Genomic DNA, 57671 nt, shown 5'->3' on the forward strand with positions numbered 1-57671 from the left:
CCGATGCCAGGTCGGAGGTATTGATGCTAAATTCAATAGTTTTAGTTTCTCCGGCAGCAAGTTCAACTTTCCTAAACTTCCGAAGTCTTTTTACATCTGGAGTGATCTCTGAAGCATACAGATCGGAGCTGTAAACCTCAACCACTTCTTTTCCACTGCGATTCCCAGTATTGGATAATTTCACGCTAACAGTAAAAGTATCGTTCTGAGTGATATCGGTTTTATCGATTTGCAGGTCTGATACTTCAAAATCGGTGTAACTTAGTCCGAACCCAAAAGGATACTGCGGATTGAAATCGGCTTCATAATTATATACCCCTTCGGCTTTGGTTTGCTCTTCAGAAGGCTTATGAATATACGGGATTAGTGCATTAGGATAGCGCGGATATGTATAAGGCAGTTTTCCGGAAGGATTGATATCCCCAAATAAAATATCTACCAGGGCATCGCCGCCAAAATTCCCCGGAAGGTAAGTTTGCACCACAGCCTGCATTTCCTGTTCAAATTTGCTGATTATTCTCGGGCGACCTTCATTCAGAATAAGAATTACCGGTTTCCCGGTAGCTGCTAGTTCTTTTGCAAGTTTAGTCTGCAGATCGGAGATATAAAGATCATTAAGGTCACCCGGTTTTTCTGTATAGGAATTCTCACCCAGGACTAGAAAAATATAATCAACATTTTCTGCCTGTTTAACAGCATCAGCAATGCCGGCGTCCTCTTCTTCAAAATATTTACCGTCATTTTTATAATTTACTCCCGCTTCGAAGATCACATTTTCTTTTCCGAGCTTATTTTCAACAGCTTCTAATATTGTATTGTAATCTGCAGCAAATTCCGGGGTTTTTTCACCTTGCCAGGAATAGGTCCAGGCTCCATTGAGTGTTCTCATGGAATTGGCATTTGGTCCCGTTACCAAAACTTTCACGTCTTTTTTAAGAGGCAGCACACCGCTTTCATTTTTCAAAAGCGTAATCGATTCTGCAGCCATATTGAAGGCTTCCTGTTCAAATTCCTCACTTCCGAATTTCGGGTAATCCTTATAGTGGGTAACCGGAACTTCAAATAGGTTTAGCGCGAGTTTTACTTTCAGTATTCTTTTTACCGCATCGTCAATGCGTGACTCCTTGACTTCACCTTCTTTCACTAATTCCAGGAGGTTGTCTACAAAACGTTCGTACTCATAAGGAACCATAGACATATCAATTCCCGCGTTCACAGCCATTTTAATGGCTTCTTTGTCATTTTCAGCCACACGATCCCTGCGGTGCAGATTTTCGATATCGGCCCAATCGGTAACTACCAGGCCTTCAAAATTCAATTCTTCTTTCAGGAGTTTTGTGAGCAGGTCGTAATTAGCGTGTACCGGTTTTCCATTAATGAGTCCGGAATTGATCATAATAGTATGAGAGCCTGCATCTATTGCCGCCTTGAAAGCCGGAAGATGGTATTCCCTTAGAACATCATCGGGAATATAGGCCGGAGTTCTGTCCTTTCCTGAAGTCACCGCATGATAGCCCAAAAAGTGCTTCATAGTTGAAGCCAGGTGGTGAGGATCCCCGATATTATTATCTTCTCCCTCATATCCATCTATCATCGCTACTCCGAGTACCGAAGTGAGGTAGGGGTCTTCCCCAAAGGATTCCCACATACGGGAAAATCTTGGATCCATCCCTAAATCTAATACCGGTGAGAAATTCCAAGGGATTCCACTTGCTCTTGTCTCATAGGCGGTTATCTCCGCTCCTTTTTTTACCAGCTCAGGGTTTCGGCTTGCGGCCTGTCCAATTTGCTGAGGAAACATGGTAGCACCCACGGTATAGGTTGCTCCATGAATCTCGTCTACTCCATAAATGATTGGAATATTCAGCTCGTTTTCTTCGGAATTTATCTCCTGAATTTCAGAAATGATCTCATGCCATTTTTGCCGGGGGAGTGCCCTGTTATTGGCTGTATTGAGAAAGGAGCCCACCTTATATTCGGAGACCGCTTTTCGCACCAGTTCCTTATCAAGATTAAAAGGTTCAAAACTGGAATAAATGTCTTCTCCTTCACCAATCACATCAAGGGTGACCTGGGTCATCTGGCCAACTTTTTCTTCCAGCGTCATTTTCGACAGTAAATCGCTGGCCTTTTCTTCTATTTCTGCTGAAGTTTTAGTTTCCTGGGCAGAGGTATTAAACCCGGCCAGTAAAACTACTGCAGCAAGTATTATCTTTTTTATCTTCATAATCGTTTATCTTAAAAGTTTAGGGTAGCCACAGAATTTCCCGGGAGCGCAACATTATAGCTCTTTTCTCCAATTTCGATAGCTAAATTCTTTTGATCCTCATTTTTATTCTGAAGTATCACCACCACATTTCCTTCAGGAGAGAGAAAAGCAACATTGGGAAAATCTTCAGGCATATTTGAGTCTACCCGAACAGCGCCGGGGCGAACAAATTTGGAAGCCTGGGCTATGATGTAGTATGCCGGTTCCCTAGTTACTTCATCACCGGTGATCGTGATGGCGCCAAGACAGCGGTCACAGCCTCCACGGTCGGTGTGAGGTTCCTGATTTTCATCGGCAGCAAGGTTCCATTCCAAAACGTTTCTGCTCCAGTTTCTGGTAGCGCCAATGATGAGGTTTTCGGTATGCCATTCCATTTCCTGTGCGAAGTTCCCGGGAGCTCCCACCCATTGTTCGGTGAAATAAATGCGTTTATCGGGGTGAGCTTCGTGTACCTGGGAAAGCGCGCTTATATCTCCTCCATACAGATGAAAAGCAGAACCATCTACATATTGCGCAGCCTCAGGATCATCTAGTATAGAAATGGGATAATCGGGGCGATCGGCGTTATGATCGTAAAGGATGATCTTGGTGTCAATACCATGTTCTTCAAACAGGGGACCTAAATGATCTTTTATGAACACCGCCTGATCTTCAGCCAACATCAAAAGACTTGGGTTATTCCCGGGGTGTAAAGGTTCATTCTGGATGGTGATGGCATCTATAGTGATTCCTTCCTGCGCCATAGCCTGTATGTACTTTACAAAATACATAGCATAAGCCGGGTAGTATTCTTCTTTAAGGCTGCCTCCGCGGGTATCTCCATTATCTTTCATCCAAACCGGAGGAGACCAGGGAGAGCCCAGTATTTTAATATCAGGAGCAATCTCAAGGATATCTTTCAATACCGGAATGAGGTGAAGGCTGTCATTAGCCAGGGAAAATTTCTCAAGCTGTTCATCGGTTTCTCCTTCTTCCAGATCATTATAGGAAAACGGAGCCTCGTCAAGATCGGATGCGCCTATGCTTAGCCGAAGATAACTTACTCCGATCTCGTCCTGCTCGGTGCCAAAGAGTTCCTGTAAGAGTTCATTTCTGGCCGAATCGCTCATCTGATTTATATGCAAGGCACTTCCGCCGGTAAGGGTATATCCAAAACCGTCTATCTCCTGAAATTTCTGAGAGGTATCAACTTTTATAGTTGCCTGTGCCTGGAAATCACCTTCCTTATCGGAAGTAAGCTCTCTTTTTTCAAGGAGAGATTTTTCATCGAGGCTTGTGAGCCACATTTCCGGTTCATCCGGACTATTTTCTTCCTCGTTCTTCTGATTACAGGCTAATAGCGTGAAGAGCATTAGCATCAGAAGAATGGGTTTATTTAAGGGTTTGTACATTTCAATAGGGGTAAAAGATGCCGCCAAAATAGCGGCATCTGTCTAATTATTAATATAGGCTAATTACTGTAAAATGAATTCGTAGGTACCGGTCTCATAATCATTGCTCACCTCGATATTCACCTCGTATGTTCCGGAGGTAGTAATATTGGTGAAGTTTGGACCACCATTGGTCATTGTTCCGGATAAGGCTTCAGGATCGTCCGCACCTAATTGAATATCCCAGGGAGAGTTAAATTTCAGGTTGTAACCTGCTTCCAGAGCCTGAGTGGTGGTGAATTTATGCGGATGTACATAGGTCATAAGGAACTCGTCCCTACTATCCCAGCCGCCGCCTTCTTCGTCCCAATGGAATAATTTTATGTTGTAATATTTCCAGTTTACGGCTCCTGTAGCAAAATTAAATTCAAGGCTGTAAGCCTGATCTCTTGCAGGGGAAATATCTCCAGGGCTTTCCAGAAGTCCGAGACTACCAAACGCTGAATCCCCATCAGGATTGGAGGTTTCTCCTATAATTCCGTCCAGCGAATAGGCTGTTCCAGTACCATCTATAGCGCTGTTAAGCTCATAAATTACTTCAGCCTGAAGCGGGATATAGGTGCCAGACATAAATTTATCCTCTTCTTTGTTGAATTCAAATACAACTTCACCGTCTGCAAGAAGATAAAGCGCATCGGGGGTTTCAGAAGGAGGATTGCTTACCTGGTTGCTTTCAAGGGAATAGGTATAAGTATCACCGGAAAGGTCTACAGTAACTGTATAATCTCCCGGAGCATCCAATGAGATATCTTCAATTTCAATACCGGCATCTCCTGCCTGGGATTCCATATAAATTTCATTCTGGGTACCAACAATTCTTTTAAAGAGGTAACCCCAATCGCCATTGAGTCTGAAAAGGAATCCTCCGGAATTTAGAGAAAGTTGAGCTTCCCAAACGCCATTAGCCTGGTATTCCAATGGTTCATCTCCACCCCAGCCGGCAGCGATAACATCACCAACTACACTTAGGTGGTCTATTTTTAGGAGGTTGTAGGTTCCTTCTGCAAGGTCTACAGTTAATCTGTATTCCCCGGTTTCAGCGACCATAATCGGATCTCCGTTTTTAACCAGATTTCCTTCGCTTCCTCCATAGATATGAGCAGGAAGTGAACTCTCGCTATAGATCTTAAAGCCCGCTCCTGCTTCCAGGTGAGTGTAGATCTCAAAAACATTTGTGGGATTATTGTCGGCATCTTTTAGCGACCTCAATGATAGGGCCTGGGAAAGATCTGAGCCTGCTTCTGTGGCCTCGCCTGAAAGGAACAATTGCTCAGGTAGGTACTCTGTTTCAAAACGCTTTACGCTTACTTCTACAGAATCGGTAGTTTGTTTGTCTATACTTTTTGCAAGAACGGTTATTTCCAGGTCAACTTCTTTACCTGCTTCGAAACCTGCATAAGATAGTGCAAGGTCCATCTCACTGGCGGTAAAACTTCCATTGGTATCCCGGCCTCCATTTTCTGAAGCTTTACTAAGAAGAGGATCCTCATAATTTCCGGGGGTACTTAAGATAAGGGTATACCTCACCTGATATCTCTCGGTTGAAATTGCCGGATCCCAGGTGAATTCAAAGTTCTCGTCTGGTTGGTTTTCATTTAGGACCAGAGTTTCATTCGTGGTAAGTAAGGAAGGCTCACTAAGATCCCATTCTCCAATAGGGTCAAGGTTGTCTTCTTCACAGGAAAAAATAAATGCCAGCACCAGAAATGCGCTAAGGAGTATTTTTATTTTTTTCATTTTATTGTTATTTAATAGTTTAATTTTTAATTACCATACAAGCGTTGATACTGAATTAGCTGTGCTGTTTATTTTCAGGTATTTATCCCCGGCCTGTACGTTTATATTTCTGTTCGAGGTAGTCTCATTCAGAATCACCAGTGCAATTGTACCATCAGGATTTTGAAATGCCACATTAAAGATCCCACCGCTTATTTGATTTGAAGCAATTCTACTAGCACCCGGCCTGACGAATTTTGAGAAGTGAGCCAGGGCATAGAATTCTTCATTATAAATAATCTCTCCTGAAGATTCTATGGTAACTACACCCCTGCAGTCCTGGCATCCATTATTGGTGGGGCCAGAATTTTCATCCAGGGCAAGGTTCCATAAAAGGGCAGTTTTTGACCAGTTTCGGGTGGTGCCAATAAAGATATTTTTGATATTCCATTTAAGATTATCACCAAAATCTGTGGCCCATTCCCCTCCGGAAATTTCTGTGAAATAGAGTCCTTTTTCGGGAAAAGCATTGTGGACCTGTGACATTGCAGAGACATCTCCAGCATAAGCATGAAAAGCCGAACCGTCTACATAAGGATATGCCTCTTCATCACTAAGCACGGTGATGGGGTATTGGGGTTTATCGAAATTATGATCATAAGCAATGATCTTAGTTTCGATTCCTTCACTCCGGAAAAGCGGTCCAAGGTGGTCTTTTATAAATTCCACTTGTTCTCCGGCTTCCATTATCATAGTTGGATATTGCGCCTGATGTAAAGGCTCATTCTGTGGAGTTATCGCATCTACTTTTATCCCGTGGGCAGCATAGCCTTCGATATATTTCACAAAATAATGGGCATAGGTATTATACCATTCCTGTTTTAAACTTCCTCCATAAAGGGATTTGTTTGTTTTCATCCAGGCCGGTGCGCTCCATGGGCTTCCCATAATTCTAAGCTCGGGATAAACCTGCAAGATGTCCTTAAATACCGGAATCACATTTTTTTCATCTTCCTTCAAAGAAAAATTGTCCAAAGTGGCATCTGTCTCCCCGGCAGGCATGTCATTATAGGTGAAATCCTGCAAGGAAAAATCAGAGGCGCCTACACTCATACGCAAATAGGAAATTCCAATTCCCGTATTGGGGTTGAAAAGCTCCTTTAATAAGTCGCTCTTTTTACCGGAGGATAACCCATTAATGAGATAGGCTGAGGAGCCGGTAAGGGCAGCTCCAAAGCCTTCAATTTCCTGATATTTTTCAGTAGGATCGATAATAAGTTCAGGATCTGAGCTTAAAGGTTCACCATAAATATCCACAACAGGCAGTTTATCCAGTAATTGGGTTCCTGCTGTATTGGTGGTCCAGATCTGGGCTTTCCCAATTACCTCACCTCCGGGTTTAGACGGAGGAGGGAGTGGGGTTACCGGATCATCATCTGAACATTGGATATTCAAAAGACTCACAGAAAAGACAAATAATATTGCTATAATTCGGTTCATTGTTAGTATCCGGGGTTCTGAGTCAGGTTAGGATTCCGGTTGATCTCGTTTTGCGGAATAGGCAATAGGAGGTCGGTTTCACTAACATTATAATCAACAGGTTGATTCGTACGAAGATCGATATCGTCTACAGCGTTCATGATTTCCACGGCCATTCCAGAGCGGATAAGATCATCCCAGCGATATGCTTCCTGTGCAAGTTCCAGGCGTCTCTCTTTTAGAATTGCCCTTTTCATAGTTTCATATGAAGCTTTATCTTCTGAAGTCAATTCAGGAAGACCAACTCTTTCCCTAACAATATCTACCTGGTCGGCAGCTTCTTCGATCTGGCCTAATTCATTGAGCGCTTCAGCTTTCATCAGGATAATATCAGCAAGTCGAAAAATATAATCGTTGTCTGAACTAGCCCAGCCTCCGGCGTTTCTCCATTTATAGGCGAAAGGAACTTCACTGTTAACCGCATTTCCCCAATATTCGTCTACCCATGGCACCGCTTCAAAAATCATAGTGGCATTCTTTCTGATCTCATCGCCTTCGTTATCAAAAGCTTCTACAAGGTCTTTTGACGGGGTGACAAATTTTCTCCAACTATCACCACTCAGGGAGGGAGGTAACTGCAATTGTGGAGCCCAGGTTCCTTCGTCGCCACCCAGGTACTGGATCTCAAGAATAGACTCTTCATTATTATAGTTATTTCCGTCAAAGAGTTTATCATAATCATCCAACAAACGATAACCTGCGGGACTGTTAATCACAGCGTTTGCAGCTTCCAGAACTGCCGGATAATCGGGGTTGGGCTTTTGAGCGTTTACCTTGGTCAATAAGGCGTTTGCAGCGCCTACAGTTGCCCGTGCCTTGTTTACACTGGCATCATTCCCATAGGAATGTGGTAAAAGCTCTTTTGCATCATTTAGATCGGTTATGATTTGATCATGAACCTCCTCTGCAGAACTTCTGGGAAGTCTCACTTCTGAAGGATCTACCGATTTGATAGGTTCCAGGATAAGCGGAACGCCGCCCCATTGTTTTACCAGATTATAATAGTGGTATGCCCTGAGGAAAAGTGCCTGCCCAATGATCTGGGTGCGTTCTTCCTCGGTAATTTCCTGATCGATCTCCGGGGCTTTTTCAAGAACAAGATTCGCCTTGGAAATCGCATTGTAAATTGATGACCAGGCGTTAAAAACCCTATTGTTCGTAGTAGAAACATCTACGTCATCAAAAGCGAAAATTTCAGGGTTATCTCCACCGGCATAGTGATTGTCAGAGCGGACGTCCTCGAAAATAATTTTGTCCCACACGTAATAATCATTTGATTGAAAAGATTCATAAACCCCGGTCAAAGCAGCGTTAAGCTGGGTGCCGGTAGCATATGCGTTTTCTGTTGTTTCCTCTGAAATAGGCATTAAGTCTAATTCATCGTCGCAGGAGATGAGACTTGCTGCTATAAACAGTCCGGAAAAATATTTTATAAAATGTTGTTTTTTCATAAGTATTTTAATTTAAAAAGTAACATTCAAGCCCAGGATAAGGTTCCTTGTTTGTGGATAGGTTCCATAATCTACACCCATTGCGGTGTTACTACCACCAAAGGCGTTCACTTCAGGATCAAAACCGGAGTAGTCTGTAAGTGTAAACAGGTTTTCTCCTGTAGCATATAATTTCACAGCATCCAGGTTTATTGATTCCAGGAAAGTTTTTGGTAAACCGTAGCTCAGGGTAAGCGCCTTCATTCTAAGGTAAGACCCGTCTTCCACGAAGCGTGTCGATAATCTTGAATTGTCGGTGTTTCCTTCAGAAGTTCTTGGAATATCTGTGATATCACCAGGTTCTCTCCAACGATCTAATACAGCTCTGGATTGGTTTTTAGAGTCGGTCATTCCTTCGGTTTCAATTCGGGTAGCATTAAAGATGTCATTACCCTGAGAACCTTGCAGGAACACTGATAAACCAAAGCCTTTATAAGATAAATTGTTGGTGAAACCATACTGGAAATCAGGGTTGGCGTCTCCAATAATAGTCCTGTCGTCGGCAGAAGGAGAGAATGTTGTTTCTCCTTCACTGTCTAAATAATAGGCCATTCCGGTCTCGGGATCAACACCTCCCCATAGGTAACCATAGAAAGTACCAAGAGGTTCTCCTTCTCTAACAAGGCTTACTTCTCCACGTCCGGCAACTCCACCGGCAAACATCTGCTGTCCAACGATATCGATAACTTCATTACGGTTAAAAGAAATGTTGAAATCAGATTCCCAGTTAAATTCACCTTGCGTATTTACGGTAGTTAACTGAAATTCCAATCCTTTGTTCCTTAACTGACCGATATTCTGAATGGCACTATTAAAACCTGTTGATCGGGGTAATGGAGCATTTAGAAGCAGGTCGCGGGTATCTTTCTGATAGGCATCTGCACTGAACCTGATGCGCCTATTAAATAAAGCCACATCAAGTCCGATATTAATCTGTTCTGATTCCTCCCATTTAAGGGTTTCGTTGGCGATGGAGGCTGGATAAGTTCCCGGCAATACAACGCCGCCTATGGGATAATTACCGCCACTTCCAACACGACCGTAGTAGGCATAATTACCAACCTGATCGTTTCCAACGAGTCCCCATCCGGCACGTAATTTCATATCATTAATTGTTTCCTGATCCCGCATAAAGCTTTCTTCAGAAATTCTCCAACCTGCTGAGAAAGATGGGAAGTAACCCCAACGCTCTTTAGGTCCGAAATTGCTCGAACCGTCAGCTCTAAAGTTGGCTGTAAGTAGGTATCTTTCATCAAACTCATAGTTTACTCTTGCCAGGTAGGACGCATTAGCCTTTTCGGCTTTAGTTGCGGTAGCAGCAATAAGTTCTGACCCGGCATTAGGGGTAGTAATCTTATCTCCGGCAAAATTCCTTCTTTCCATAGAACTGTCTTCCCATCTGTATTTTTGGAAAACAGAACCTACAAGAGCTTTCAGGTTATGTCTGCCGATTTCTTTCTCGTAACTTAAAGTGTTATCAAAAATGTAGAAATTGGTGAGGTTGGTATTGTATCTACCAATACCTTTCATTGCACGACCATAGCTGGTTCTAAAGGGATCCAGAAAATAATCATAGTTAGCACTGCTGTAATCTGTACCTATATTTGTTTTGAAGGTAAAGTCTTCAAGGAATGATATTTCGGCATAGATATTACCCAACAGGCGTTGGTTCACATATTCCCGCTGGGAACCATCGGTAGAAGCTACCGGGTTTTCCCAATCCTGAAAAGGATTGCTGGTAAAGGTGCCATCGGGATTATAGATTCCAATATTTGGAGGGGTAGATAAAACTCCCAGCAGGACACCACCACTATTAATGCTTTGGTTGTCGGTAACATCCACATCGGAGTAATGAGTATAGGCGATATTAGTACCTATTTCCAACCATTCGGTAACTTCCTGAGAAAGGTTAATCTTGAAGTTATATCGTTCCATTTCAGAACTTCTAACGGCACCTTCCTGTTTGGTATATCCCCCTGAAACATAGTAAGATGTTCCGTTGGATTTTCCAGACATTCCTAACTGATAGTTAGAGGAGAGGCCATCCCCGAAAATTACTTTTTGCCAATCGGTGTTTTCAGTGTAGCGGGACCAGTCGGTATTTCGGCCCATTTCGGTCATTAAATCCCTATACTGTTCACTGTTAAGCACCGGAAGTGTATTCCACACCTGGGAAACCCCAACATAAGTGTCAAAGGTAAGTCTTGGCTTTTCAGAGGTTCCTTTCCTGGTGGTTATCAAAACCACTCCATTTGCACCCTGGGCTCCATAAATGGCTGCGGAAGAAGCATCTTTCAAAACAGAAATACTTTCGATATCTGCAGGGTTAAGTGAGCGGGTGTCGTTAGTTGGAACTCCATCTACCACATATAAAGGTTCGCTACTTGCATTAATAGAGTTGGTACCTCTAATTCGGATATTTAATCCTGAAGAGGGTTTTCCAGAGCCTGAAACCACCTGTACCCCTGGAGCCTTTCCCTGTATTAGGGCGCCAACCTGAGTATTAGGCCTGTCATCAAAAGCCTCATCATCTATTATGGAAACCGAACCGGTAATGTCTCTTTTGCTTTGAGTACCATATCCAACTACTACAACCTGATCTAAGGTTTCGGAGTCTTCCATAAGTGTTACCTGTATCGGGCTATCGGTTGCCGGTACTTCCTGAGTTACATATCCAAGGAAGGAAACAACCAATATATCTCCGCGAGATGCTTCCAGAGAGAAATTTCCATCAAAATCTGTTTGGGTTCCGTTCGTTGTGTTTTTTACAATAACATTGGCACCTGGTAGCGGAAAATTATTACTTCCATCTATTACAGTCCCGGAGACCTCGATGGTCTGTGCCCAGGAAAATGCCGTGAAACTAAAAAACAATACCCATAAGTATTTTTTAATTTTCATTGATTAAAAGAGTTTTGTGTAAATTAATTATGATAGTTTATTGAGAAATCAATTTCTTACGCAAACGATTTCACAGGCCTAAGTTATAATTTGAATTCTGCGGGTAGTTGATGTCCATTACATTTGGATTACACCATGCTAAATAAAATATACACCAGAACTACGTCAATTTTTATAAGCTTCTGAAATTGATATTTTTAAAAAGCTAATTATTTCTTAAATAGTCTAAAATTTTTATAAATTTGAGCGAGCAATCCGATTCAATAATTGCCTTTATGAATTTATTCCAGGGTGTTTTTTTAGCTGCGTTTTTAATGGCCCTTCCCGGGTTATTGATTTGTCAGGAATCTTCCGAATTAAGTATAGCATTGAGAAAATCACCTTTGGTATCTCATTATTCCCAGGAGGACTTTCAGGGAGACACTCAATTCTGGACAACTACAGAAGATCATTTGGGGGTTTCTTATTTTGGGAACAATGACGGAGTGGTCATTTTTGACGGAGAAAGATGGCAAAAGGTAAGTCTGCCCAATCACTCCTCGGTGAGGAGTTTAATAACATCTTCTAAAGGGAAAGTTTACGCCGGGGGTTTCAACGAATTAGGAATAATAGAAAAACAGGCTACGGGAGATTATATTTATCGCTCCTTGCTTAAAGATCTTGATCTGGAGGGTATTGAGCTCGAAAATCTATGGCAGGTTCACGAGTATAAGGATTATATCATCTTCAGGTCCTTCAATGAACTAATAGCTATTTCCGGTAATACGGCTACCCATATTTCGGCTAACAATTCCTTTGTGCATTCAGGAATTGTGAATAACAGGTTTTTTGTTCAGGATGCAGGTTTTGGGATCATGGAGTTCAACCCTGAAGAAATGCGCTTAAACAAGGTTTTTGATTTTGGAAGAGGTTCGGTGGTTGGTTTCCTGCCCTCTGGTTTGCAAAATGAGCTTATGGCAATTACCAGGGAAGGCAGTGTATTTAAGATGAACCTGAAAAATAATGAAGTTTACCCCTGGAAACAGGTCCTGGATAAGGAAAATCAGGGTCAGATAATTAGTGCTATTAAATTTGAAGAAGAATATTTACTGGGGACATTAGGCTCTAAAATAATTGTTCTGACCGAGGAAGGGAAGATAAACCGGAACCCACCTGCCTTTAAGGATATAAGTAATTCGTCCATTCTTAATTTATTCAAAGCCGGTAATGGTTTATGGGTGCTGTTGAACAATGGATTATCCTACGTAGATTTTGATTCCCCGGTTTCTCAGCTTTTTCAGGAAGGATCGGTTTATGATATTTATGTCGGTTCAGATAAAATTTACCTTGCTACCAACAAAGGGGTGTATTATTCGGAGCTTCAAGACGGAGAAATCGATAAATCCATGTTGGAATTCAGGAGTATTCCCAATCTGGAAGGTCAGGCCTGGTCAATTACTAATTTAAGTGGTTCTCTAATTGTAGGCCATGACAGGGGATTATTTGAATTGGATGGGTTAAGGGCCTCTCAAATTGGGGAGGTATCTGGTTTCTGGAAGGTTGTAGGAATTCCGGATTCTCCAAATACTTTTATCGCTTCAAATTATAATGGTATTTATTTACTGAAAAAGAACGGGGCTATATGGAGTCTACAAAATAAGATCAAAGGTTTTGATGAATCCAGCAGGGATATTCTAATTAGCGATGATGCTAATACCTTTTGGGTTTGCCATGGTTATCAGGGTGTTTATAAATTGAAATTAACCGAAGATTATTCCCGGGTTTATGCGGTAGATCATTTTACGGATAGAAACGGATTAATCTCCCCTTTTAATGTGAATGTCACCCGATGGGAAGATGATATAGTCTTTACCAGCAATACCGGTATCTATGAATTTGATGAAGCTTCAAATTATTTCAAGCCTTACGAAAAATTAAATTCTGTTTTGGATTCTACCTTTAATACCAGAAAGTTAATAAAGAAAAAGGATACCGCATGGATAGTACAGGATAATGAAGTAGGCTTTATAGATTTTTCCGAAGATAAGCCTGAAGTACAAAAAAACCTTTTCCTAAACCTTAAAGGTAAATTGAATAGAGGGATGGAGAGTATTTTACCAATGGAAAACGGAAAGGTTCTCATTGGTGCTACAACCGGTCTTTTTTTATACGACACTCAAACAGGAGAGCAATCTGAAGATCTGGTAACAGAGATCACCGGTATTAGATATGTCAAGGATTCAAGGGAGATGGCTATCGCTAATAACTCTGAAATGAATTTGCCGGTTGATACAGAAATAATCCGTTTTGAATTTGCCACACCCCGCATGTCACCATCTTCTGAAATTGAGTTTAGTTATATACTTGAAGGGATTGATGAGCATTGGTCCTCCTGGGAGGAAACTCCTTTTAAAGAGTTTACACATTTAAGACCCGGGGATTATACTTTTAAGGTGAGGAGCAGAAACCTTGTGGGACAAAAAGGGGAAGTATCCAGTGCCAGTTTCAGGATACCTCCTATTTGGTACAAGACCGATGTAGCATTTTTCATTTATTTTCTAGGCATCATTGGTTTAATAATTTTAATGATCTACGTATTCCGAGCAAAAATTATTTCTGAAAGAAGGAAAGCCAAAATGGCAGCAGAGAAAGCACAACGCTTATTGAAGCTTGAAATAGAACAGCTTAGGCTTGAAAAAGATAAGGAGTTAATCAAACAGGATAAAAAATTACTTGAAGAAGATAATATCCAGAAAAGTAAGGAGTTGGCTAACTATACCATGATGTTGGTGAAGAAAAAAGATGTGTTCAATGAGACCTATGAAAACCTGCAGGATTTTCAAAAAACCTTAAAAACCCAGGGTGCTAAGCGAAATCTCAGGAATATCATTCAGAAATTAAATAATCACCGGATCGGGGAAGAATATATGAAGATTTTCGATGTGAATTTTGAAAAAGTTCATAAAAACTTCTTCAGGACATTAAAAGAAATTAATCCGGATCTCACCAAAAGAGAATTGCGTCTTTGTGCTTTCGTGAAAATGGATCTTACCAACAAGGAAATCGCTCCCTTACTTAATATTTCTGTACGGGGGGTGGAGACTGCCAGATACCGGGTGAGGAAGAAACTGGACGTGCACGAACCAAATTTTTTACATTTTCTTGAAAATTTACCAGTTAACGAAAAGGAGGAAATCTTTTGAGTTCATCATAGTGCCTTAGCCTCGGTATTTTAAAATATATGATTAGGCAAAGGCAATTGGTTGAAAAGAATTGTCTGATTTTTCTATAATTATTAAGAGTAAAACCTTCGTGAAAGAAGAGAATGATCATTGACCAATTAAATAAGGTAAATTCCTCCGACTTAAAGGTGCCGGAGGAAATCTGATTATACCATTTGATATATTTTATCAAATAAGATTTTATCAGCCTTTCTTTGCTGAGAGAAAGCTTTCTTTAGCGTTTTATGCAATATGGCATTAAAAGCATTATACCCGATCCACAGGTTTGGATCTTGCCCTAGAATGATACTTTCGTCTCTATGCATCCCAGGACGTGCTCCCGTGCGGGCCGCTTTCTTTTTTAAAAAATTAAGGGCTCCAATCGGTATAGTATTTATGGGTGCTACTAAGATGTTCCTTATTGGTGTTATAGCTGCCTTTTGATGGGTTGCACTGGTGCATAGCAACTCGCTGATGATAGTAATACACTTCTACCAGGGAACTGGTATAATGGTTGGTGGTTTCTTTTTCTATGTAGCGATAGGGTACGCTATAATAGAATAGCTTTTATCAGGGGAGAAATAAACGTATCCCATTTTCTGGACCTTTGCCCTTCGGTAACCTTTAAGCTCGTAGGCCCCCTCCGGCAGGGCTTTAGGTATTCCCGCTCCACGGATTGGAACAGTTCCCTGCGACTGGCTTCTTTGCCTAAAATCCAAAAGTGGCACAAATTGAACCGAAATCACTGGCAAAATTTGATCTGGGATATCCATCCTGGATAAACAGACCAACAAGGAAGCCTTATTTCATTTGATATTAAAGACAATTGCGAGCCATCACAAAAATTTTAAAAATAATTTGCATCTTTTTTATACCCTCTCCGTCTTGATTGTGAGTTATTAAATTATTCACAATTAAATACTAAAGAAATGAAACGATTTCATGTTCACGTAAGAGTAAAAAACCTTGACGAAAGTATTGCATTTTACAATGCTTTATTTAATGCAGAGCCAACTTTGGTAAAAGGCGACTATGCAAAATGGATGTTAGAAGATCCAAGAATAAATTATGCTATTTCAACAGGTCATACTGAAAATGGCATTGAACATTTGGGCTTGCAACTTGAAAGCGTAGAAGAATTGCACGAAGTGTATGACAATATGCAAAAAGCAAAAGGCACAGTGAGAGAAGAGGGAGAATGCACTTGTTGCTATTCAAAGTCTCAAAAAAGTTGGATAACAGACCCCCAAGGCGTTGATTGGGAAACATTTCACACACACGGTACAGTAACAGTTTATGGAGAAGGCATCAATGCGAGACCAGCCCCGGAAGTAATGGACCAATGGACAGGGAACGATGGCAAAAATGTTACAATTGAAACAGGGACTACTATAAAAGAGAATACTTGTGACAATGGGAGCTGTAAGAATTAAACCAATGCAACAAAAGCATTGGGATCAAGTAAAAAAGATTTTCAAAAGTGGCATTGCAACAGGCATTGCCACTTTTGAAACTACTGCACCAACTTGGGATAAGTGGAATGCTGGACACTTTACATTTGCAAGGCTTGTGGCCATTCACCATAATGAAGTTGTAGGTTGGGCAGCGCTTAGCCCGGTTTCAAATAGATGTGTTTATGACGGTGTTGCAGAAGTGAGTATTTATTTAGCGGACACATACAAAGGAAAAGGGATAGGAAAAATGCTTCTTAAGAACCTAATAGCAATAAGTGAAAGTAATAATATCTGGACATTGCAGGCGGGTATTTTTACAGAAAATACTCCCAGTGTAAAACTTCACGAAAGTGTAGGTTTTAGAATTATCGGATACCGAGAAAAAATTGGCAAACTAAAAGATACTTGGAAAGACAACTATGTTTTAGAAAAGCGAAGCAAAATCGTAGGAATTAAATGACGAGATGAAGGGCTTCTGATAACAAATGAGTGACTATTAAAAACAAATATACTATGGATAAAGCTTACAAAAACAGCGGATATTTTATGCTACTCCTAATTCCCTTGGTAATTTTGGGATTCTACAAGACTTATTTTAGTCAGTTTCCTGATTTTAATGAGAAAATTACCATGTTCCATCATCTCCATGCAGCTATAGCTTCTGTTTGGATACTAACACTTATAATCCAACCACTACTGATTCGGCACAGAAGGTATAAAATCCATAAAATGATTGGAAAAATTTCATACATTATCTTTCCTGTGCTAATTCTCTCATTTATTCCAATGATGTTAAGAATTATATATTCCGATCATCCAGTCAATCTTTTTTTTCCAATTGCTGATTGCACATTGCTAATTCTCTTTTATTCATTAGCCGTTTATAATAGAAAAAACACTCCCAAACATATGCGGTATATGATTGGGGCTGCAATTGTTTTTTTGGGGCCAACATTTGGAAGAATTGCTCCATATATCAAATGAAACATTAAGTTTCAAGGAGGAACAAAGGAAGGGAAAAAACGATAGTAATTCCGAAGAAAGAACTGAAGAAAAAGTCTTAGAAGAGGAAGACCAACCTCCAACCATTAAAAAATCATACAGTGCTAACCCAAAGATTGTTGGCCTTGCTGCTGTAGGATTGTTGGCAATTATATTGACCATTTATAGCTTCGCTTCAACTGAAACGACTCCAGAGAAATCCCCTGAAGAACATCTGAAAGAAATCGTAACTGATTATTACCAATCCGTAAATAGTAATCAGATTGAAGCTATTCCAGACTTTCTTAGCCCAAGAGTAGATCAATGGTATGGTGCAAAGAATTTAAGCCATAGTGAAATACTGAAGATTGCAAGAGATCGTCATGGCAAATATCCCTTTTCTTCTTCTGACATTAATTGGGACTCATTCACTGTAATCCCTCAAAGTACAGGGGGATTTCTGGTAACCTATGAGATGACTCATAAATTCAAGAAAAAAATTATAGATGATTACCAGATTTACGATCTTAAACTGTATACCAGATGGGATGAAGATTTTAAACTCAAGAGTATAAGAGAAATTAAAAACTAGAACGTTCGCTTAGCGTGAAGTCATCTGGCCCTCGCCGGTCTGTTCCAAATTAAATTTAAACTATGTTAGATACCGATACCAAATCCTTATTAAAATCATTTTTTAATTCCACTGATGAGTTGATTGATAAAAAGATCATTAGAAGTTCCAAGTATACGAGTAGGACCTTTAAGTGAGCCCACGCGTTGTATATGCTGTTCGCATTTAGTGAGTGTGATTCTCCACCTCACCTTGCGGGTGTACAAGCACCCTCGTAATTATATCCTCAATCTATAATAAGTTCAATGCCTGCTTTTTCAGCCTTGTACTTTATTTTAGTCATTAAATCATAATAGCTCCAGTTTCTCAGTACAAATTCCTCCTCCTTAGCTATCCCGATCTTGTCCTGCTGATTTAATAGAATTAGCGTCCCGGCCTGGTGTTTAATGCAAAAGTTGATTAACCTCCTGCTGTATACGTGGATGCGATGATGTACATAATTACGCTCCGTATTACAAAACTTGGTTACTGCTTTTGTTTTTCTTTTGCGCCCTTTGCCTGATCTGGAATAGGTTGCTCCAACCCGTGCCCTTTTACAGGCTGCTTGTATCGCTAACCTTCGGTGTAAAAACTCTTCCCTGGTGCCAATACTAAGTTTGGCTTTACCGGTTTTCACTACAATGGGATATTCCAGAGACAAAGAAGCCTCCGCGATCACTTCCGGTTTTAGGCTTTGCTTTTCTTTTTCAATTTCAAAAACCGGAAGCCAGAAGATTTTGCCATCTTTCAATTTGATATGGGAAGTACAAAGCTTGATTTCCCCTTGTACTACTCGCTGCAACAACTGTGGTTTGTCAGTATAATCTGTTCCTAAATAAGTTCGAAATGGTATTTGAAATAAACGAAAGCAAAAGACCTTTTTCTCTTCATTATAGGATAAACCACTGATGCCCTCCAGGCTAAACGGAAAAGCCATGTCCCTCCTGAAGTTCTTTAGGGAGCGTTCGCCTCTCCAGTATTCCGGCCTGTTTTTATTGAAGGAAGAAATTAAAGCCCTGTTCAGGTTAGACAATATGTTTGTTGGGACTTCACCTTTAAAGCGATCTGATACTACACGATAGGTTGTATTGATACGGGAGCGTTGCAGGATTCCGTCCTCATCTTTTTTTTCATCAGCCAATTTATACTTTATCCCCTCTGATAAATAAAAAAACTCCTTGATCATTTCCTGCACATAGAGGTGGGAAACGATAAGATTAGCGGCTCTGAAGCAGCGGTTCTGCCACTGGTAAAGTTTATCCAGGGCCTCCTTTCTTTCTTCTTGGGTAGGCAGGTCCACCACTAGCTGGATCTTTCGCGTGAGTTTTAGCGTTGACTTTTCCATACTAAGCCGATTGTGGTTGCTGTTGGTGTTTCTCCTTCATGAGTTTATATGCGGCCATAAACTCACTGTGTACTTCCTTTTGAGATAGGTGCAGCGCTGCAGCAATGGAAGCAAAAGAATAATTCTTTTCACATCGTAATTTTAACACCTTTTCCTGATCTGCAGTCATTTTACCCTGGACCTTTATCGCTGTAGCAGGATTTTCTTTCGTTTGAAGCGTGCTCCCTTGATTGATAATATTCTTGATATCCTGGATAGCCAGCTTTACCTCGTTACTGGTTTCGGTGATGCTTGTTCCCATTACCTCGGAAATAGCTTTATACTGGAAGCCATATTTCAAACAGAGTTCTATTAAATGTTTTCTTTCTGAAGTCAATAATGGCAATACGCTTTTAATCCGGTCGAAAGCTTTTTGATCTGCTTCCTGGTCTATTAGATGCTCATCCTCTTTCCCGGGATCATAGCCGTGCATATATTCCTGGTAGTTGTCATAATATTCCAGCCTGTTGATGTTTCTGTAAAAATTATTTCTGGGCCGGCAATAGTAGTAAGTACACTCTCGTTTCATCACAAAACGCAGGAAAAAGTAAATATGTTCTGGTCTCTCTATACCTTCTCTTTGCTCCCACAGTTTTAAGAAGGTATCCTGAAGTATAGTTTCAATGACAAATTCATCCCTTATTAATTGCCTCCCCAACCAAAAAATCCTTCGATTGTATTTGGAATAGATAAGTTCCAAAGCATCGGGATGCCCTTGTTGTAATAATTTGAAAATGCGCTGTAACATAAGCAGTCGCTTTTAAGTGGAGGTAAAAACCGCCAGAATTAAAATGGATTTAGCTTAAGCGAATTCTTATAATTTATAAAGAGAAGATAGCTTTGAAACCATTGAGAAGAATGCCTGTTTCTTACAAACAAAAAAGGCGTGGAGACTCAACTTATCGGATTGGGGTACTGGTATACCTTGGAACGACAAGTAAGCCCACGCCCGGGTCGTGAGCATTTACACTTATCATCTCGTTCCTTAAAAATTACCAGTTTTCAATCCGAGAATCAAAGCGAATGCTTCTAATATTTTACTTAAAGAAGTTTCGCAAATATATTAATATGAAGTAAATATAATAAAAAAAATAAATGTGGTACAAGTTTACCACGAAAAATAAGTTAAAAATTTCAACATTGCTTATATAAGCAATGCAATGGATATAGAAATTTCAAACTCCAAATTTTTAAACATTTTTGGAGAACGCCTTAAGTATATAAGACAACAGAGCAATCTTTCTTATCGAGAACTCGGTAAGCGATGTGATTTGGACTATAGCTATATAAGTAAAGTTGAGAAGGGCGAAAGAAATATTCAGTTATCAACTATTTTGGAGCTTGCTAAAGGCCTTGAAGTCCATCCGAAAGATTTATTTGACTTTAGTTTATCTGAACAAAATCCAGTAAAATAAATTCTCACCAACCAAATTTCAAAACTTGCTCTTCCCCTCAACGGTTTTCCGTAATCTCCTTTTATTTTAATGTTTTATATTTAGCGAAACTGGGTTTATCCCGGTTTTATTATTAAAAAGGTAAATTGTTTGAGATATAACTAGTTACCCACCATTGACAAATGACGAATAATACCCACATTGATAAAGATTTTGGTTGGTTTATTGGTGGTTTTGACAACAACCAACTGCATAGGCATTATGCCATTCAGTTGAGCATTCCGATGGAAGGAAAGGTCATTTTAAGAACCAAAGAAAATGAAGTTGAATCTGAATACCCCATATTGATAAAGTCAAATGTGGCTCATCAGGTTATTTCCAATAACAGGCAATTTTTACTTCTAATCAATCCAGCTTCGACCATCGGTCATTTTTGGAATCATCTATCTGATAAGGAAATTCAAGAAATCAATCTGAGCCCAGCAACGGATTTAAGAAGGGTATTGATTGATACAAATCAACAACAGGTTCCTGACGAAGAGCTAAACTCAATTATAGAAAAACACGACTGTTTTTGTAACTCAGCTATTCATAAAGGCGATGAAAGAATTAACAGCGCCTTAGTCTATTTATCAAACCATTTCGACAGAGTTGTATCACTTGATGAAATTGCAGATTACTGTCACGTTTCAACAAGTCGATTTCTTCATCTATTCAAAGAAGAGACAGGAATTACATACAGGAGAGCTCAACTATGGAACAAACTTCTCAAAGGTATGCCTCAATTTGGCAAAAAGTCATTTACAGAGATTGCTCATGGAGTTGGTTTTTCGGACAGTGCCCATTTCAGCAGAATTTTTAAAGAAAACTTTGGTTTTAGCCCCCGTGAATTCTTAAAGATTAGCCAGTTTATTCAAGTTTAAGCTTATAAAACTTCTGACCTTTGTTCTATAATCAAAAAATCAAAATAACATCTTATATGGGACAGCAACTTAAAGAATCAGTAGAATTTAAAATTTACCTTAAACAGACGGAAATTTTGGATTTTAACTCACCAAATATAAAAGCCTTAGTCAGCGAAAAAGAATGGGGTAAAATGACTGAATCCGAAAAAGTCAAAAACATCTACAACTTTGTAAGAGATGAAGTAAAATTCGGCTACAACATTAGCGATGATATTCCGGCATCACAAGTGCTAAAGGATGGATATGGTCAGTGCAACACCAAAGCAAATCTATTCATGGCTCTTTTAAGGGCAGTTGGTGTACCTAACAGGATGCATGGATTTACGATACATAAGGAACTTCAAAAAGGTGCAATCACAGGGATGTGGTACAAGCTCTCACCTAAAAATATACTCCATAGTTGGGTAGAAGTGAATGTAAATGATGAATGGTTTAATTTAGAAGGGCTGATTCTCGATAAGCCCTATTTGACAGCACTGCAAAAGAAATTTTTGGAATGCAAAACAACATTTTGCGGATATGGTGCTTACACAGATAATTTCCAAAACCCGCAAGTTGATTGGAATCAGAATCATACGTACATCCAGGAGAAAGGAATCAACCAGGACTTTGGACTTTTCGACACGCCTGATGACTTTTACAAAAGGCATCAACAGAAATTAAGCCCTTTAATGAAATGGATTTATCAAAATTATGTCCGACATTTAATGAATAAAAATGTAGAAAGAATAAGAAAAAACGGTGGGTAACATTGGTAACCGTTGCACAAGCCTCTAATTCTCCTTGTTGAATTAGATTTTCAATTGATTCAAGGCTTTTTAAACAATTCCTTTTTTATGATCTGGGAATTCCAAACTCCAAAAAACAACCCTTAGAATAGCTTGAAAGGTCAGTAATTCCCTATTTATAAAGAAAAAAGAACAGGTAACGCCCTTTGGTAGAGCATTTGCCCCGGATTTCGCTCTTTTTGTTGTTGATTTAAGATATTTCTTCAGGTTATGGCTATTGCGGCCAGGTGCATGTATTTGTTTGCCTGTCTGATCCCAATGGTGTTGACCTTTCGCAACCCCCGCTGCGCAACAATTGTCGCTGGGTGAGGTCTCATGACCTTGCGCTAAACTCAAGTTGTACGGCACCAAAATACCCATTGCAGTCTCGGGTCTTCTATGGCATCCTAGGTTAATCTTTGGCTATTAATTACAGATAACCGTTCCTGTTTCATTTTCCAGGTACGGCCAGGATGCATTCCTGGAAATTTTACTTTTCCGTTTTTGGTCTGGTTCAACCGGTCAATGGTTTTCATAAGGATATGATGCCGGGGATCTGTTAGCTTACCACTCTTCTTTCCATACCTTTTGTTCTTCCTTTGAAAGGAACGTCCAAGCTACAATTCGGCTGCTTTTATTGCCGGTTCCCATAGAAATGGTTTTAAGCTGAGTGGGTTTTACTTTTTCTAGTAATTTATAAATACCCTTAAGGTTAGATTGCTTTGATACCAAAGTTGAAAACCAGAAACAGCTTTTAGCAAATTCTTCACTTTCGCGAATCATGTTTTTTATGAATTGATATTCTCCACCATCGTAGATAAGTTCATTTTTAGCTCCTGAGAAATTTAGTTTAGCTTCAGTTGCTTTTTTTCCTGAGAGGTTCCTTAATTTTCGTCGACTACCTCTTTGAGCTTCGTCAATGGAGGCATGAAAGGGTGGGTTGCAAATGGTGAAATCAATTTTATCTTTTTTATCGATTATGCCCTGAAAAATTGCAGTCGGATCTTTTTGTAATCTACAATCAACTTTGTCTTTTAGAGATGGATTTGAATTAATAATTTGCTGAGCTGATGCAATTGACTTGGGATCAATGTCAGAAGCTATAAAGTTCCAATCGTATTCTGTAACGCCAATAATAGGGTAGATGCAAGTAGCTCCAACTCCCACATCAAGACCACAAATTTGACTCCCTTTTTGTATTTTACCGGCATTGCTTTCGCTCAGTAAGTCAGCAATATAGTGAAGGTAGTCAGCTCTACCCGGGATGGGTGGGCATAAATTCTCATCAGGGAACTTCCAATTGTTTATGCCATAATAATGCTTTAGGAGCGCTTGATTTAGAAGTTTTACAGCAATTGGACTTGAAAAATCTACCGAATCACCTCCATATTTATTGGGCTTAATATGGTTTTTTAATTTTGGAATAGCATCGACCAAGGACTTCAAGTCATAAGGTTCCCGGTTTCTATTGCGATTATGTAGCCTGGTTTTGAGTGGTTTATTTTTTGATGGCATAGGTTTCTGCGGTTTCTTAAATATGCGTTTGATAATTCCACATTTTTAAAAGTTTAGTTTCAATGAAAAGTGCTCAATATAAGTATTGGATATCGGCCACAACTATTTTCATGAGATGAATACTCTCCTTACAATTTTAGCTATGCTTCCTAACTAATTCCTATTTCAGGCCCAAGGTAGACTTTTCCGAAAAAACCACTTTATGTGGTGTGTGTTTGGTCACGATTTTAGTATTAAAGAATACATGGCTTTCAGCAATACCTGGTCAAATTCTAAAGCTAGCTTTAACCTTGGATGCAGTATCCCTTATCACCAGTATATTGAAACCGATGATGCTTATTTTTAATCTTCAAATGACAAATTAAGACCAGTTATAAATCCTAAATATTACCAGTTTTTATGGGCTCGTCCGGGTCCAATCGCATTTCTTCAATGTGAAACCTTAGCTGTATCTTTTTATTAGTGGTCGGGGAACGATAATAATAATCTATATATAGTAGTTCCTCGTGTTCTTCTGGTAAAGCAATGGTTATTTTACGTTTACTTCTATTTTGACATAATATTATAAGCCTGTCATCCATATACCGGGTTTCCCGAATATTCAATATTTCTATATCCTTACCGTGCTGAGTTTCGGTTACAATGGTTACGTCATTTGGTTCGAAAACAATTCTACGATTTATTTTTTCAAATTCAGATCTATAGATGTTGGGATAAGTTTCAGTAAATGGTGAATAATAAACTTCTTGACCTAAAAGGAAAAAAGGTGTAAATATAAATATTTGGCAAAGAGTTTTCATTCTCCTAAAGTTATAATATTCAAAGGTTTAGAAGCCTGCAGTTTACATAAAAATGCTTGTAAGTATTAAAAATGGGAGTTTCCCTGTTTTATTTACATCTAACCCGTATAATCTCATCAATCCTGCTGGTGTAACGTTTTGAAAGACGTTCCTGTTTCATCTTCCAGGTACGGCCAGGATGCATTCCTGGAAATTTTACTTTTCCGTTTTCAGTTTTGTTCAGCTGGTCTATGGTTCTCATAAGAATATGATGCCGGGGATCTCCTTAGAACATAATGAGACTTGGATTTTAGAAGCCATCTTTGTGGCACCATCACTCCGAAATAGCCAGTTCTCCAGGAATTAATAATTAATATGAAAAAATATAGTGGAGCAAATCCGGCAGCTATTAACTTTCATAAAACCGGTAAGTACCTGGCACTTAACTATTATGACAACGATAAGGCTTGTGCGAAAAAGGACATGGAAAGGGTAACGGGATCCAAATTATGGAAAACCGTATTTTTTCTATTGGAGGAGGTATTACTTTTGAAGTAGAAAAAGGAAAAGGGCTTAAGAGCAGTATTAAAATTCAGATTTAAAGTATGTTTAAAAAAGTACTCATAGCAGAAGACATGGATAGCATCAACCAAGCTGTTGCAGCCAGCCTTTCTGAAATGAGCATTGAACATATCTCCCATGCTCAATACTGTGATCAGGCCTGGTTATTGGCTAAAAAAGCTATACAAGAGGAAGATCCTTTCGACTTGCTAATCTGTGACCTGTCTTTTAAAAGAGACCATCGCAATGAAAAAATCACCTCCGGAAGTGAACTTATTGATATCTTAAAATTGGAAGATCCCAATCTTAGAATTATTGTCAATTCTATTGAAGATCATCCTCAAACCGTAAGAGAATTATGGGATTCCGGTAATATAGAGGCCTATGTTTGTAAAGGCCGCAATGGCTTAAAAGAATTAAAAGAAGCAATTAATGCGCTTTGGGCGGGGAAAAATTACAATTCCCCCGAGATAGAAAACTCCCTGAGGCAGGACAATATACTTGTCCTTAATAATTTTGAAATCAGAATTGCACAACACCTTGCTGCCGGCTTTACCCAGGATCAAATAGAAGAAAAATTAAAGTCAGAGGGAATAAAGCCCAACAGCAAAAGTGCTATTGAAAAACGCCTGAAAGAATTAAAAGAAGAGTTTCAGGCAAATAATTCTATTCACCTGGTGAGTATAATGAAAGATTTAAAATTGATTTAGATATAAAAAGCCAGTTCTTTAAAAGATGCAAAATTGAGTAGGGTCGATTTTTCCGTTTTTAGAACTGGCTGTTTTTTTAATAAGTTTTATAGCTATTACAGGTAGGATAGATATAGCGGTCGGCAGTACGATCTGCCAAATTTAACCGCGATGCAATTTCCAGGTATTCTTCTCGTGTAAATTCCAGAGCTAAAGAATCCAAAAACCGTTCTTTTTGATTAGCTCTTTTAGGAAGTTTGATTTCTTCCGGCAGATGCGAAAACACCCCACCGGAATGTTTAACCAGGACTTTTACCATTTCCATTATGCTTTGAAAGTCGCGATCTTCTACTTCTTTTTCCCTGTTTATGTCACCATCTTCCAGGATTCTTAGTCCGGTAAGAATCATACTGAGGTGAAAAGTGATAATTCGCGTTTCTTTCGATTTTTCTTCGGGCCCTTCTGAAAGATGATCTGAAGAAGATCAAAAATAAATCTTTAACCCGGGAGGACTCAAGATGATAGGTTCTACATGTATTTTGAAAGAAACTTATAGAAATCTTTTTTCAGGGCTGCATAAATTTTCCTTTGATCCTGCATACGGTCTCTAATATCCAGGTGGTTTTTTGCAAGTCCTGTGTTGATCACCATGTGTTCTTTTTTATCATGGTCGGCCATATTGGTCTCATGAGCATGAATAAGCTTCTCCTGATTATCAATAAATTCTTCATGAAGAATAAACTGATTTTGAAAATGTTCTAATTGGGCCAATACATCCTTATTGCTCCATCGATTAACAAGTTCGGCCAGGCGGTTATTGAAGGATTTTAATTCGTCTTTCCAAAATTCAAGTTCTCCGAGCCATTGTTGATGTTCAACATGCAAATCCTCAACATAAATTACTTCTTTTTCCATGGGTTTATTTTTTTATTTGAATTCGCTTCCGGATTCCGTTTCCAAATCTTGCGGCAAGAAGCGATTAATTATGACATAAATGTATCTTTTTCTCTACTTCAGATAAATGATATAAATCAAGGTTGAATTTTTTTGAGGACGTATTTTTAAGGGAGGATTGGAAGAATACAGATGGGAAGGTGTCGAAATTTGCAGGAGGTAAAAGGGGAGAGCGGTAATTGATTTTGCTTAGCTGAACAAACTCACTCCGTTACAATTTTCATGATTTACAGTGAGCCGTATAGGCTGAATTCATTCTACTTGGTTCCAGAACCAGGTGTAGTTTCCATGTTCGTATTGGAGAAGAATCCTATTATTGTGAGCATTTTATTTACTGTGTTTTTTGTTACATCATCGAGATCCTTTATACATTCCCAAAAATGTTCAATCGTCATTGTTCGGTATAGTGTATTTTCAGAAATAAAATGTGTTTCCTCGTCTTTAAAAAGCGGTTTGTGAACGGTTTTTTCAAAAATTAAAATAATATTCTTATGCCTTTTATCCTTTAAAATAGCCTGGTATAGATCTTTTATTTTTTTCTTTTCTCCTTCAAGAACTTCAAAAAAATTCCCTTCAGAATAAACCAACAACCCGTTCACACCAAAATTGTCATTTCGTCTTTTAGAATCATGAAGAATTTGTACTACCTCACTTGGAAGCAGCTCTTTGATTTGGGTGCTTACATAGCTTATAGCATATCGCATTACAAAGAGAGAAATTAAAATTTTCCTTAAGATAGCTCATCTTTTAATGATAATAGTCAAATTATGATTTTTAATTATAAAGCATTGGCTAAAACAAACTTTCTGAAGGATTTGTCTTACTAGATATTTCTAAAAATTCTTTGTAATCTGGTAAGTACTATCAATCAGCTCAGAAGTTTCTGTCAAGGTAAAGATGTCGGCAGCGATACCTTTAAGTCTTTTCGATCCCTCCATCATATATAACTTAGGATTTTAAATGTTGTGTTCATAGCATTTCCATACGATTAGCTGCTGTCAACTCAGGATGAATACCTTCTATGGCACGAAGTCGGGCGACTTCAAGATGATATGTTTTTCATATTTCGAGGGGCGCAAGCTTGTTAAATTACAGAATTGAAAGCCAGACCTTAGGTCCTGGTATTTTTGGTTCAGGTACTTCTAATAATTTGCATCACCAGGACAAATCTTAATATTTCTATTCTAATAATAAATAAATAATGATTAACATAATTTGTTAATTATTTTATCAAATAATATTAAATTGAGCATTTTTAGCATTCTAGCGAAGCAACCTACTTATACCCTACTTATACCCAATGACTCCCAAGAATCTAAACCCAAGCCCTATACTTCAAAAAATTTGTGAAAAAAGCTTTTATGAAAATCCAGACGGCATAATTGTCACCGATAGCCTCGGAATTATTCGTTATCAGAATGATGCAATCCGGACCTTGTTTGGATACGAACCAAAAGATCTGATAGGTAACAAGATAGAAATCCTTGTTCCTACGGCTTTACGAGAGCGGCATCAGCAGTACGTTAGCGGTTACCGTAAGGCACCCCATGCCAGAAAAATGTCCAATAACATGGCCTTGAAGGCAGTTCGTAAAGATGGTACAGACTTTTTTGCTTCTATAAGCCTGCAAAGTTTCAAAGAGGAAGGACAAACCTACTTTGTGGCTATCATCAGGGATACCAGTGAATATATAAACAAGAATCAACAATTGGAAAAGGTTCTGGAGCAACTTACCAGGATCATGAAGGTCAGTAGAATTGGGACCTGGGAACTGGATCATCTTTCAAATAAACTTAAATGGACAGACGAAGTTTATAAACTCTTTGATGTCGATAAAGAAAATTTTTCAATGTCACCTGAGTCTTTTCTTGATCTGGTATATGAGCAGGATAAAGAAATGGTGAACCAGACTTTCTTGAATTCTCTGAAAAACAGGATTCCTTATAACATAGTGCATAGGGTACTCCTTGCAGACGGGGAAGTCAGGTTCCTGAGGGAACGTTGTGAGACTGTATTTTCTGAGGACGGCAGCCCTTTAAGATCTCTAGGCTCTGTGCAGGATGTAACTGAAGTGCAGAAACAAAAAATACTCCTTAAGACTTCTCTTAAAAACTTGCAGGCAAAGAACGATGAACTGGAGGATTATACATATATAGCGGCACATGACCTTCAGGAACCTCTAAATACGATCTTAGGAGTAAGCAACCTTTTGAAGGAGGAAATGAAGCTTGAAAAAATAGAAAATGCAGACATTCCTTCCTATCTGCATTTTATAGAAGAATCCAGTCTTCGACTCAAAGGTTTAATAAATGGAATAATGGAGACTGCCCGCCTGGGAAAAAACATATATTTTCAGGATATGAATCTCAATCTTATCGTAGAGGAGACACTTCAGGGTCTTGGTGACCAGATTACCCGATCAAATGGCAGGGTTGTATTTAGAGAATTACCTATGATCAGGGGTTCTAAAATAGAAATAAAAATGCTTTTGCAAAATCTCATTTCAAACGCCCTAAAATTTAGAAAGAGTGAAATTGACCCTGTGATCAAGATAGGCTTTAATGATCAGGGGCATGAATGGCTGTTTTGGATAGAGGACAATGGGATTGGTATTAATCCTGTTTATAAAGATAAGCTATTCAAAATGTTTAGAAGACTACATTCCGAAGATGAATATGAAGGGACAGGTTTAGGTCTGGCAAAATGTAAAAAAATCATTGAACTTCATAATGGTGAAATATGGTTTGAATCTAAAACTGGAGAAGGCACCATATTTTATTTCACTATCTCAAAATCCTGCTGTAATGATTAATGAGAAACTGAGTGAAATTTTACTAATTGATGATGATAAAATTTTGAATTTTGTCAACCTTCGACTTTTGGAAAAAGAAGGGTTTACCAGTGTTGTCTGTTTTAGTGATGCCCGCGAGGCTCTGGAGTATATGAAGATCAATTACATGAACCCAAAGTCGGAACATGATGAAAATCCTGTATTGATTTTTTTAGATCTCAATATGCCACACATGAATGGTTGGGAATTCTTGGAGGTTTATGATCATATAAAAGACAGGTTCATCAATCGAATACTCATCATCATTCTCACCAGTTCTTCAAATCCTGATGATGTGGAGAGAGCGGAAGATCATGGAGATGTAGTGGCTTTTTTGAATAAACCGTTAACTTTAGAGAGAGTTTCCCAGGTCTTAAGCAGATATGTTCAACCTAAAAAGCCCTAGAGCTGAGGCCAATTATGGTGTGATAGGTCTCTTAAAGGCTTTAGGAGATCCTCCCTTGATTGCAATAGTGGCAAACAAGGAAAGTGCAGGTTTAAATTTTAGTCATTCATTTTAATTATCTTTTATAGCGCAGATATTCGTATGCAGCCCACCAACCACATCTACTAACTTAGCATAATTTTATTTACCTGGCTACCTCTGGTAAACTTGATCTAAACTTGCTGTAATTTCTTGTAGTTCTGAGGGTAGAGATTCCGGATGTCTTTATGGTTTATGGACATGATATTCTCCAGGGTATATTTGAGCCACTCATATGGATTCACCTCCTGTTTTTTGCAGATGGCAAAGAAGGAGTAGATTCCTGCAGCTCTTTTTGCCGCTGAATGAGAACCCGCAAACAGGTAATTTTTTCTGCCAAGGGCCAACGGCCTGATGGCATTTTCCACTAAATTATTATCGATCTCAAGAATACCATCAAAAAGATAGGCGCTGAGCTGGTCCCAGCGATCCATGGAATATTTGAAGGCTTTTCCGATAGGACTCTTAGGAAGGATCAGTTGATGTTTCATCTGATCGAACATCCATTTTCCAAATTCATTAATAACAGGCAATGCTTTTTCCAGGCGCAGAGATTTCCGCTGCTGCGGGCTTAAGTTTTGCTCTCGTGCCTGTGCTTCCACCGCGTAGAGTTTCTGGATAAAGCTCAATGCTTTCTCAGCGCGCTCCCTATCATTATTCTTTGCTTTATCAAATTCCCTTCTGGCGTGAGCCCAGCAGTTCAGGTGGGTAACCCCTTCACGCTTGCCGATTTTATCGTACGCGGCATACCTATCACTTTGAAGGTAGCCTTTAAAGCCGGCCAATACATGATCGGCAGCCTCCCGGCTACGCCCGGGCTGATAATCAAAGAGTACAGTGCCATCTATGGGACAATGATGTACCCAATAATAGCCTTGATGTGTTTTTCCTTTTTTAGCAGGATCCATCACCTTTATGGGGGTTTCATCACTTTGGAGATAACCTTTGGAGCGGATATCCTCCAGCAGGTGCTGATAAAGGATATCGATGATTTTAAGACTTTGCCTGGTCCAGCCTTCCAGGGTGGAGGATGCTATAGGGATCTCTGCTCGTTTAAAGCGTTGGAGTTGCCGGTAAAGCGGAAGGTGATCCAGGTACTTATCGACTAAAATCGAAGCCAGGAGTCCGGCTCCCGGGATTCCTTTTTCAATGACCCGCTCAGGAAGTTCCCCGATGATCACTCCTTCTTTGTTTTTAGGAGCATACTTATAGCGGATGTAGCGTTTGATATAGTATTTAGCAGGCTCATATTCCAGTTCATCGGTCACTTCCTTGCCGATACAAACCATATCGGTAATATCTTCCTCAGGAAAGATCTCGATCTCTTCTACTGGAAGATGCTCTGGAAGGGCCACTCTTCCTTTGTGGGCAGAAGTTCTTTTGCGACGCTGGTCGCTGAGTTTTTCTTTTAACTCGGCTTCTTGTTTTTCCGCCTTTTGGGGTTCCATCTCAAAGGGAAGGCTCATCTGGTTTTTATCCCCTTCGAAGCGTTCTCTTTTTTGGCCAAAGGCCAGGCGTTTGTAATATTCTACCTGAAATTTCAGATCAGCAATTTTATGCTGTGCTTTTTCAACTTCTTGTTCCCTTTTAGAAACACTTTTTTCAGCTTTTTCCCTCTTTTTTGTCTCCTTCTTCAGGAGTGCCAAAAGCTGATCTTTAGTAAGGTTTTCTAAGGGTTCTTGCATGGGTTAAAGATACAAAAATAGACCTATTAAACCTGCCGTTAACCCCTGTTTTTACTGACAAAATGCCATTATTTTCTAGTGAGAATAGCGCAGTTTCTGAACACTTTTTTCAACCGTAATACCCTCTATCATCAGTACTAATTGCAGCCAGGTAAAACTGGTCTGATCTTCTTTAATTACAGGCGGAGTGAAGCTTCCGCGCTCCAGGCGTTTGTAGTATAAAACAAAGCCGCCCCGCTCCCAGTGAAGCAGCTTGAGATGGGTGCGATTCCGGTTAAGAAAAACGAACACATCACCGCTGGTAGGCTCCCGGTTGAGTTCATTTTTCACCAGCCCGCTCAGGCCATTAAAACTTTTTCTCATATCACAAGACTTACGATAAAAGTGATAATTATGGGAGGAACCTAGGGAAAACATTAATACAGCTTAACTAATCCGGCAATCAGTGCCAGGTCCGGTGAACTCATTTGAAGTCTGACCCCGTTGGGATAAATAAGTTCCAACTCACGAGCTGACGAGTTTGATCCCGTTGTTACTTCTACAAATCCTCCTGGCTGATCTTCCTCTTTATTCTTACGGACCCAGTAACAAAAAGTGGAAGAACTGATTCCTTTTTCTTTACTAAAGGCTTTTGCCGAAAGCCCGCTATTACGATATTCCGTAACCAAATTGTACATTTCTTCCTGTTTGCTCATAATAAACATTATTTTAGAGCAAAGCTATCCGTAGAAAGCCAGGTAGTCAATATGCGGTTGGTGGGGTGGATACAGATATTCCACCACCGGAGACAATAATGTTTGATTATAGAAACTAAACGGCTTCGGAAATTTAATATACCTGATTTAATAACTTATTTAACAGGCTTTTGAGGTTTAATTTCTATCGGAGGGACTTGAGCCAAAAGTTTATAGATGATTTCCCTCTTTAAGTGCCAATTCATTTGGAATTAGTCCCAAATAAATTAATGAATCAAATTCAGTAAATCACATATTAGTTCAGGATCAATTATAAAAATTAAGACGGCAAGAAAATTTTTGAATTATTAATTAAATAATTCTTCAGTTAATCAGCAATTATTACTTCAACATTATTTTTTTTCAACATTTCTATGTCCTCTTTCTCAATCCTGTCATCCGTAATCACTTTATCGATATGCGCGAAATTTTGAATAAAAGCGAGCCCTGTTTTTTTAAATTTAGTAGAATCTGCTACCACAATCACTTCTTCGGCAATTTCAATCATTATTTGATTAAGGTAGGCTTCTTCCATATGGTGGGTGAAAAAGCCAATGTTACTTCTAATCCCATCTACCCCTAAAAACAATTTGTTGCAAAAGAGTTGTTTGAGATTTCGCTCAGCCATTGGACCTACCAATGACATAGAAAATTCCTGTAAATAACCCCCGGGCATATATACTTTGAGATTGTCGAATTGTGCTAAGTTGTTTACAATATCCAGCGCGTTGGATATAACTGTTATCTCTTTAAAATTCCCCAGATTGCTTGATATCTCAAAAGTAGTAGTTCCGGAATCTAAAATAATTGAATCATTTTCCTGAATAAGACTTACAGCCTTCTTCCCGATTTGCTTTTTTAAATCCCGGTTTATGCTTTTCTTTTCTGAGACGGCAAGAGCCAGATTATTGGTTTTAAACGCGCCTCCGTGCGCCCTAACGAGAAGTTTACTTTGTTCTAATTTATCCAGGTCATTTCTTATCGTAACCTCACTCACTTTAAGTTCATTACTGAGATCAGTAACATTTACCTTATTAAATTCATCAAGAATTTCAAGTATTTTGGCCCTGCGTGCTGCGGCTTTTCTCATATGTTTGTATTATTCAGGGATTTACCCGGTATAATTTTAAATCTGCTATATTTATTATAATAAGTGAAAATAAAAAATTCCTGTCATTTTTCATCAAAAAACAGGAATTTAAAAAAATATTGGTTTCATTCGAAATGAAACAAGGCTAAAATACAAAAATTTTAACTTTTTAGAAGTACCTCAGTAGTACCTCCCCCTTGCAAGCTAATATCTACAGGTTTATTACCTTTCCAGCCACCCCTGGTAAAATCGGGTACATCTACAGATTGAGCCCTGTTATTTACAGAATCTACAGAAAGAGGAGTAATAGAACTCCATAATGCTGCATCATAAACATCCTGATCCAACGGTAATCCATTTCTTAGGCAATCTATCAACCTCCAATCCATTATGAAGTCCATACCGCCATGTCCTCCGACTTTTCTAGCCATTTCTCCTACCTTTTTAACAATTTCAGGGGTGTATCTTGCTTCTAGTTCTTTGAACTCTTCTTCATTTAACCAGGTATGCCCTTTAGCTACTCTTTCCGGAGTAGGCCATTTCCTGGCAAAAGCTTCAGTACCACTAACTAAATGGATCCTGGAATAAGGTCTGGGAGACGATACGTCGTGTTGTACCATTATACTTTTCCCGTTCATAGTTTTTATCATTGTGGTATTCATATTACCCCGATAATCTTTACCGGTGAACTGTTCATAAAAACTATCATCAGCAGCTAATTCCCTAGCTTTTGCCGCCATATGGAAATCATTGCTAGAAAGAGAGGTTAGATAATCCATCTGGTCCCCACGATTTATATTCATGATCTGGCAAATAGGCCCTAACCCATGAGTTGGATAAAGATTCCCGTTTCTTTCATAATTTTCGCGCAAACGCCACATATCTTCATAGCCATTTTTATCGAAATTCAAATCTATTAAGTCATGAATATATGCACCTTCACCATGAATTATGTCGCCAAAAAAGCCTTGTCTCGCCATATTAAGAGTTAATAACTCAAAAAAGTCATAACAGCAATTCTCGAGCATCATGCAATGCTTTTTCGTTCTTTCTGAGGTTTCTACTAATTCCCAGCATTCATCAATATTTTTAGCAGCGGGAACTTCTACAGCAGCGTGTTTACCGGCATTCATGGCATAAACAGCCATAGGTGTATGCCATTCCCAGGGAGTAGCAATGTAAATTAAATCGAGGTCATCGCGATCTACCATTTCCTTCCAGGCATAATCGCTTCCTGAATATAAATCGGGATCATGAGAAGTATTTTCTAATAATGCTTTTGTTTTCTCTACTGATTCAGGTCTTAAATCACATAATGCTTTAATTTCAACACCTTCAATCTGGCTCATTCGGTTTACCGCTTGGGGACCACGCATACCTAAGCCAATAAACCCAATTCTTACAGTTTCTAATTTGGGTGCTGCATAACCGCTCATATTAAAACGTTGCAGTCCAACAGGTCCACCAGTTAAAACCCTCTGTGAAGTATCACAGCTCAATAGACTTCCACTTATCAGGCCCAGGCCGCCTAAACCGGTTACTCTTAAAAAATCTCTTCTATTATTTTTCATGATATAAGTTTTAGTAGCAAAATGCTGTATGTTGATTTAAAAATCAGAAAATCCGTAAGTTTCTTTGGCGTTAGTATAGAAAATTTTATTCACCACTTTCTCAGGAAGGTTAAGGCCTTTGAATTCACCCTGAAATTCAGGCGCAGTCAAGGATTTATTTGTGGCAAAAAAGTCGTAGTGAAAATTCCACAAATGTTCAAACCGGGCTGCGATTTCATCCGCCGGGGTGTTCCCATCGTCTATTACATCGGTACCATAGATGATCCTGTCCTGGTATTTTATGCAGAAGTCACGTACAGCCTGCCAATTATCTTTAGCCTGAAGCTGCAAATGACAAACCCGTTCAGCCACATCGGTTAAGGTGTTGTGATATTTATCAAGCCGTGTGGCCACTTCATCAATACTCCATTCCATACTGAAAAGATGAAGACCGACATAGGTGATTCCGGGGAATTTAACAAGCATGTTGTCTCTTGCACGCATTTGTTCCTCATAAGAAGGATATTCCTTTTGCAGGAACATATGGTATTCTGGATGATCTTTGAAATAATTCCGGTCTGAATCTACGGTCATTTCTTCTAGCGGCAACCAACAGTTTCGAGGTTCCCCCTGATGACCTATCAGCATAATATTATTCTTCTGTAGGTATTCAAAAATCGGATCAAAAACCGGATCATCTATCATAACAAAACTGCCATCTTCTTTGTGGTAATCAAAGCCTATATCCTTCCATATTTTCACACCAACAGCCCCATTACCTAATCCGCGCTTTATTTGAGCAATGGCATCATCAACAAATTCAGGTGTTCCCCATTTTTTAAAATTAAAAGTGGTGAAATATTTCACCCGACCGGGATATTCCTTCTGAAATTTCAGGATTATCTTTTCTTGTTCCTCGATTTCATCAAAAAACGGAATATTGGTATTTATGGATAAAAACCCCGCATTATATTCCATCATTTTCTCCATTTTTTCTGGGGACAGCGTATTTAAATGTACGTGTGCGTCTATAAATTTTGGTATCATATGGATTTCTTTTATATTTTCATTCATCGATTAACCTTAAAAGGCTATTTCTTTACCTGAGTAGCCTTGTCGAAAGTAGATTGGGGAGCCTTTTAATTCAAATATTTTTCAGGAATTATTTTTTATGGTCTCCAATTTCCCTTTAACGAGTTTGGTAATTTCACCGGTTGCTACGGGGAATACCTTTCGTAAATCTATTTCTTCATTATTTCGTAATTCGATTTGCAGGGTTTTCATAAAAATATTCTTTATCTCGGTTGCAAGGTTTACTTTGCAAATTCCTCTGGAAATTGCAGCTTGCAATTGCGAGGCTGGCACTCCAGATCCGCCATGCAATACCAAACCTACGGGAGTGGCTTCAGCGATTCTCTCAAGTAAACCCAATTGTAATTCAGGCTCTTTTTTATAAAATCCGTGAGCTGTACCAATAGCTACCGCCAGGGCATCAATTCCTGTTTCCTCCACAAATTGCTGTGCCTCTTCAGGCTGGGTAAAAACCTTGTCATCATGCGATTGCCCTAACTTGGCCACATATCCTAATTCAGCTTCCACGTGGGCACCATATTTCTTAGCACGCGCCACGACCTCTTTTGTGATTTTTATATTCTCCTCAAAAGGTAGTTCACTACCGTCTATCATCACCGAATCGAAACCGGCATCCAGACAGCGCTGCGCCAGTTCCACAGATCCGCCGTGATCTAAATGGATCCAACCTTCCACACCAAATTGTTTTAATCCGGTTCGGCCTAAATTAACCGCGGTTTCTAAACCCATATAATCTATAGAGCTTTGTGTAAGCTGTAAGATTAAAGGTTCATTCATTTCTGAAGCGGCACCCAGCACACCGTGCAGGGTTTCCAGGTTATAAAAATTAGTAGCCAGAATTCCACGGCCTTCACTTCGTAATTGTTGTAATTTCTCTTTTAATTTCATTATAGTTTATTATTCCTGATTTCTTGAATTTTTATTTCAATTTCTTTTGCATCACCAAATGCTCCAGTTCCTCCTGCAGCTGTAGTATTTAATGACCCGGTAAGGTTCGCAAAATCCAGGCATTCTTTTAATGTTGCCCCTTCCAGGAATTTTTTGAGAAAACCGGCATTAAAAGAGTCACCTGCGCCGATGGCATCTTTGTAAGCTTTATTTAAATAAGGTTTTATCAAGATATCTTCCGAGTCTGTTACAATACGCCCACCTTTATCTCCTAATTTTAAAGCAAGAGTATTACTATAGTTTTTTATTGTTTCAATAGCATCTTCAAGATTATTCTTTCCACTAAGGTTCAAAAGTTCATTTTCATTTGGAAGAAAAATATCTACAAACGGTAAACAATTTTTATAATCAAAATCCCATTTATTTATGGGATCTACTTGTAAATCCAGAGAAGTGCTAAGCCCGGCTTCCTTTGCTTTTTTAAATAGGTTCACGATATTTGGCTGCATGCCCGGCTGCAGAAAATAACTTGAAAAATGCAGATGATCGAATTCAGTAATGTTCTTCCATGGAATATGATTGATAGTTAATTCATTCATCGCTCCACAAAAAGTTACATTAGCCCGATCCTGGTCGTAATTCATCACCACAGTAATCCCGGTTTTATGCTCTTTGGAAAGACTAACGAACCGAGTGTCAACATTTTTATTTCGTAATTCTTCTAGAATAAACTCTCCAAAATTATCTTCCCCTAATAGCCCACAAAACGAGGTTGAGATTCCTAAGGCCGATATATTGGAAGCTAAAATTGCAGAAGAGCTACCTAAGGTGAATTCCATATTTTCGGCCAGTTTTTCTGCGCCGATTTCCGGGAAGCCATGAATATCATTTAAAATCAGATCGATATTTAATTCCCCCACCACAAGGATTTTTTTACTACTCATAAGTTTCAATTTGAACTTGTTTCAACATTTTTTCTACATCTTGCTTTTTTAACATTCCCAATTCTTTGTTTAAGCAATTAGCTGTTCCACAGGCAACGCCCCAGGCTGCAATTTCTGAAAGTTTAAGCTTCTGGTTTAAAGCAAGAGCAATTCCGGCAGTTAAACAGTCACCACTACCAACCGTACTTATAACTTGGCTGGGTGGAAGGTTGATTTTAGCTTTGATAATTTCATCCCTATAGGCAAGTTCAAGCCCTTCAGCCCCTTTGGTTAAAACTATAAATTCAACTTTATCGCCAAGAAATTCTCGAAGAGTTTTTATATCGGTTGCACCGCAAATCGTTTTGGCTTCGTGATGATTAAGGTGAATTCCGAAGAATCCTTCCTTTAAAGCGTTTTGCAATTGAATTCCAGTACAATCCAAAATTACTTTTTTATGATACTTCTTTGCTATCTTAATAAGCTGTGCATAGCCATCATCCGGGGATTCTGCCGGCCAGGACCCCGACATACAAATAAAATCAGCCTTGGCAACCTCTCTGTTGAATAGCGTAATAAATTCATCGAAGTTTGAATGATTAATTTCCGGACCTGGTTCCAGTAATTCGGTATGGTGTAATTCCGTGTTTTCTGAGATAAACGTATAGCATTTCCGGTTGTTCCCGATTATATTTACACCATCTATTTCTACCTTCTTAGTCTTACATTCCTGAATAATCCAATCACCACTTCCTCCGGCCCAAAATCCGAGAAGTTTAGACGAAAAACCTAACTCAGCAATGGCAAGAGCCACGTGTACACCTTTTCCTCCCGGATAATCCTCTAAAGCAGAGATTCTATTAACCTCTCCAAGTTTGAAATCAGGAATCAGGGCATATGAATCGATAGAAGGATTGGGACAAAGACTAAGAATCATTTTTTTTGCTTTTCAGGATAATCGTAAATTTTCACACCCTGTACTACACGGCTTATTGCTCCGGAAACTGAAGGGTTGTCCGGGTTCAGTCCTAATTGCAGTGATTTATAGTATCCTAAAATCTGCCCAATGATAGTAGCTGGAATGATATTGAAATCTTGGTTTTTGTCCAGTTCTAAATCAATATTCAAATAAGAATTAATATCCGAATCAGCTTTCCGACCAACACTGAAAGTTAATAAATTTCTGGGATCTCGGGCTATGGAGATTGCCAGATCGCGCTCATAACCATATACATGATCTATAGAAGAGAACAGATAAACGACTAGCGTTTTCTCATTTGTTACAGCGCGGGGGCCGTGTCGAAAACCTAAGAAAGAATCGTGTTTACAAATTATTTGGCCATCTGTTAATTCCTGAAGTTTTAAGTGACATTCTCGAGCTATGCCAAGCATGGGGCCTGAACCTAAAAATACTACCCGCTCATATTCTAATTGGGCTAGCTTTTTTAGTTGTGTGTAATGGCTAAGCAAATAGTTGGCTTGAATAATTATTTTATTAACCTGCTTTGTCAAAGTAAAAACATTCTTTCTACTGCTTGCTAAGAGGACACTTAATAGCATAGAAGTAAAGCTTCCTGTCATGGCAAGACTTTTATCATTTGCTTTTTCCGGGAGCAATATTGCTAAGGCAGTTTTGGTATTCGCACGGGTATAAGTGAATAGTTCTCCCTCTTTATTGCAGGTTATTATCAAATGATAAATGTTCTTGCAGAATTTATCGGCAAGCTTTACGGTTTCAATACTTTCAGGGCTATTACCAGAACGAGCGAAAGAAACCAGAAGAACAGGACTGCTATTTTTTGGAAAAAATAATTCGGGATGTGTCACCAAATCGGTAGTAGCAATTGCCCGAGTTAAACATCCGGTGTTTTTTTGCACTAATCCTTGGGCAGCTTCTCCTACAAAGGCAGAAGAACCGGCACCTGTCAAGATAATTTGTAGATTTTCTTTTTCATACAGAGGTGTGAGAAAGCGCTTAATTGCTTCTTCTTCTGTCTTTATTTGATTAAAGACCTCTCGCCATAAGTTAGGTTGGCCTTCAATTTCAGTTCTTGTATAATTTATTTCAGTATTTATCATTTACAATTAGTGTAATTATAAAAATCTTCATTTAAAAAAAATAATAGTATCAAAACTTTCATTCAAAATGACAAATACAAATAAACAAAATAAAACGAAATAAAAAACCCAAAATGTAAAATTTGTTTTTTTGATTTATCTAAAAATGTCTCAATATTTATTATTTGTAATAATGATTACAATCAATAAATTTAACAGGATTTTCAATTATGTATTAATCATCTGTAAATCAAAAACTTAATACTCGTTTTTGATTTATGGATAGGGATGGGGTTTATATTAATTGAAAAAATATTCAGTAAATAAGATAAACAATTGAAAATTTATTATCTAAAACTTTTGTTAATATCATTTAAGTTTTATATTAGCGACAAGAATTGAAAATTTTTTTTGTTCTTTCGAAGAATAAAATTAACTTTTTTATTTTTTCGCAAACTAAATCGGTTTCGAAGAAATAATTTTAATCTATTAAATAATAAAAATCGAAATGAAAAACATTCTACTACCAATGTGCTTTATTTTACTTTTTCAAGTAAACGGTTTAGCACAAGATCTTAACATTAATGTGAGTGGTGTAGTGACCGATGAAGATTCTGGTTTACCTATTCCAACCGTAAATGTTGTCGAAAAAGGCACATCGAACGGGGTAATGACGGATTTCGATGGAAATTTTAACATCAATGTTCCAGAGGACGCAGTTTTAGTTTTTTCTTTTATTGGTTATTCCACAAAAGAAATTAGTGTCCAGGGACAGGAGTATATTGAAGTTTCTATGAAAGAAGAAGCCTCTGCCTTAAATGAAGTGGTTTTAATTGGATATGGTACGCAAAAAAAGAAAAACCTGACAGGCGCTATTTCTTCCATTGAAACCGAAGATATTGTATTGACGGGAGGGCCGGATATTGGAAACATGATTAAAGGAAAAGCCGCCGGATTGACCATTCGACAGAACAGTGCACAGCCTGGTGGAGGCCTGGACATTATGATTAGGGGGGCTGGATCTATAAATGCCAGTAATGATCCACTGATCGTAGTAGATGGTTTTCCAATTACCGATTTGGAGCAGCCTGATACAGGTGGCAGGTATGATGCGGGGACCCAAAGTATTTTAAACACCTTCAACCCTAATGATATCGAATCTATAGAGGTTTTAAAAGATGCCAGTGCTACTTCGATTTATGGATCGAGAGCGGCAAATGGAGTGATATTAATCACTACTAAAAGAGGAGCAGAAGGTAGACCTACAGTTCAATATTCTGTTTCTACTTCTTTTCAACCTTATAGTAGCCCTTTTGATGTGTTGCCGCTTAATGAATGGATGGAAGTAAGAAACGAAGCAGCCTGGGAACATTGGTTATTCACTAATAATGTATCTCCCTGGGGCGAGCGCTCTATGGAGGAGGCGGAATCGAATCCTGTTGCAGGTCAATTCCAGCAACTCTATACTCAAAACGCTATTAACAATGTAGGTAAAGGAACTGATTGGGTTGATTTGGTAACCAGGGATGGAATGATTGAACAACATAACATTTCTCTCTCTGGCGGTAGTGAATCTTTTAAATATAGACTTTCTGGTAATTATTACGATCAGGAAGGGGTGGTGAAGAATTCTGCCCTAACCAGATATACCATAAGGGGGAATCTGGATCAGACATTCAATGAATACCTGAAGCTTGGATTCAATATTTCCACTAGCCGTATAGATAATGAAAACAGTTCCCTGGGAGGCGGAATGTGGGAGAATTCGGGGATCATTAGGGCTGCAATGCAGCAGGGTCCACATATCCTGGCCATAGATGAAGATGGGAATTACCCATTAAATCCCCAATTGTCTCAGCAACCTAACCCATACTCTCTCCTTACAATTACTGATAGGGGGAGGATAGAGAGAACGATGATTAATTCACTTTTGGACATAACGCCTATAGATGGATTGTTGGTGAGATTAAAAGCAGGTGTGGATAGAGGAGTTACCGACAGGTGGAGTTATATTCCTAAAACAACTCTTCATGGGGCTTTGGAAGATGGAAGAGCTAGTATATCGGAGGTAGATAACAATCATTACCTACTTGAAGCTACTGCTAATTACAACCGGGAAATAGGAGACGGCCATAACTTTGATCTTTTGGTGGGTGTTTCGGAAGAGCATTTTAAAGACGCTTCTAACAGCAGTGGGAACACAGGGTTCATTACTGATGCTTTTCTTTGGAATAATCTTAATGCAGGTACGGGTACCAGAAGTGTTAGTTCCTACGGCCAGGAAAGGATGATCGCTTCTTATTTTAGTCGATTGAACTATAATTTCAAAGAAAGGTATCTAGCCACTTTTACTGTCCGTACAGATGGTTCCAGTGTCTTTGCAGAAAATAACAAATGGGCTACTTTCCCTTCAGGGGCTTTTGCCTGGAATATATCGGAAGAACCTTTCATGCAGAATATTGATGATGTAGTGTCGCACTTGAAATTAAGGTTTAGTTACGGAGAAACCGGAAATGCTTCAATTGGAAGTAATGCTTTCGCTGCGTATTCAGCTTATCCTGCGTATCTTTCAGGTGAAGACGTAAGAAATATAGGTGTTTCTCTTGCCAGGCTCGAAAATCCTGATCTAAAATGGGAGACGACCACCGAAGCTAACTTTGGAATCGATTATGGGTTCTTCGATAACCGGATCAATGGTTCGGTAGAAGTTTATCACAGGATAATATCTGATCTACTGGCCACAAAACCACTAAACTCTTATCATGAGATTAACACAGTTATTGCAAATATTGGTGAGACAGAAAGCAAAGGTCTTGAAATAACCGTCAATACTCATAATATTAAAAGCCTGGATTTCCAATGGAAAAGCACCTTCACCTTTGGGAGCTTTAAGGATAACTGGAGAGAAAGAGCAGATGATTGGAAGCCCGCTGTTTATCAAAATGAGGACGATCCCATCAGGGCAATCTATAGTAGAATCTCTGACGGGATTATGCAGGAAGGAGAAGAAGTTCCAGCTCAACCAAATCTTCAACCGGGAATGATAAAGATTGTTGATTTTGATGGATTTGTACGCGATGATGCAGGAAACCCTGTTGTTGACGAAAATGGTCGCTTCCTGAGAACAGGTGCGCCTGACGGAATGATCGATGAAGCAGACACGAAATTAATAGGTACTTCGGATCCAGATTTTATGATAGGGTTCTCAAATGTCTTAAATTATAAAAACTTTGATCTTAAATTTGATTTCAATGGAATGTTTGGACGCAAAATGGCTGATCCAAATTACACTGCCTATGGAGTTAGCGCTGAGCCTATTTATACTTATGGTTACAATGCTTTAAGGACGGTCAAAGATCGTTGGACACCGGAAAATCCATCTACTACACAGCCAAGCTCTTATTATGGCTGGTCGGAATATGGATCTGGAGATTTCTTTTTGGAAGATGCATGGTTTATTCGATTGCAAAATGTTTCCCTGGGATATGACTTGCCACAAACTTGGTTTGGAGGTGTATTTGAGCAGGCTCGTATTCATGTAGACGGACAGAATTTATTCGTGATTACTCCTTATGGCGGGATTGATCCTGAAACTGATTCCTATACTGCGGCATATCCAAACGTTCGAACGTTTACTTTAGGAGCGAACTTTACATTTTAGGTTAAAATAAAAATTTCGAGTTATGAAAACACACAAAATAATTATCTTATTGGTAGCAGCTCTTACGTTTGGCAGCTGTGAAACGGAACTTGAATTAGTGGATTATGGGGAAATAAATCCTTCAATATTCCCTAAGTCTGCAGCCGATGTGCAGGCCATGGTCGACGCTTCCTATTATCCATTGCGTGCCTCTTGGTGGGATGGTATAAATTCACCTTCAGAAAGAGGGATCATGTTTGCTAATGCTTCAACCACGGAGGTGCTTACGGGGGACTTCGGAGTACAGTTAAATGCTAGTCTCCTCCATTTTACACCTGCAAGTTCGGAGATCACTTTTTTCTACGACTGGTACTATAATAAAATCAGCCGAATGACTACGACCATTGATTATATTCAGCAGGCCGACGTGAGCGAGGAAATAAAGACTAAAGCCATTGCAGAGGTTCGTTGTGCAAGAGGTATGCTGGCTTATTATCTATACGATATGTATGGCCCAATTGTAATAGCGCCATTGGAGGTCCTGAAGAATCCTCTCAAAGAGGAACCCTTGCCAAGACTTTCCCATGATGAAATGGTAAATTTTATTGAAGCAGATCTTAAAGCGGCTGCCGAGGATCTACCGCATCCGGCGGAAACAGAGTATGGAAGATTTAGCAAAGGGCTTGCAAAAATGCTTGCCATAAGGTTGAATCTTAAAGAGAAAAGATGGGACGAGGTAAACAAACTTGCGGATGAGATCATTACCATGGGTTATTATGAGCTTGACTCTGATTATGTAGGTATGTGGGATTTGGATGGAGCTAGAAATAGCCAGGAAGTTATTTGGGCCATCCCAAATAATTATGAAGGTACTAGTGAGAATCAATGGCAGATGATGGCTTTACCTTCTAATTTTCCAGGCAGAGGTGGCTGGGGAACTGTTCAGAGTACCTGGTGGTTCTATGACACTTTCGAAGAAAATGATGTCCGGAAAACCAATCTTATTGCCGAATATACTGGAACAGATGGCATTACCTACAATAGAAGTAATCCAGGTAATAATATGAATCTTGGACCGCTTCCCCTTAAAATGGATGCTGATGCGGCAAGAACGACTGCACTTTCAACGGTTGATCTTATTCAATATCGTTATGCTGACGTACTACTTTCAAAGGCGGAAGCAATAGCTAACCATAACGCTTCCGGCCCGAACGAAGAGGCCATGGATTTGGTTAATCGTGTGCGTCGAAGAGCTGGTCTTGAGGATTTGGAGTTGGCCGATTACAGCAGCCTTTCCGACTTCAATGATATGATTCTTACGGAAAGAAGCCATGAGTTCTGGTGTGAAAATGGTCAATATCGGGCGGATCTTATCCGTCACGATAAACTTATTTCCAGGGTTATTGAAGTTACACAATCGCCCTATGCCACAGAAACAGATACTGTATTTCCGTTCTCCAGAGAAAGAATCAGTGAAGGGAAAGGGGTTTTTATCCAAAATCCAGGCTATAACTAGTAGTCTGTATTAATGATCAAATTGAAAACAGAATAAAATGAGGAGAAATATGTTTCATGGAATATTATGGATGATACTGGTTGGAGGCTTAAGCTTAGGTTGTTCGGATTCGGGGACTGATGAAGAGGTGCCAGAAATTGAACCGAAGGGGATAACCTACGAGGAGTCACAGGAGGTTTTCCCTAATCCGGAGAGAGGTTTCTATGATCACACAGAAGCCCACGGCCCAGGCGATGACCTCACCCCAGGACAAGTAGGTTCTCTTAAGTCGGAAAATGTGTCCTTAATCATTCGGGTGTATTATCTGGGCGATTATAAAGATAGCCCTATAGATGAGGCAATGTTAGAAATGATCAATAGCGATATGGAAACCGTACGTGATGCTGGAATCAAAGCGATCCTTAGGTTTGCCTATACCAATGAAATGGAAGGTGAGGATGCACCCCTGGAAACAGTCGAGGGACATGTAGAGCAACTGGCACCCGTTCTTAATTCAAATAAAGATGTAATAGCCTTTATCCAGGCGGGTTTTATCGGACCATGGGGGGAGTGGCATAATTCAAGCAATGGCCTGACAACAGTAGAAAATGAACGGAAAGTTCTCTTCAAATTGCTTGAGGTGCTTTCTTCGGACCTCTTAGTTCAGGTGAGAACTCCCGGAGCAAAACAAAGGATCTTTGAAACAGCTGAACCTATAGGAGAGGCAATAGCTTATACAGATGAATTTCGTGCCAGGGTTGGTCACCACAATGACTGCTTTATGGCCGGAGTCGACGATTACGGGACCTACGGGAATATAGAGGCTGAGAAAGCATATATTAGCCAGGAAGCTCTATATGTTCCTACAGGGGGTGAAACCTGCCCTCCACAGGGTGACTATCCTGATTGTGCAAAAGCCCGGGAAGAAATGAAACTCCTGAGATGGACATATTTGAACCGCGATTATTACCTGCCCGTAATCAGTGGTTGGAAAGATGCAGGATGCCTGGATGAATTCAAAAGAAGGCTGGGTTATCGTCTAGTCCTGGAAAGTGCTATTCTACCGGAAGAGGTAGATCAGGGCGATAACTATTCCCTACAGATAAACCTTACTAACAAAGGTTTTGCACCGCTCTATAAGTCAAAAACAACCAGTTTGGTACTGGTTAATAAAGCGAGTGGAGAGGAGTATCCCTTTGAACTTGCTGTAGATCTAAGAGAAGTTAAACCTGGTGTTCCCTATACTATTGAACAAGAAGTGGAACTTACAGGGATCCTTGTCGGGACTTATGATCTCTATCTGGAAATCACAGATGAATCAGAAAAACTTGAAAACCGAGTGGGTTATAAGGTCCGTTTGGCGAATAAAGATTCCTGGGACGCCGAAAGCGGAATGAATAAACTCCAACAGCAAGTAACTGTGCTGGCAGATTAACCAGAGAATTTGAGGACCTCTAACTGAAATTTAATAATTATTTTATACTCAACATCATGAAAAAAAATAAATGGATACCTATCGTAAATATCCTTACGTTACTTCTAGTTGTCTCGTGCAGTAAAGATGAAGATACTTCCAGTGACACTAAAGCTGTTTTTAGTTATGTAGCAGATGGATTCCTTGTGAATTTCACAAATTTCTCCATGAATGCAGATGAATATTTATGGGATTTTGACGTAGACGGAGCTACTTCCACACGTCGCGATCCAGCTTACATTTTTCCTGAAAAAGGTGTGTACCTCGTGAGTCTTACAGCTTCAAGAGGCGAGGAATCAAGTACATTTGTAGATACTGTTCGTATTATCGGTCCGAATATAAAGATCGATGGGGACTTTTCAGATTGGGAACATGTGGATTATACTTTCGAGAACCCGGAAGATGGTGGGGGTACACTTTTAAAAGTCAAAACATTTGCTTCTCCCAATGCATTGAACTTCTACATTGAAGGTACTTCTGAGATGAACTTCGCTGTAATGAACTTTTATCTGGATACCGATAATAACACCGAAACCGGCCATACTACCTGGATGTATCCCGCTGGATCGGGAGCAGAATTTATGGGAGAAGGAAACTTTAATCCCGAAGATCCTGGAGCTTCTTCTGGAGCAATTTATGAATATGGAGGCCCCGGGGGCAGTGACTGGACCTGGGCTTCAGTAGCCTCTTTTGCCGATGCCATGCAGTTTGCTGAATTCGGAACTAACGAAGGAAACAAAGCAATAGAGTTTTCTATTTCACGTGGTGTTCTTGGAGATATGGAAGGTGTTGTTAATTTTGGATTAACAGAAAGTGATTCCGGGTGGACCCAAATCGGATCTATTCCTGTATTTCAAACTCCGGAATCTGAATTCGCCCCATTTGAACTCTAGAATTTCATGTTGAAATTATAAAAAACACCGTGCTGTACGAATTTAATTTTAGTAATTATTGACTATAGGAGTCTAGACTGACTTGACCAGAAAAAAGTCGCGCCAAAATTAGATGGATATGAATGATGCTAAAATTGATATAGCAGGAATTATAGAAGTTAAAAAATGCCCAGATTTTGAACTGAATGGCGATGGTGAGAATCAAAACTGGGCTTTAACGGAATGGATAAATTTACCCCAACGGAATTTACTTAGTAAAATTCTGCTCACTAAAACGAAAGTTTTATATTCTGAAAATGGTATTTATTTTCTTTTTTATTGTGAAGACAACGAAATCACTGCTACTCTGAATGCTGATTTTCAAGATCTTTGGAAAGAAGATGTGGTAGAGGTTTTTCTTTGGCCAGATGAATCGGTCCCTGTCTATTTTGAATATGAAATTTCACCTCTGAATTATGAACTACCTATATTGGTATCCAATGAAAAGGGAGATCTTGTAAGGTGGGTCCCTTTTCATTATCATTCCGATAGGAAAACTCGGCATGCTACCAGCGTGAAAGGAGGAAGGAAAATGAGTTATTCAAAGGTTTCAAGTTGGACGGCAGAATTTTTTCTGCCTTTTAACCTCCTAAGACCTCTTTCGAATATTCCTCCAAGGAAAGGCTCAAAATGGAGAGCAAATATGTGCAGAATAGACTATCAGGCTGGAAATGCTGTTTTGTGGTCCAAGGGATCCATAGAAACGAGTTTTCATGAGTATGAAAGCTTTGTTACTTTCTCATTCCAATAAGGATGACCTTCTGAAATTATCTAAATAAACAGCTCATGGAATTCAGGAAATTTAAAATTCTTGTTTTCTCAAAAGGTCATTAGACATTCTTTGACCTGGTAAAAAGCCAAAAGGGTTTTCTATTTTATAAATCTTTGAATAGGGTTGAACAAAGACTTTAGAAGAAATTACAGAATCTCTCCTTCAAACTTTTGTACGAATTATTATAAAAAATACTGAGTTTATGTTTCATTTATGAATGAATAACTATTCTTCTACCGATTACAAAAAGTAAACTGAAATACAATTCTTCTTTTGTTCTTATAGCTGTGGGGAAGGGGTGTTTAGTGGTTATTTTGCTGTATTCCAGGTTTTGTCGAAGCTAATAATATTTCAATAGATAAAATTATGATAAGAAAAATTGTGACACTTATTCTAATAGTTATGACAGGCAACTTTTCTTTCGGACAAGAACAAGATATTCTGCTAAAGGAATATGATCCCGTCTCTATATATAATATTCCAAAAACCTTTCCTGTAAAGGCAAAATATCCTGTAATTGATATGCATTCCCATCCGTATGCAAAATCTCAGTCAGAAATTGAAGAATGGATAAGCAACATGGATAAAGCCGGAATAGAAAAGACAATACTTCTCACCTATGAGACCGGAGTTGCTTTTGATAGTATTTACGACGTTTATTCGGAATATGAAGGTCGATTTGAATTATGGTGTGGGTTTGATTATACAGGATACGATCAGCCGGACTGGACCAAAAAAGCTATTGCAGAACTTGTGCGCTGCTATAAGAAAGGGGCCAGGGGTGTTGGCGAGTTGGGAGATAAGGGAGAAGGTCTTTCTTATTCTCAACCAACTGCAGCTCCTGGGATGCACATCGATGATAAGAGGATGGTTCCTCTTCTTAAAAAATGTGGGGAATTAGGAATGCCTGTGAACATTCATGTTGCTGAACCCTACTGGATGTATCAACCTATTGACAAGCATAATGACGGGTTAATGAATGCCAAGAGGTGGAAAGTAGACACCACAAAGAATGGGATTCTGGGTCATGCAGCACTTTTGAAGACTCTTGAAAATGCGGTAAACAACAATTCTGGGACTACTTTTATTGCCTGCCATTTTGCTAATACAAGTTATGACCTCAGCATTCTGGGTAATCTCCTGGAAAAATATCCAAACCTTTACGCAGATATTTCTGCGCGCTATGCAGAGACTGCTCCTATTCCACGACGTGTTAAAAAGTTTTTTGAAAAGTACCAGGATAGATTACTTTATGGAACTGATATGGGGTTTTCATCTTCCATGTATACCACAACTTTCAGGATTTTAGAAACCGAAGATGAACACTTTTACTATAAGGATATGTTTAGTTATCACTGGGCATTAAATGGCTTTGGTTTATCCGATAATGTTTTAAAAAAAATATACTATGAAAATGCGAGACGAATACTTCAATAAAAAAAACTTTTTCAGTCTTCTACTTTTTTTATTTGTTATTCTGGGAATTACCGGTTTTTCAATGAAACAATCAAAAAAAGAATCATCAGTAAAGATTACTCATGGGAATATTATTTTTGAGGTGAATTCTGCACTTCATACCCGAATTTCCTCTTCCTTTCCTGACAGTAAAACGGTGATGGATAAATTTCAGGCCTCCGAAAATATAACAATAGATAATAGAGTGATCTCCAATTTTGAACTAAAAAAAGTTCAGGAGAGTACCTTAGACGGGAAACTATCAGGAAGAGAATGGTTAGCAAAAGGGATATTTGAAGAGGATGGCCTTAAATTGGTGAAGAACCTAAAATTAACTGCATATGACGATTTTCCAAATCTTATTTCAGTGGAAGTGAAATATGTTAACGCTTCCAAAGAGGATGTCTTTATCGATGGATGGATCAACGGGAATTATCAAATTCTTCCTCAAGGAGATCAACCTCCTTTCTGGGCTTTTCAAGGAAGTTCCTCGTCCAGCCGCAGCGATTGGATAAAACCCTTAGAACCTGGTTATTACCAAAAAAATTATATGGGAATGAATGACTCTGATTACGGAGGTGGGATTCCTGTGACTAGTGTCTGGAGGCCTGATTTGAATATTGCTGTAGGACATTTGTCCCTTGTCCCTGAGCTGGTAAACCTCCCTACAGAAATGTTGAAAGATTCGAAGGTTGTTATAGGTGTTTCAAATGATTTTGCCCACCGCACCCTATTTAAAGCACAAGATACAATTACGACCTTAGAAACCTTCGTTTCCGTTTCCAAAGGTGATTATTTTGAAAACCTTGCAAAATACTCCGAGCTGATGCAGGAAAAAGGGATTAAAATGGTAAAGCCAGAGGAAGCTGCTTTTGAACCTATTTGGTGTGCCTGGGGATATGGAAGAGAATTTACTATGGAAGAAGTGGTAAATACCCTTCCAAAAGTAAAAGAACTAGGTATAGACTGGGCCGTGCTGGATGACGGATTTCAAGTTGCTGAGGGCGACTGGGAACCAGCTTCCGACAGATTTCCGGAAGGGGAGGATGCCATTAAAAAGCTGGTGGAAAGGATCCATGGATATGGATTAAAAGCCAAGATATGGTGGACACCCCTGGCTGCTGATCCAGGAAGCAAAGCATTAGAGCAAAACCCACAAATGATAATAAAAAAAGAGAACGGTGCACCGCAATTTATAACATGGTGGGATGCTTATTACTTATCTCCCACTAAAGAGGAAACTGTTAAGCACACCAAGGATATCCTTGATCTATTTCTAAACCAATGGGATTTTGATGGATTAAAAATGGATGGGCAACACTTGAATGCTGTAGCTCCCGATCATACCCTCGAAAATCCTGAAGAAGCCCCCAAAGGCCTCCCGGATTTCTTCCATATGATATATAATGAAGCTCGGAAGATAAAACCTAACGCAGTTGTAGAAAACTGTCCTTGCGGAACCTGTATGTCCTATTATAACATGGCATCTACCAACCAGACAGTTTCCTCCGATCCTTTGTCGAGCTGGCAAATACGTCACAAAGGTAAAACATACAAAGCCCTCGTTCCCCAGACTGCTTATTACGGCGATCATGTAGAATTGAGTGATAATGGAAGTGATTTTGCCAGTTCATTTGGAATAGGGGCTGTGTTGGGAACGAAATTTACCGTACCTAGTTCCAGTGAGAATGAAGAAGCGGAAAAGTTTCTATTAACAGAGAGGAAAGAAGAGGTTTGGAAAAAATGGTTTACTCTATACAACGATAAAATGTTATCGAAAGAGGAATATATAGGTAACTTATATGATATTGGTTATGATAAACCTGAAACTCATGTCATAAAAAAGCAGGATAGGTTGTATTATGCGTTTTATGCGGACTTCTGGGAGGGGAAAATAGAATTTCGAGGGTTAGAAAACAATACAGAGTATCGTATTGTGGATTATTTCAACAAGGTAAATTTAGAACATGTAAAAGCGTCTCAACCATTTCTTGATGTAAACTTCAAGGAATTTATTCTTTTAGAGGCTGTCCCAGTAGGGAAGTAAAAGGAGGCTTATCCAGGTCTAATATTTTGCAGGTAAATAGTTCTTCTTATAGAAGATAGAAGAATGAGGAAATGGCGCGAACCATATGTTAAGCCAGAAAACATCAGATTGCTTAAGACGTTCTTTCTGCATCTACTGCTTTGAATTATTGCTATTGCCAAAAGCTGTCATAAGATTACGTATAGAAAATTCTTTGATCCACGTTTACAATTTGTAAGCTTACAAATTGAATTAGTATCTATTCTGGTTAGACAGTTTAAAATGGATAGCTCGGATCTAAAAGAGGAGATTTCTATAGGTTGCCGACAGGAGGGGGAGTGGGAACTTGCCGCAGGTGTCTGAAAAGAAAGGGTAACCAATGTTTTTAATGCTGTCAGCCTGGATCTTAGATACTTCACAATAAAAAAAAGAGTCCGTGGTTCCTTAATCTTCCTTGGACTCTTCTTTCAAAGTAAAGGGCAATTCAAACGGATAAAATAAAAATCGCAACAACAGCCAGGATCAATCCTATTATTAAAATTGGTCCAGGCATTACACTGTAAATAAAAAGAGACAAAATAATGGTGATTAGTGGCGCCAGTCCCGTAAGCGGCGCAACAATTATAGCTTTTCCATAGCGAAAAGCATAAACAAGCATAAGAGCGCCTATCGCATTTAAGACATGTATGAGGCCAGCAAGGTAAGGTCCCTCGAACCCCCAGTTGATTGGCTGACTGAAATCAGTCATCCATATTGCTAAAGGGGCTAGAAGAAGTCCCATTAGAGCCATATAGAAGAAAATGCTTTCCGCTTTCATAGTTTTATTGGAAAATTTCATGATGAAGGCTTGTAAGCCCCAGGCAATAAAAACCATTACTGAAAGTGCAAGCCAAACATATCCCCGTACGTCCGATGCCCCAGGTTCTTGATAGGAAAGGAAAAAAATAGCTATCAATGCAGTTCCTATCCCTATCCATTTTAAAAATGATGTTTTTTCTTTTAATAGTACCACTGACAGAAGAATGGTGAGTGCCGGAGAAAGAGATATGAAAGGGAAAATGATGTAAGCAGGTCCGTCTTGAAGGGCCTGGAAAAGCAGGAGTTGACCTCCTGCTCCAAGAATTCCCACGGCTGATCCTAAAATTATTGATCGTTTATCCTTATCAATTTTCCACTTTACCAGATACAATGCAATGGCGGCACAGGGAATCATGGTAAGTGCCCAAATCACATACCCGAGAGTGGCAGGGAAACCTGCTTTCTCTGGTATTTCGATAAGTGCACCCCAAACTCCCCAGAATACTGTTGTTATTATCGCATAAAATAGCCACGAGTGTGATTTCTTCATAATAATTTTTTCGTCAGATCAGGGTATGTATAATCTTTCGGAAGCAATAGAAAATTGAATACAGCATTCCTTAGGCATATCAATTCAATTCCGATGGTCTTAATCATTCTTCCAAATCTTTTATAGCTTTTTTTGATAAAGCATAAACTGCTTATATTTTTTTGAAAATGGGCAATTCATTTAAATCCGCATCGACTTCAATTCGATTCCCTCCAAAGAAGGTTTTACCTTTCCAGGTCCATTCCCCTTTTGGTAAGGTGACCATCCTTGAAGTAGTGCCACGCTTTAATACTGGGGCTACAAGAATATCAGGACCTAGCATGAACTGATCTTTAATATCATGATAGCCCTCTCCGGGAAAATCGTATTCCATTGGTCTAACTATAGGTTGGCCATCCTGTGAAGCCTGTTGAACCAAATCCATAATCACTGGCAAGTATTGTTCCCTTAACTTTACGGCTTTTTGTACAGCTCCCAGGTGTTCTTCATCCAGGACTCTCCATGGAGCAACTGAAAATTGCATCATTGGCATTAGTGCATGCACCTGTGCTGACCGTACGATCAGTTCCTGATCTACTTCCTCAAGATTGCGGAAGGAACCGAATTCCCCGCCTCCAATCATATCAGGAGCATTGAAAGGATAGCCTATAAGGCCCTGAAGCAACATCTGCGGGATTAACATTTGTAAATCATCCCAATTATGACCTTTATCATGTAACCTTTGTGCCAGGGGTTGTCCTCCCATTTTCCAGGATGCTCTATATTCGTTTAGAGGGTATTCCAGGCCGAACTGCTGAAAAGTAAGCGTATGCTCATTCGGGGAGACCTCCTTGTAGGACTTTAAGGGTTGGTTATAGAAATAGCTATCCCCAGCGTCAAATTTAAACCCATCAATTCCATAGGTATCCCTTAGTCTGCCCAGCTGTTCCCCGTACCATGAAACCGCCCCAGGATTGGTGAAATCCAGGACTGCGCTTGCGCCGTTCCACCAACGTACGATTAAGGGGTTATTGTCGCCTGTGGCTTCCTGAATCAAATAGTTTTTTGATTCCAGTTCCCTATAAACGTCACTGTCCGGACTTACAAAAGGACAGACCCAAAGCATCACTTTAAATCCCATATCATGTAGAGAATCTATCATTGCTTTGGGATCTTGAAATCTTCCCTCATGGAATTGCCACTTTCCATAATCCTCCTGCCAGTTATCATCAATCATGAGGACGCCTGGTGGAAATTCATTATTAATGATGTTCTCAGCGTACTCGATGATATCCTTTTGATTCTGATTGTACGTAAGTTCAATCCAGGTATTGTATTGTGGTTTGGTAAAAAGAAGAGTGTCCGGGATTTTGCCGGAGGCCGGAAAGTATTCAGAGGAAGCATATGCCAAAGCCGTCTTTAAATTACTGCTTCCGTCTGGATTCGAGACTTCAATGGGAGTGCCGTAAGATCCAACTTTTATCTCCTGGTTGTCTACAGTGAATTTTATAGGGGATTCAGACCAGATCACCCTTCCTTTGTCGGATAGCAGCAAAGGTTGAATTTGGTTCCCCTCATTGTTACCCCATAAGTCAATTGAGTATTCCTGGTCAGTTTCAAAAGGCATTAAATGTCCATCCCTAACAACCCCTCCCCACCAGTTCTCATCCGGGAGCAGTTTAACAGTTGTAGAATCCGTTACTTCTTGTGCCTTAAGAAGGAAGGAGGTCATCAAACAAGTCGTTAGGAGTAAACCTTTATAGATGTATTTTTTCATAGTTAAGATAAGTGGTTTGAACAATCGTTGTTACTTATTGACGTTGATGGTAAAATCAAGGTTATTGTATCCTTTATTTTTGTCCCACATTTTTTCATTTGCTAACCTTATGGCGTACTCAGGGCGGTCAGCAATGGATTCATTGGCATCAGGTAAGAATAAATGTACCGTATATTCCCCGGTTTCTAAATCCGCTGGAAGATCAAAGGTTTGTTCATGATTTACGCTATCGGTCCAGAACCTAATATCGGTATCTAATGGCAATCGGACTTCCTTTTCGCCTGAATTAGCTCTTAGGACAAGGAACACAGGACGTTCTTTTACTGGTGAAGCATACCCGACGTTTCTAAAATCGAGTTCAATATCAAATTCATCAGAGATATTGATATTTTCCGGAATAACAGCGCGATCCAATATCAGGCGGTACCCAAGGTTTTTCTTAATGTCATCCATGCACCCATCATCTACCCAATCGTTGTTTACTTCATTGTTATAGTCAGCGTTCAGGTAGGTATAATGTAACAGTCTCAAATCTTCATCGGCCATTCCGCCGGGGGCGCAGTCATTTTCTGGACTGTAGCCATCAGAACAGGTTTCTCCACCTATGACTACCCACTTACTGTCTTTTGCAAAATAAGACTTTAAGGTTTCGATGTCCTGGCGTGCCGGCGTGTCAGAGTTTCCATAGTCTTTGTAAGTTCCATAATCATCCGCACTGGCAAATAAACAATCATTGTGGATCCCTATTCTAGCTTTGTGAGAACCACTGAAAGCTTCCTCTTTGGTTAGAGGATCTACACTGGTTTCTGCATCGATACCATATACAGCACGTTGTTTGATTTGAGGGTAGCGCACCTGAACCATCAATTCTTCTGGGGTAGCATCTAACAAGGCTTTCAGGACTTCAATCCGGTCTTCCCAGTTCTCATCTGTCAATTTCCCTTGATCTGCATTCGAGGAAGCATCTCCGAAATAGTCCGTGTAATACTGTTCACCCCATATTCCAATAAACCCCATTTGAAGGGTGAAGATAACATCAACGTTCTCCGAAAGGATAGGGGCCACCTGGTCTATATGTTTCAAAATGATTTCCTTTGGGGCATCGCCATAAGGCGGGCAAAAAGAACTTTCAGGACAGTCTCCCGGACGCGGGGAAACCGTATATGCGAATCGTGGAATTAGTTTTACACCTGCTTCCCGTGCCGCATCAAAATCCTTTTGCATAGCCTGGAGATATTCTTCCGAAATGGGCTGATCTACAAAATCTTCCAAAATGAAATATCTAAACACTAATGAGTTGAAGCTGGGATAGGATGCTCCGCGAGAAACAGTTTCTTGTCGGTATCTCCTTAAAGTGTCAACCGAAAGAAAATCATAATCACTGGAGCTTACTCTCGAAGCACGATAAAAGCCCCTTTCTGGATTCACAAAATCCTCATTGGATTCAGTAAAAGTCTTTTCCTTAGAAGGAACATTCGATTCTTCACCTGTTCTACAGCCTATCAACAGGAGTAGAAAAAAAAATTTAATAAATGTTTTCATAATATAGATTTTTATAAAACGAAAGAATGCCTTTACTTTTCGTCCTTGAGGATTGTCAAAAAACCAAAAAAATAATCAGTTAAGAAATTTTATGTTTCGTTTCCTTTGTATTTTATTTACACAATATATAAAAAATAATTAGAATCACGTTTCCTAGGATACCAGATATTTTACCAGAATTTTGTTTCTATCTCTCTATTATTCATAACAATCATTTATATATAAAGGATATAAATCATAATGAAGATTGCTAATTCCGAAGAGATAACCTATTTTCTAGTGCTAATATAATATTATAATAAAACAAATAAGAAAGGAATCGAAGTTTAAATTTTACTATTTAGTTATTTAATTATAAATTTAGACGCTATTTCGAAGGAAAATAAAAAAAGTAATTTCTTAAAAGGCTCTGAATCGGTATTTGGAAACCGATCTTTTTTAAATACGATGACAATAAAAAGAGCGCTTTATTCAACAAAATTAAGGTAACATGAAACAATCAAATGTAAAGGAAGAAAAACCAATGGCAGCATCATCAAATGCTACAACTCGATCAATTATCATAATTGGTGCGTTGTTTTTCATCTTCGGTTTTGTGACTTGGTTAAATTCTGTGCTAATCCCTTATTTAAAGATTGCCTGTGAATTGAATAATTTTGAATCTTACTTAGTGGCTTTTGCGTTTTATATTGCTTACTTAGTTATGGCCATTCCCTCGGCCTGGGTACTTAAAATGACGGGATTTAAAAAAGGAATGTCTGTTGGGCTTTTCGTGATGGCGGTTGGTGCCCTGATATTTATTCCAGCAGCCCTCACACGAACTTATTATTTATTTCTTTTCGGGTTATTTGTTCAAGGTACAGGTCTGGCAGTCCTGCAAACTGCAGCAAATCCCTATATAACTATTTTAGGTCCTATAGAAAGTGCGGCTAAGAGGATTAGTATAATGGGGATCTGCAATAAAGTAGCAGGAGCCTTAGCGCCTATCATCCTTGGAGCAATTGCCCTTAAAAATGCAGATGAACTAATGGTCAGGTTGGAAACTATGGAGGCAGCTCAGAGAGCCGTAGAGCTGGATGAACTGGCAACAAGGGTAATTAGTCCATACCTTATAATTGTAGCCGTTTTGGTGATTTTAGGAATCATAATTTACTATTCTTCCCTTCCCGAGATCGATACTGATACTGAAGACGAGTCTGTTGCTAGAGCTAATGTCAATAAAAAAAGTATCATGCAATTCCCTCATCTGTTAATGGGTACTTTAGCCATGTTTTTTTATATTGGAGTAGAGGTTATTGC

51 protein-coding genes (2 of these 51 running past the window's edge) are annotated in these 57671 nt (G+C 39.2%); 21 read left to right on the top strand and 30 right to left on the bottom strand.

Annotation, left to right across the window (positions count from 1 at the left end; all coding sequences use genetic code 11):
• The 6 genes from BM266_RS06670 to BM266_RS06695 form a co-directional block, all read right to left on the bottom strand.
• On the bottom strand, nt 1-2227 hold the 5' portion of the coding sequence (locus BM266_RS06670) for a glycoside hydrolase family 3 N-terminal domain-containing protein (protein WP_093407452.1). 89 nt of this gene lie to the left of the window's left edge; the window shows 2227 of its 2316 coding nt (coding positions 1-2227); it begins with the start codon at nt 2225-2227; its stop codon lies off the left edge, out of view.
• Between the two features lie 11 nt (nt 2228-2238).
• Entirely contained in the window at nt 2239-3660 is a 1422-nt protein-coding gene (locus tag BM266_RS06675) for a glycoside hydrolase family 30 protein (RefSeq protein WP_093407454.1), read from the bottom strand.
• Between the two features lie 63 nt (nt 3661-3723).
• Nucleotides 3724-5436, bottom strand: a complete 1713-nt coding sequence (locus BM266_RS06680) for a SusE domain-containing protein (RefSeq protein ID WP_093407457.1) — start codon at nt 5434-5436, stop codon at nt 3724-3726.
• Nucleotides 5437-5466: 30 nt separating this feature from the next.
• Entirely contained in the window at nt 5467-6915 is a 1449-nt protein-coding gene (locus BM266_RS06685; RefSeq protein WP_093407459.1) for a glycoside hydrolase family 30 protein, read from the bottom strand.
• Nucleotides 6916-6917: 2 nt separating this feature from the next.
• Nucleotides 6918-8405, bottom strand: coding sequence for a RagB/SusD family nutrient uptake outer membrane protein (locus BM266_RS06690; RefSeq protein WP_093407462.1), 1488 nt, complete (start codon nt 8403-8405; stop codon nt 6918-6920).
• A gap of 12 nt (nt 8406-8417) precedes the next feature.
• Complete coding sequence (locus BM266_RS06695) at nt 8418-11345, bottom strand: SusC/RagA family TonB-linked outer membrane protein (RefSeq protein WP_093407463.1); 2928 nt, start codon at nt 11343-11345, stop codon at nt 8418-8420.
• 275 nt (nt 11346-11620) lie between these two features.
• Here BM266_RS06695 and BM266_RS06700 point away from each other — a divergent pair, with 275 nt between their 5' ends.
• The gene (locus BM266_RS06700; RefSeq protein WP_093407466.1) at nt 11621-14527 is read left to right on the top strand and encodes a helix-turn-helix and ligand-binding sensor domain-containing protein; all 2907 of its coding nucleotides are present in this window, start codon (nt 11621-11623) and stop codon (nt 14525-14527) included.
• Nucleotides 14528-14914: 387 nt separating this feature from the next.
• Here the strand turns inward: BM266_RS06700 and BM266_RS17570 are convergent, their stop codons facing one another.
• A complete protein-coding gene (locus BM266_RS17570) occupies nt 14915-15079 on the bottom strand; it encodes a hypothetical protein (protein ID WP_394333119.1) in 165 nt (54 codons plus the stop codon).
• Nucleotides 15076-15318, bottom strand: a complete 243-nt coding sequence (locus BM266_RS17355; protein ID WP_245760400.1) for a hypothetical protein — start codon at nt 15316-15318, stop codon at nt 15076-15078. Before BM266_RS17355 ends, BM266_RS17570 begins: the two co-directional genes overlap by 4 nt.
• A gap of 156 nt (nt 15319-15474) precedes the next feature.
• Here BM266_RS17355 and BM266_RS06710 point away from each other — a divergent pair, with 156 nt between their 5' ends.
• Genes BM266_RS06710 through BM266_RS06725 form a run of 4 tightly spaced genes read left to right on the top strand, consistent with a single transcriptional unit; the run spans nt 15475 to nt 17572 of the window.
• Nucleotides 15475-15978 carry a VOC family protein gene (locus BM266_RS06710; protein ID WP_139220601.1) on the top strand — a complete coding sequence of 168 codons (504 nt, stop codon included), beginning with the start codon at nt 15475-15477 and terminating at the stop codon, nt 15976-15978.
• Complete coding sequence (locus BM266_RS06715) at nt 15959-16459, top strand: GNAT family N-acetyltransferase (protein ID WP_093407468.1); 501 nt, start codon at nt 15959-15961, stop codon at nt 16457-16459. The genes BM266_RS06710 and BM266_RS06715 overlap by 20 nt, the downstream gene beginning before the upstream one ends.
• Before the next feature lie 53 nt (nt 16460-16512).
• The gene (locus BM266_RS06720) at nt 16513-16983 is read left to right on the top strand and encodes a hypothetical protein (RefSeq protein WP_093407470.1); all 471 of its coding nucleotides are present in this window, start codon (nt 16513-16515) and stop codon (nt 16981-16983) included.
• Complete coding sequence (locus tag BM266_RS06725; protein ID WP_093407473.1) at nt 16955-17572, top strand: hypothetical protein; 618 nt, start codon at nt 16955-16957, stop codon at nt 17570-17572. The genes BM266_RS06720 and BM266_RS06725 overlap by 29 nt, the downstream gene beginning before the upstream one ends.
• Nucleotides 17573-17837: 265 nt before the next feature.
• Here the strand turns inward: BM266_RS06725 and BM266_RS06730 are convergent, their stop codons facing one another.
• Together BM266_RS06730 and BM266_RS06735 are read right to left on the bottom strand one after the other, a co-directional pair.
• A complete protein-coding gene (locus BM266_RS06730) occupies nt 17838-18935 on the bottom strand; it encodes a hypothetical protein (RefSeq protein ID WP_093407475.1) in 1098 nt (365 codons plus the stop codon).
• Nucleotide 18936: 1 nt separating this feature from the next.
• Nucleotides 18937-19722, bottom strand: a complete 786-nt coding sequence (locus tag BM266_RS06735) for an RNA polymerase sigma factor (protein WP_093407478.1) — start codon at nt 19720-19722, stop codon at nt 18937-18939.
• Nucleotides 19723-20134: 412 nt separating this feature from the next.
• Between BM266_RS06735 and BM266_RS06740 the strand changes: the two genes are divergently transcribed.
• The 3 genes from BM266_RS06740 (at nt 20135) to BM266_RS06750 (ending at nt 22082) form a co-directional block, all read left to right on the top strand.
• Nucleotides 20135-20389, top strand: a complete 255-nt coding sequence (locus BM266_RS06740) for a helix-turn-helix domain-containing protein (protein ID WP_093407480.1) — start codon at nt 20135-20137, stop codon at nt 20387-20389.
• A 161-nt stretch (nt 20390-20550) separates the two neighbouring features.
• Entirely contained in the window at nt 20551-21291 is a 741-nt protein-coding gene (locus BM266_RS06745) for a helix-turn-helix transcriptional regulator (RefSeq protein ID WP_093407483.1), read from the top strand.
• A gap of 56 nt (nt 21292-21347) precedes the next feature.
• Nucleotides 21348-22082: a transglutaminase-like domain-containing protein gene (locus BM266_RS06750; protein ID WP_093407485.1), complete on the top strand. Its 735-nt coding sequence runs from the start codon at nt 21348-21350 to the stop codon at nt 22080-22082.
• Between the two features lie 425 nt (nt 22083-22507).
• On the opposite strand, the gene BM266_RS06760 is transcribed toward BM266_RS06750, so the two are convergent.
• Nucleotides 22508-22636, bottom strand: coding sequence for a DUF4113 domain-containing protein (locus BM266_RS06760; RefSeq protein ID WP_093407490.1), 129 nt, complete (start codon nt 22634-22636; stop codon nt 22508-22510).
• 28 nt (nt 22637-22664) lie between these two features.
• The gene (gene rlmF, locus BM266_RS06765) at nt 22665-23615 is read right to left on the bottom strand and encodes a 23S rRNA (adenine(1618)-N(6))-methyltransferase RlmF (protein WP_093407493.1); all 951 of its coding nucleotides are present in this window, start codon (nt 23613-23615) and stop codon (nt 22665-22667) included.
• A 202-nt stretch (nt 23616-23817) separates the two neighbouring features.
• On the opposite strand from rlmF, the gene BM266_RS17055 reads away from it, so the two are divergent.
• Nucleotides 23818-23961, top strand: a complete 144-nt coding sequence (locus BM266_RS17055) for a hypothetical protein (RefSeq protein ID WP_175494768.1) — start codon at nt 23818-23820, stop codon at nt 23959-23961.
• A gap of 34 nt (nt 23962-23995) precedes the next feature.
• On the opposite strand, the gene BM266_RS06770 is transcribed toward BM266_RS17055, so the two are convergent.
• Both BM266_RS06770 and BM266_RS06775 read right to left on the bottom strand, forming a co-directional pair.
• Nucleotides 23996-24415 carry a hypothetical protein gene (locus BM266_RS06770; RefSeq protein ID WP_093407495.1) on the bottom strand — a complete coding sequence of 140 codons (420 nt, stop codon included), beginning with the start codon at nt 24413-24415 and terminating at the stop codon, nt 23996-23998.
• Between the two features lie 88 nt (nt 24416-24503).
• Entirely contained in the window at nt 24504-24656 is a 153-nt protein-coding gene (locus BM266_RS06775; protein WP_093407498.1) for a DUF4113 domain-containing protein, read from the bottom strand.
• Nucleotides 24657-24769: 113 nt separating this feature from the next.
• Between BM266_RS06775 and BM266_RS16935 the strand changes: the two genes are divergently transcribed.
• Together BM266_RS16935 and BM266_RS06780 are read left to right on the top strand one after the other, a co-directional pair.
• Nucleotides 24770-24952 (top strand): hypothetical protein, encoded by a 183-nt coding sequence (locus BM266_RS16935; RefSeq protein WP_139220602.1) that lies wholly within the window; start codon nt 24770-24772, stop codon nt 24950-24952.
• Nucleotides 24953-24999: 47 nt separating this feature from the next.
• Nucleotides 25000-25665, top strand: coding sequence for a response regulator (locus BM266_RS06780; RefSeq protein ID WP_093407500.1), 666 nt, complete (start codon nt 25000-25002; stop codon nt 25663-25665).
• Nucleotides 25666-25741: 76 nt separating this feature from the next.
• Here BM266_RS06780 and BM266_RS06785 read toward each other — a convergent pair whose 3' ends face one another.
• From BM266_RS06785 to BM266_RS06795, 3 genes are all read right to left on the bottom strand, one after another.
• Nucleotides 25742-26053 (bottom strand): hypothetical protein, encoded by a 312-nt coding sequence (locus BM266_RS06785; protein ID WP_093407503.1) that lies wholly within the window; start codon nt 26051-26053, stop codon nt 25742-25744.
• A gap of 119 nt (nt 26054-26172) precedes the next feature.
• A complete protein-coding gene (locus BM266_RS06790) occupies nt 26173-26559 on the bottom strand; it encodes a hypothetical protein (protein WP_093407505.1) in 387 nt (128 codons plus the stop codon).
• A 296-nt stretch (nt 26560-26855) separates the two neighbouring features.
• A complete protein-coding gene (locus BM266_RS06795) occupies nt 26856-27302 on the bottom strand; it encodes a BLUF domain-containing protein (protein ID WP_093407508.1) in 447 nt (148 codons plus the stop codon).
• Nucleotides 27303-27898: 596 nt separating this feature from the next.
• On the opposite strand from BM266_RS06795, the gene BM266_RS06800 reads away from it, so the two are divergent.
• Nucleotides 27899-29410, top strand: coding sequence for a sensor histidine kinase (locus tag BM266_RS06800; RefSeq protein ID WP_093407510.1), 1512 nt, complete (start codon nt 27899-27901; stop codon nt 29408-29410).
• Nucleotides 29403-29834 carry a response regulator gene (locus BM266_RS06805; protein ID WP_175494769.1) on the top strand — a complete coding sequence of 144 codons (432 nt, stop codon included), beginning with the start codon at nt 29403-29405 and terminating at the stop codon, nt 29832-29834. Before BM266_RS06800 ends, BM266_RS06805 begins: the two co-directional genes overlap by 8 nt.
• Before the next feature lie 212 nt (nt 29835-30046).
• Here BM266_RS06805 and tnpC read toward each other — a convergent pair whose 3' ends face one another.
• The 10 genes from tnpC to BM266_RS06855 form a co-directional block, all read right to left on the bottom strand.
• Complete coding sequence (gene tnpC / locus BM266_RS06810) at nt 30047-31597, bottom strand: IS66 family transposase (protein WP_093407515.1); 1551 nt, start codon at nt 31595-31597, stop codon at nt 30047-30049.
• A 75-nt stretch (nt 31598-31672) separates the two neighbouring features.
• A complete protein-coding gene (gene tnpB / locus BM266_RS06815) occupies nt 31673-32014 on the bottom strand; it encodes an IS66 family insertion sequence element accessory protein TnpB (protein WP_093407517.1) in 342 nt (113 codons plus the stop codon).
• Entirely contained in the window at nt 32014-32292 is a 279-nt protein-coding gene (gene tnpA, locus BM266_RS06820) for an IS66 family insertion sequence element accessory protein TnpA (protein ID WP_093407520.1), read from the bottom strand. Before tnpA ends, tnpB begins: the two co-directional genes overlap by 1 nt.
• Nucleotides 32293-32659: 367 nt before the next feature.
• Nucleotides 32660-33421 carry a DeoR/GlpR family DNA-binding transcription regulator gene (locus tag BM266_RS06825; RefSeq protein ID WP_093407522.1) on the bottom strand — a complete coding sequence of 254 codons (762 nt, stop codon included), beginning with the start codon at nt 33419-33421 and terminating at the stop codon, nt 32660-32662.
• 161 nt (nt 33422-33582) lie between these two features.
• Nucleotides 33583-34992 (bottom strand): Gfo/Idh/MocA family protein, encoded by a 1410-nt coding sequence (locus BM266_RS06830; protein ID WP_093407524.1) that lies wholly within the window; start codon nt 34990-34992, stop codon nt 33583-33585.
• A gap of 36 nt (nt 34993-35028) precedes the next feature.
• Nucleotides 35029-36018: an amidohydrolase family protein gene (locus BM266_RS06835; RefSeq protein ID WP_093407595.1), complete on the bottom strand. Its 990-nt coding sequence runs from the start codon at nt 36016-36018 to the stop codon at nt 35029-35031.
• A 108-nt stretch (nt 36019-36126) separates the two neighbouring features.
• A complete protein-coding gene (locus BM266_RS06840) occupies nt 36127-36951 on the bottom strand; it encodes a class II fructose-bisphosphate aldolase (protein ID WP_093407527.1) in 825 nt (274 codons plus the stop codon).
• The gene (locus tag BM266_RS06845; protein ID WP_093407529.1) at nt 36951-37895 is read right to left on the bottom strand and encodes a carbohydrate kinase family protein; all 945 of its coding nucleotides are present in this window, start codon (nt 37893-37895) and stop codon (nt 36951-36953) included. The genes BM266_RS06840 and BM266_RS06845 overlap by 1 nt, the downstream gene beginning before the upstream one ends.
• Nucleotides 37888-38811 (bottom strand): 1-phosphofructokinase family hexose kinase, encoded by a 924-nt coding sequence (locus BM266_RS06850; RefSeq protein ID WP_093407531.1) that lies wholly within the window; start codon nt 38809-38811, stop codon nt 37888-37890. Before BM266_RS06850 ends, BM266_RS06845 begins: the two co-directional genes overlap by 8 nt.
• A complete protein-coding gene (locus BM266_RS06855; protein WP_093407533.1) occupies nt 38808-39953 on the bottom strand; it encodes an SIS domain-containing protein in 1146 nt (381 codons plus the stop codon). The genes BM266_RS06850 and BM266_RS06855 overlap by 4 nt, the downstream gene beginning before the upstream one ends.
• A gap of 487 nt (nt 39954-40440) precedes the next feature.
• On the opposite strand from BM266_RS06855, the gene BM266_RS06860 reads away from it, so the two are divergent.
• From BM266_RS06860 to BM266_RS06890, 7 genes are all read left to right on the top strand, one after another.
• Nucleotides 40441-43593 carry a SusC/RagA family TonB-linked outer membrane protein gene (locus BM266_RS06860; protein ID WP_093407535.1) on the top strand — a complete coding sequence of 1051 codons (3153 nt, stop codon included), beginning with the start codon at nt 40441-40443 and terminating at the stop codon, nt 43591-43593.
• A gap of 22 nt (nt 43594-43615) precedes the next feature.
• A complete protein-coding gene (locus BM266_RS06865; protein WP_093407539.1) occupies nt 43616-45088 on the top strand; it encodes a RagB/SusD family nutrient uptake outer membrane protein in 1473 nt (490 codons plus the stop codon).
• 49 nt (nt 45089-45137) lie between these two features.
• Nucleotides 45138-46502, top strand: coding sequence for a DUF4832 domain-containing protein (locus tag BM266_RS06870; protein ID WP_175494771.1), 1365 nt, complete (start codon nt 45138-45140; stop codon nt 46500-46502).
• A gap of 56 nt (nt 46503-46558) precedes the next feature.
• The gene (locus BM266_RS06875; RefSeq protein WP_093407544.1) at nt 46559-47434 is read left to right on the top strand and encodes a PKD domain-containing protein; all 876 of its coding nucleotides are present in this window, start codon (nt 46559-46561) and stop codon (nt 47432-47434) included.
• 118 nt (nt 47435-47552) lie between these two features.
• Nucleotides 47553-48224, top strand: coding sequence for a carbohydrate-binding family 9-like protein (locus tag BM266_RS06880; protein WP_175494772.1), 672 nt, complete (start codon nt 47553-47555; stop codon nt 48222-48224).
• 387 nt (nt 48225-48611) lie between these two features.
• The gene (locus tag BM266_RS06885) at nt 48612-49682 is read left to right on the top strand and encodes an amidohydrolase family protein (RefSeq protein WP_093407549.1); all 1071 of its coding nucleotides are present in this window, start codon (nt 48612-48614) and stop codon (nt 49680-49682) included.
• Nucleotides 49654-51747 (top strand): glycoside hydrolase family 36 protein, encoded by a 2094-nt coding sequence (locus BM266_RS06890; protein WP_093407552.1) that lies wholly within the window; start codon nt 49654-49656, stop codon nt 51745-51747. Before BM266_RS06885 ends, BM266_RS06890 begins: the two co-directional genes overlap by 29 nt.
• 463 nt (nt 51748-52210) lie before the next feature.
• Here the strand turns inward: BM266_RS06890 and BM266_RS06895 are convergent, their stop codons facing one another.
• The 3 genes from BM266_RS06895 to BM266_RS06905 all read right to left on the bottom strand — a co-directional run bounded on the left by BM266_RS06895 (nt 52211) and on the right by BM266_RS06905 (nt 56372).
• Nucleotides 52211-53074 (bottom strand): DMT family transporter, encoded by an 864-nt coding sequence (locus tag BM266_RS06895; RefSeq protein WP_093407554.1) that lies wholly within the window; start codon nt 53072-53074, stop codon nt 52211-52213.
• Nucleotides 53075-53225: 151 nt separating this feature from the next.
• A complete protein-coding gene (locus BM266_RS06900; protein WP_093407556.1) occupies nt 53226-54830 on the bottom strand; it encodes a glycoside hydrolase family 31 protein in 1605 nt (534 codons plus the stop codon).
• 30 nt (nt 54831-54860) lie between these two features.
• Nucleotides 54861-56372 (bottom strand): DUF4832 domain-containing protein, encoded by a 1512-nt coding sequence (locus tag BM266_RS06905; RefSeq protein ID WP_093407558.1) that lies wholly within the window; start codon nt 56370-56372, stop codon nt 54861-54863.
• Between the two features lie 490 nt (nt 56373-56862).
• On the opposite strand from BM266_RS06905, the gene BM266_RS06910 reads away from it, so the two are divergent.
• A protein-coding gene (locus tag BM266_RS06910; protein WP_093407560.1) for a sugar MFS transporter crosses the window boundary here: on the top strand, nt 56863-57671 show its 5' portion. The gene runs 481 nt beyond the window's last position; only the first 809 of its 1290 coding nucleotides appear in the window; the start codon lies at nt 56863-56865; its stop codon lies off the right edge, out of view.

Source organism: Salegentibacter flavus (assembly GCF_900115145.1).
In the GTDB taxonomy this organism is placed as follows: Bacteria; Bacteroidota; Bacteroidia; order Flavobacteriales; family Flavobacteriaceae; genus Salegentibacter; species Salegentibacter flavus.

Excerpts from the sequence above, each read along its gene's own strand:
- BM266_RS06675 (WP_093407454.1), bottom strand. The coding sequence starts at position 3,660 with ATGTACAAACCCTTAAATAAACCCATTCTTCTGATGCTAATGCTCTTC.
- BM266_RS06680 (WP_093407457.1), bottom strand. The coding sequence starts at position 5,436 with ATGAAAAAAATAAAAATACTCCTTAGCGCATTTCTGGTGCTGGCATTT.
- BM266_RS06685 (WP_093407459.1), bottom strand. The coding sequence starts at position 6,915 with ATGAACCGAATTATAGCAATATTATTTGTCTTTTCTGTGAGTCTTTTG.
- BM266_RS06690 (WP_093407462.1), bottom strand. The coding sequence starts at position 8,405 with ATGAAAAAACAACATTTTATAAAATATTTTTCCGGACTGTTTATAGCA.
- BM266_RS06695 (WP_093407463.1), bottom strand. The coding sequence starts at position 11,345 with ATGAAAATTAAAAAATACTTATGGGTATTGTTTTTTAGTTTCACGGCA.
- BM266_RS06700 (WP_093407466.1), top strand. The coding sequence starts at position 11,621 with ATGAATTTATTCCAGGGTGTTTTTTTAGCTGCGTTTTTAATGGCCCTT.
- BM266_RS17355 (WP_245760400.1), bottom strand. The coding sequence starts at position 15,318 with ATGGATATCCCAGATCAAATTTTGCCAGTGATTTCGGTTCAATTTGTG.
- BM266_RS06710 (WP_139220601.1), top strand. The coding sequence starts at position 15,475 with ATGAAACGATTTCATGTTCACGTAAGAGTAAAAAACCTTGACGAAAGT.
- BM266_RS06715 (WP_093407468.1), top strand. The coding sequence starts at position 15,959 with ATGGGAGCTGTAAGAATTAAACCAATGCAACAAAAGCATTGGGATCAA.
- BM266_RS06720 (WP_093407470.1), top strand. The coding sequence starts at position 16,513 with ATGGATAAAGCTTACAAAAACAGCGGATATTTTATGCTACTCCTAATT.
- BM266_RS06730 (WP_093407475.1), bottom strand. The coding sequence starts at position 18,935 with ATGGAAAAGTCAACGCTAAAACTCACGCGAAAGATCCAGCTAGTGGTG.
- BM266_RS06735 (WP_093407478.1), bottom strand. The coding sequence starts at position 19,722 with ATGTTACAGCGCATTTTCAAATTATTACAACAAGGGCATCCCGATGCT.
- BM266_RS06740 (WP_093407480.1), top strand. The coding sequence starts at position 20,135 with ATGGATATAGAAATTTCAAACTCCAAATTTTTAAACATTTTTGGAGAA.
- BM266_RS06745 (WP_093407483.1), top strand. The coding sequence starts at position 20,551 with ATGACGAATAATACCCACATTGATAAAGATTTTGGTTGGTTTATTGGT.
- BM266_RS06750 (WP_093407485.1), top strand. The coding sequence starts at position 21,348 with ATGGGACAGCAACTTAAAGAATCAGTAGAATTTAAAATTTACCTTAAA.
- BM266_RS06760 (WP_093407490.1), bottom strand. The coding sequence starts at position 22,636 with ATGAAAACCATTGACCGGTTGAACCAGACCAAAAACGGAAAAGTAAAA.
- rlmF (WP_093407493.1), bottom strand. The coding sequence starts at position 23,615 with ATGCCATCAAAAAATAAACCACTCAAAACCAGGCTACATAATCGCAAT.
- BM266_RS17055 (WP_175494768.1), top strand. The coding sequence starts at position 23,818 with ATGTGGTGTGTGTTTGGTCACGATTTTAGTATTAAAGAATACATGGCT.
- BM266_RS06770 (WP_093407495.1), bottom strand. The coding sequence starts at position 24,415 with ATGAAAACTCTTTGCCAAATATTTATATTTACACCTTTTTTCCTTTTA.
- BM266_RS06775 (WP_093407498.1), bottom strand. The coding sequence starts at position 24,656 with ATGAGAACCATAGACCAGCTGAACAAAACTGAAAACGGAAAAGTAAAA.
- BM266_RS16935 (WP_139220602.1), top strand. The coding sequence starts at position 24,770 with ATGAAAAAATATAGTGGAGCAAATCCGGCAGCTATTAACTTTCATAAA.
- BM266_RS06780 (WP_093407500.1), top strand. The coding sequence starts at position 25,000 with ATGTTTAAAAAAGTACTCATAGCAGAAGACATGGATAGCATCAACCAA.
- BM266_RS06785 (WP_093407503.1), bottom strand. The coding sequence starts at position 26,053 with ATGATTCTTACCGGACTAAGAATCCTGGAAGATGGTGACATAAACAGG.
- BM266_RS06790 (WP_093407505.1), bottom strand. The coding sequence starts at position 26,559 with ATGGAAAAAGAAGTAATTTATGTTGAGGATTTGCATGTTGAACATCAA.
- BM266_RS06795 (WP_093407508.1), bottom strand. The coding sequence starts at position 27,302 with ATGCGATATGCTATAAGCTATGTAAGCACCCAAATCAAAGAGCTGCTT.
- BM266_RS06800 (WP_093407510.1), top strand. The coding sequence starts at position 27,899 with ATGACTCCCAAGAATCTAAACCCAAGCCCTATACTTCAAAAAATTTGT.
- BM266_RS06805 (WP_175494769.1), top strand. The coding sequence starts at position 29,403 with ATGATTAATGAGAAACTGAGTGAAATTTTACTAATTGATGATGATAAA.
- tnpC (WP_093407515.1), bottom strand. The coding sequence starts at position 31,597 with ATGCAAGAACCCTTAGAAAACCTTACTAAAGATCAGCTTTTGGCACTC.
- tnpB (WP_093407517.1), bottom strand. The coding sequence starts at position 32,014 with ATGTTTTCCCTAGGTTCCTCCCATAATTATCACTTTTATCGTAAGTCT.
- tnpA (WP_093407520.1), bottom strand. The coding sequence starts at position 32,292 with ATGAGCAAACAGGAAGAAATGTACAATTTGGTTACGGAATATCGTAAT.
- BM266_RS06825 (WP_093407522.1), bottom strand. The coding sequence starts at position 33,421 with ATGAGAAAAGCCGCAGCACGCAGGGCCAAAATACTTGAAATTCTTGAT.
- BM266_RS06830 (WP_093407524.1), bottom strand. The coding sequence starts at position 34,992 with ATGAAAAATAATAGAAGAGATTTTTTAAGAGTAACCGGTTTAGGCGGC.
- BM266_RS06835 (WP_093407595.1), bottom strand. The coding sequence starts at position 36,018 with ATGATACCAAAATTTATAGACGCACACGTACATTTAAATACGCTGTCC.
- BM266_RS06840 (WP_093407527.1), bottom strand. The coding sequence starts at position 36,951 with ATGAAATTAAAAGAGAAATTACAACAATTACGAAGTGAAGGCCGTGGA.
- BM266_RS06845 (WP_093407529.1), bottom strand. The coding sequence starts at position 37,895 with ATGAGTAGTAAAAAAATCCTTGTGGTGGGGGAATTAAATATCGATCTG.
- BM266_RS06850 (WP_093407531.1), bottom strand. The coding sequence starts at position 38,811 with ATGATTCTTAGTCTTTGTCCCAATCCTTCTATCGATTCATATGCCCTG.
- BM266_RS06855 (WP_093407533.1), bottom strand. The coding sequence starts at position 39,953 with ATGATAAATACTGAAATAAATTATACAAGAACTGAAATTGAAGGCCAA.
- BM266_RS06860 (WP_093407535.1), top strand. The coding sequence starts at position 40,441 with ATGAAAAACATTCTACTACCAATGTGCTTTATTTTACTTTTTCAAGTA.
- BM266_RS06865 (WP_093407539.1), top strand. The coding sequence starts at position 43,616 with ATGAAAACACACAAAATAATTATCTTATTGGTAGCAGCTCTTACGTTT.
- BM266_RS06870 (WP_175494771.1), top strand. The coding sequence starts at position 45,138 with ATGTTTCATGGAATATTATGGATGATACTGGTTGGAGGCTTAAGCTTA.
- BM266_RS06875 (WP_093407544.1), top strand. The coding sequence starts at position 46,559 with ATGAAAAAAAATAAATGGATACCTATCGTAAATATCCTTACGTTACTT.
- BM266_RS06880 (WP_175494772.1), top strand. The coding sequence starts at position 47,553 with ATGAATGATGCTAAAATTGATATAGCAGGAATTATAGAAGTTAAAAAA.
- BM266_RS06885 (WP_093407549.1), top strand. The coding sequence starts at position 48,612 with ATGATAAGAAAAATTGTGACACTTATTCTAATAGTTATGACAGGCAAC.
- BM266_RS06890 (WP_093407552.1), top strand. The coding sequence starts at position 49,654 with ATGAAAATGCGAGACGAATACTTCAATAAAAAAAACTTTTTCAGTCTT.
- BM266_RS06895 (WP_093407554.1), bottom strand. The coding sequence starts at position 53,074 with ATGAAGAAATCACACTCGTGGCTATTTTATGCGATAATAACAACAGTA.
- BM266_RS06900 (WP_093407556.1), bottom strand. The coding sequence starts at position 54,830 with ATGAAAAAATACATCTATAAAGGTTTACTCCTAACGACTTGTTTGATG.
- BM266_RS06905 (WP_093407558.1), bottom strand. The coding sequence starts at position 56,372 with ATGAAAACATTTATTAAATTTTTTTTTCTACTCCTGTTGATAGGCTGT.